The sequence below is a fragment of the Longicatena sp. genome, from assembly GCF_982403165.1.
This window is the reverse complement of the sequence record NZ_CEVYEL010000015.1, coordinates 1-55,657: the sequence shown is the minus strand read 5'-3', so window position 1 is coordinate 55,657 and position 55,657 is coordinate 1. Positions and strand designations below refer to the sequence as shown.

The following is a 55,657-nucleotide window of genomic DNA, read 5'->3' as shown; positions in this document are numbered from 1 at the left end:
GGGTTCGTCGATAACTACGCCCCGAGGGATTTTCACCCTAGATATGTGGCATGCCTGCCACACAACAAAAAAGATGGTCTATCCCATCTTCATCACTTTGTTATTCTAGTTTATCATTCTGTTTTGCATAAGCTTTGTTAACATGTAGCCTCCTGTAAGGCTTCTTGCATTTCTTCTTGCAATATCGTACAAAGTCCTTCTGCTTTTTCCTTGCGATATTCTTCATAGCTTCTTGCTTTTAAAAACTTAACCTGAAATGTTGCCCCATGTAATAAGACATGCTTAAAGTCATAAGAGTTTACCAATACCATAGGAATAATGGTGGCTTTTGCCATGAAGGCTGGTTGTAAAGAACCGGCTTGTAGCTCTAGCAGTTTGCCATCTCTTGCACGCGTGCCTTCCGGAAAGATCAGCAGATTACGACCGCTTTTTAATTGTCTGGCACTTTCTCTTAACATGTGGATAGCACTGGCACGATCTTCACGATCAAAATAGATTAATTCCAATGTCTTTGCCCAATTTGCCACATAAGGGAGCTTTTCATTTTCTTTTTTTGATATGAATGTAAAAGGTGTTGTAATGATTGACATCTGTAACAGCATGTCGAATGCACTTTGATGATTTGATACAAACAGCAAGGGTCCTTCTTGAGGTATGGCCCCCTGTGCATCAATACAAACACGGCAATGGAATGCTTTGATGATCCGTTTTGACCACTTTTTCATATGGGCATAGCGTTCTTCAAAGGGCTTCTTACGCACCAGAAAGGCATCTAACCAAGATGCAGGTACCAGATATAGCATACGTAAACAACCTAATATAAACATCAATCATCAATCTCCTTAGACTCCACGATGGCATAGGCAATCGCATACGCCTTTTCATGGGCGATGGAAACTTGTATAGCATATTCTTCCATCGTACAATAAGGCGCACCATCGTCATCACTTAAAATTTCAATATCACAAAGTGTGCAGGCATGTATTGCGTGAATTGCTTTATAGATAGCTTCTTTAGCGGCAAAGCGCCCGGCAACCCACTCTGCCTTACGTAAGAAAGGCATATCTTCACAGCATGCCTGTTCTTTGGGTGTTAAAATACGTTTTACATGATCCTTTTGTAAAGCCACTTCAATACGTTTGATTTCTACTATGTCACAACCAATCCCTAAGATCATAAGTTACGCTCCTTATAGATATTTGACAAGGAGATTTCTTCACTGCACAAAATACGTGTAGTCTGTGCAGTGCAGATGCGTAAACCGCCCTCACTTGTTACTTCCTTTACCTCCCATAATACATCATCCAACCATATTTTTCTACCTTTTAATACATGATAGTTCTGGTAGGTTTGCAAAAGGGTTTCTAAAGGAAGCTGTCTGCATCTTTCACACTGGGTTAAAACAGCCTGCAGCAGTTCTTCTTTATCTACAGCAACATAGCCTGCTTTATCTGCCAGCTCGCCTTTTTTTTGTGTAACATTGATACCAATGCCAACGATCATGGCGGCTTTTTGACTGCCTTCATACACTGTTTCAATTAAGATACCACAAACTTTTTTACCATTTAGTAAGATATCGTTAGGCCATTTGATCATTGCTTGCATGCCAAAGCTTTCCAACGCCTTGACAAGTGCTAAAGGAAAAATGATAGGGTAAGGAAAAGCTTGTTTATAAAGAATAGAAAAGGTCAGATCTTCATTGCTTTCCCATGTTCGCTCAAAACGTCCTCTTCCTTTTGTCTGCTGTTTGGCAAGGATGACACTGCCATCCATTTGCGATGCATAGTTGCGTTTCAGCCAATCATTCGTACTGTCCAGCTTATCAAAACGCTGTAACTGATAATCATGCTTCATCGAGGGCAAACATCAGTTCTCCACTGACTGCAACTTCATCATCAACGGTTGCCACAGCATTCACAAAGACGATTCCCATGCGCTCTTTCGTGACTTCACAAGTCAAGGTCAGCTTGTCCCCGGGAATAACCTGACGTTTAAAGCGTGCTTTGTTGATACCGGCAAATAAACCAATTTTTCCTTTATTCTCTTCCTTGCTTAACAACATCACCGCCACGGTTTGTGCTAAAGCCTCCAGCATCAGTACCCCGGGCATAATGTGCTTCTGGGGAAAGTGTCCTAGAAATTGCATCTCATTTGCGCTGATGCATTTACTTCCTACAACTTTATTTCCCTCAATGCTCTCAATGCGATCCACCAGTAGAAAAGGATAACGGTGGGGAATGATCTTTTGGATATCGTTGCTATTGTATAACATATTTATTCCTCCCACTTTCGAATGATAATGCTGGCATTATGACCGCCAAATCCTAAGGAATTAGACATTGCCACATGCACAGGTGTATGCAGGCCTTCATTGACCACCAGATTCAAGTCACAAGCTTCATCCTTATGCTGGTAATTAATCGTTGCCGGCACAAAGTCGTTTTGTACTGCCAATGTGGAAATAATAGCTTCTAAAGCACCGCTGGCACCTAATAAATGACCGCTCATTGATTTGGTGCTGGATACATATGGCTTCATAGCATCCTTACCAAAAGCTTTCTTTACTGCCAGTGTTTCACTGGAATCATTCAGCGGTGTACTAGTACCATGGGCATTGATATAATCAACATCTTGCATTTGCAAAGCGGCATCTTTTACTGCCATCTGCATAGCTTTTGCGGCACTGCTGCCATCGGCCAATGGAGCCGTGATATGATTGGCATCACAAGTACTTCCATATCCTACGATTTCACCATAGATGTTTGCTTTACGGGCAAGGGCGTGTTCCAATTCTTCTAAAATCAGCACACCGGCACCTTCTCCCATTACAAAGCCTTTACGCTGCGCATCAAATGGAATGCTGGCACGCATTGGATCTTCCCCCTCGTGTAAGGCACGCATAGAGGCAAAGCCTGCCATGGCAACCGGTGTAATACTCGCTTCACTTCCTCCGGCTGCGATGATATCTTCATAGCCATCACGAATACGATGGAAGGCTTCTCCGATAGCATTGGTACTCGCTGCACAAGCTGTTACCACACTGGAAACATTCCCTTTCGCTCCCAGATCAATTGCTACACTTCCCGGTGCCAGATTAATCAATGCCATTGGGATAAAATAAGGAGAAACGCGACTAGGTCCGCGATCTTTCAAAGTTGTGCTTGCACCTTCAATCGTTGCAATACCACCAATACCACTTCCTAGGATTACCCCAAAGGCATCGGCCTTGATCGTATCTTCAGACAAACCGCTGTCAGCATATGCCTGTTTCGCGGCGATACGCGCAAACTGGGTAAAACGATCATTAAACTTCAATTCACGTTTTGTGAAATATTGTTCCATATCTAAATCTTTGACTTCACCTGCAAGTTTCGCACGAAACTCACTTGTATCAAAATGGGTAACCTTTCCAATGCCACAACGGCCTTCCTGCAAAGCATCCCATACTTCTTCTACGTTATTTCCAATTGGGCTTACAACACCCATTCCGGTTATGACAACTCTTCTTTTCATTTACATCACCATCCCGCCATCAACTGCGATGACTTGTCCTGTTATATAATCACTATCTTCACTGCATAAAAACTTCACGACGTTGGCAACATCCTGCACACTGCCGAATTTTTTCATCGGTATATTGTTTTTGGCATTCGCCTGTACGTCTTCACTTAATGTATCGGTCATCGCTGTCTGGATAAACCCAGGGGCTACAGCATTGACATTGATGCCTCTAGGTGCCAGCTCTTTTGCTACCGCTTTGGTCATCGCAATAACACCGCCTTTACTAGCCGCATAATTGACCTGACCGATATTGCCGCATAAACCGACAACACTTGCCATATTGACGATCTTGCCATGACGCTGTTTCATCATGATCCTTGCCACATGGCGGATACAGTTATACGTTCCTTTTAGATTAATGCGAATGACATCATCAAATTCTTCTTCACGCATTCTTAATAATAAATTATCTTTCGTGATGCCGGCATTATTCACAACGACATCCAGATGTCCATATTCTTTCACGATGGTATCCATCATTTCCTTAACATCCTGTTCATTGGCAACATCACATTGCATCATCTTATGTTTGCCGCTTGGATCAAGCTTGGCTAAGACTGCTTTTGCGCCTGCTTCACTGTTGGCATAATTGATGATGACATCGTATTCCTTTGATAAGGTGATAGCGATAGCTTCTCCGATACCGCGGGAAGCACCGCTGATAAATGCTGTTTTTCTTTCCATATGACTATCCTTTCAATGCATTAAGGCATTCCTTCAAGCTTGCCTCATCTTCGACATGCAAGATTTTTACGTCATGCCCTTTGCAACATTTTTTCACAAAACCACTGACAGCTTTTCCCGGACCAACTTCAATAAAGGTATCTACACCATCTTCCAGCATATGTTCAATCGTCTGCGTAAAATAGACAGAATGTGCAATTTGTTTACTTAAGATTGTGTTCAGATCGGTCTTCTCTGGTTTTCCCGATATATTGTGATACACTGGAATGGATGGCTGTTTAATATTGTATTGTGCTAAGACCTTACGCAACTCTTTAGCCGCATCTAGTAATAAGGAAGAATGAAACGCCCCGCTGACCTGTAAAGGAATCACGCGTCTTGCTCCCAATTCTAAGCATCGCTTACTTGCTGCTTCAACGGCAGCTTTATGCCCGGTGATTACGATTTGTCCCGGACAATTATAATTGGCAATTTCACATACGCCCAACGCCTTAACTTCTTCACAAGCCTGTAAGATTTTCGCTTCTTCTAACATCAGAATAGCCGCCATACTGCTGATTCCTGAAGGCAGTGCATTGGCCATGATCTTGCCTCGCTGAGCAACGATCTTCGTACCATCTTCAATTGAGAAAGCATTCGCATAACATAAGGCACTGTATTCTCCCAATGATAAGCCAGCGCACACATCTGCTTCAACGCCAAAAGAACGTAGCAGCGTTGCACAAGCCATGCTGTGTAAGAAGATTGCAGGCTGAGCATATTGTGTATCATCCAAAGTTTCCTTTGGACCTTCAAAACAAAGTTGTTTCACATCGAAATCTAAAGTACTGCTGTCAAAGATGGCTCTGACGATAGCGTAGTTGTCATATAAATCTTTTCCCATGCCGGGATGCTGAGCACCCTGACCAGAGAATAAAAAGGCTGTTTTCATGAATGTCCTCCTTACGTATATGATGGCATGCATCTGCTTAGAATGCAGATGATACGCTCATAACTCATTCGTATATAAATGAACCTAAATAAAAGCTGCTTTTAGTTCATCCATCAATTGTTTTACTGTGACGATTTCCGTAATACGCCACGCATTGGCTCCTGCAAATACTAAGCCCTGTTCTACCTCACCATGTACGGCATGAATCAATGCCTCACTGATACAATATGGCGTTGTTGCCGGTTTACATGGCAACATACAGCCAATACAATGGGATGGCGCTATACGCTTTTCTTTTACCTGACGCATAAAATCCGTCATCACCGCTCTTCCCGGTAATCCAGCAGGACTTTTCACCAGTTCGATATCTTCCTTTTGGGCTTGCACAATCACTTCTTTAAAAGCAGGCGATGCATCACATTCCTGTGTGGCGATAAAACGCGTGCCCATTTGTACACCGGCAGCTCCTAAATCACAAAAGTGGCGGATATCTTGCGCATCATAAATGCCCCCTGCTACAAAAATCGGTACCTGTCGCTGATAGCGTTCTTCAAATTCAGGAAGAAGGGCTTTTACATCGGCTAAGATTTTTTCTAAAGGCTCTGCCTTATTTGTGATAAGATCTTCTTTCTTAAAGCCCAAATGACCTCCTGCTAAAGAACCTTCAATGACGATAAAATCAGGCAGGCGATGATGATGGCGATCCCAGGTCTTCAAAATCAGCTTTGCCGCTCTGCCACTGGATACGATTGGTGCTAGTAAAATATCCGCATCCTTAACAATGGCTGGCAAATGCATTGGCAGTCCTGCTCCGGAAATAATGGCATCCGCTTGAGCATCAACGGCAGCTTTCACATAAAACTCATAATCTTTACTTGCCACCATGATATTTACACCACATAAGCCCTTTCCCTGTGCCCATTCTTTTGCCTTTGCAATTTCTTCATGCATGGCTTGAATATTACAGATCATGCTGTTTTCCCAGAAATCCGGTTTACGATATCCCGGGTGTGCTGCACTGATAACCCCCATGCCGTCTTCCTTCATCACAGCACCGGCTAAGGAAGATAGTGAAATACCAACTCCCATACCACCTTGTATCACAGGTACTTCTAAGCTTTTTCCATTATGGAAAAGAATCCTATTCTGCATAAATTAATCCCTTTACTTTTTCGTTTAATGTAATGATTTCTTCCTGACTTTCCTGGATCAAGGAAGCGAAAATGTCTTTGAGTGGACGAATTTCCTTACACATACCGGCAACCTGTCCCATCATGACAGAACCATGCTTCACATCACCATCAAATACGGCTTTTCGCAAACCGCCTAAGGTCAGTTTTTCCAATTCTTCCTTTGGCGCATTTTCATGTTCCAGCTTCAGATATTGGATCGCCATCTGGTTTTTCAAGATACGTACCGGTGCCCCCGCATTACGCCCGGTCACGACACTATCCAGATCCTTTGCCCGCAGCACCGCTTTTTTATAATTTTCATGAATTGGACATTCTTCACTCACCAATAAACAGGTACCTACCTGTACGCCGACTGCCCCTAAGCTTAGCGCTGCATTCAATTGTTTCCCACTGGCAATACCACCAGCTGCAATTACTGGAATAGATACAGCATTTACGACCTGTGGTACTAATGACATTGTCGTGGTTTCACCAACATGACCACCACTTTCGCCACCTTCTGCGATCAGTCCATCAACACCGCTTTTTGCTAAACGGCGTGCTAAAGCCACACTGGCAACAACAGGAAAGACTTTACAGCCACTTGCTTTTAATCCTTCGATATAAGGTCCGGGATTTCCCGCACCGGTTGTCACAACAGCAACCTTTTCTTCAATGATCACCTGCATGATTGCCTCCGTATGCGGATTCATCAGCATTACATTGACCCCAAAGGGTTGCTTTGTCAATTGTTTGCATTTCTTGATAGCAGCTCTTGTCTGCACCTCATCCATCGCACCGGTGGCAATGATGCCTAAACCACCGCAATTGGATACCGCAGCCGCAAATTCTGCTGTCGCGATATTGGCCATCGCTCCTTGAAAGATCGGATAGCGAATACCTAAGAGTTCATTGATTAACATGATTGTTCTCCTTTTGTTCCTGATACATCGTATCATTGCGAACCTTTTCTATAACTCAATATAAGCTCCGGCCCAAGTAAAACCTGCACCAAAGCCACTTAATACTAATTTCATCCCTTCATTTAACAGACCTTTTTCCTTCATTTCCCCAAGGGCTAAAGGAATGCTGGCTGCAGATGTATTCCCATACTCCGCAATATTCATATAAACATGAGCCATATCAATATGACAGCGACGACACACATTCGCAATAATACGCGAATTGGCCTGATGAGGAATGATCCAATCGATTTCCTCCATCTTAACACCAGCCTGTTGCAATACAGCTTCCATGCTTTCTTGCATGGCCTTTACGGCAAAGCGAAAGGTTTCACTGCCATTCATGCGGACAAGGGATGGTGTATATATCTGTTTTTCAAATAATTTACGAGGAAGTGGAGCATCACTGTGAATAATGCCTTGCTCATCCCCCATGCTGCGCGCATAGTGAAACATTCGACAAGCGGTATCTTCCTGCTTTAAGACCATGGCTCCTGCCCCATCCGCAAAGATAATACAAGTAGCGCGATCTTCCCAATCCAATTGTTTACTGATAACCTCTGCACCAATGATCAAAGCACATTTTGCCTGATTCATCGCTAATAAGCTGTGTGCCGTCTGTAAGGCATAGAGAAAGCCAGAACATGCTGCATTAATATCAAACGCCATGACCGCCTGCTCCTTCATCCCAAGTTTGGATTGAATCAGACAAGCAGTGCTTGGTGTCGTTTTATCCGGCGTAAAGGTCGCCGTAATAATCAGATCAATCTCTTTCGGATCTATTTGCGCATCCTGCAAGGCCATTTTCGCGGCTCTCACACCTAAATCACTCGTATTTTCATCCTCTGAAATATAGCGGCTTTCAATACCTGTACGTGTCTGTATCCATTCATGATTTGTATCAACATAAGTTGATAGCTCATCATTGGTTACCTTCCGTTTGGCTTTGGCATAGCCAAGCCCTTTTACTTTACATCCCTTCATAGGATTGTCCCATCCTTCTGAATTTCTCATATCGTTCACTTAACAGTGTTTTTTCTTTCTTTTTCATTAAACGCTCCAACTGTTTCAGCAATTCTTCATCCAATTGGGCAATAACATAATCTAAATCATGATGAGCACCGCCCAAAGGTTCTTTGATGATCGTATCGATTACACCCTTACGTTTTAAATCCTGTGCTCGTAATTCCATAACTTTGGCTGCTTCTGCTGCCCGCTTTTCATCTTTCCACAAAATGCTGGCAAACCCTTCCGGAGATAGTACCGAATAAATCGCGTGTTCCAACATCATGATCTGATCCGCAACACTGAAAGCCAAAGCACCACCACTGCCTCCTTCACTTAAGACAACGGCAATAACGGGAGTTTTCAGATCGGCAAATACTTGCAGACATTGCGCAATAGCTTCTGCCTGTCCGCGTTCTTCCGCTCCTTTTCCCGGATAAGCACCACTGGTATCCACCAGCGTAATGATCGGGCGATGAAATTTTTCGGCCTGTTTTGCCAGACGCAAGGCCTTACGATACCCTTCCGGCTGCAGCATTCCAAAATTACGCTTCATATTTTCTTCCAGCGTTTTTCCCTTGCTTTGTGCCAAGACCGTTACCGGAATCCCATGAAAACTTGCCAAGCCCCCTTGACAGGCACCATCATCTCCATAGAAACGATCGCCATGCAATTCCATAAAATCATCAAACAGCCTGGCGATATAATCACTCGCTTTGGGCCGTTTGGGATGTCTAGCCAGATATACACTATCCCAGGCATCCATATGTGTATACGCCGTTTGGCGTATTTCTTCTATTTGTTTTACAATCGCCTCTTTTTGCAAGATATCCTCGCTTTCTAAGGATGCTAAAGAGGCTTCTAAAGAGGCAATCTTTGCCTCACTTTCTCTTAATCCCATGAAACTCTCCTTTCATGAAGACGCAGCAGTTGGATCAACACATTGCGTGAATCTTTGCGTTCCACGATACGGTCAATAAAACCTTTTTCCAACACAAATTCAGCCGTTTGGAAATCAGCTGGCAGCTCTTCATTAACAGTCGAGGCAATGACCCGCTTTCCAGCAAATCCAATCAGACATTTCGGTTCTGCCAAAATAATATCTCCCAGCATCGCAAAGCTGGCAGATACACCTCCGGTGGTAGGATGCGTCAGATAGCTGATGTACAATAACCCTGCCTCATGATGTTTAGCAAGCGCTGCACTTGTCTTTGCCATTTGCACAAGAGATAAAATACCTTCTTGCATACGCGCTCCTCCACTTGTACAAAAAATGATAAGTGGCAGTTTTTTCTTCGTCGCATATTCGATACACCGGGTAATCTTTTCTCCGACGATCTGCCCCATGCTGCCCATAAAGAAATTGCTGTCCATAATAGCTAGTGCGCATTTGATACCACCTAATTTTGCCGTACCGGTAACCACTGCTTCATATAAACCAGTCTTTTTTTGTAAACGCTCCAACTTTTCCTCATACCCAGGGAATGTTCTTCCCTCAAGTAACGTCATACGTTTATCCATTTCCACAAAGCTACCCTCATCGACGATCTGCCGTATGCGTTCATGCGCAGTTAGTTTTAAATGTGCTCCACAATGCGGACAAACATATAAATTATGCATTAGATCCTCAAATGGAATGCTTTCTTTGCATTCGCTGCAACTGCGAAAAAGATTCTCAGGAACATCAATCGGCTGTTTCTGATCACTGCTGCGACGGCTTTTGAATAAATCCAAGCGCATCTTGCGTGTTTTAAATAATTGTTCCATCCTCTTTCAGCTCCTTTATGAATGTTTCCATAAAACCGGTATCATACTTGCCGCTGACAAATGTCGGATGATGCAGCAACAGATACTGAAATTCAATATTGGTTTCGACTCCTTCAATGATCAATTCTTCCAAGGCAATGCGCATACGTTTGATACATTCTAAACGAGTTGGCGCAAAGGTAATGATCTTGGCAATCATGGAATCATAAAACGGAGGAATTTGATAACCGTTGTAGACGGCACTTTCCACACGTACATTGCGTCCTTGGGGAAAGTTGATAAATTTGATAGTTCCAGGACTAGGCGCAAAATTCATTTTAATATTTTCCGCATTGATGCGGCATTCGATGGCATGTCCAAGACAAGGAATATCCTCTTGTTTGATATGCAGTTTTTGATGCTCGGCAATGCGAATTTGCATTTTGATAAGATCAATTCCCGTGATTTCCTCGGAGATGGTATGTTCCACCTGAATACGGGTATTCATTTCCATAAAATAATACTGCCCACGTGCATCTAATAAAAACTCTATCGTTCCTACACTATCATAGCCAACTGCTTTGCAGGCATTGACAGCGTCCTGTAATAAATGATTTCGTGTGTTCGCATCCAGTGTATGACATTGTGCTTCTTCCAATAGCTTTTGATTGCGCCGCTGGCAAGAACAGTCACGTTCATACAAATGCAAAACATTGCCAAAATGATCACCCATCAGCTGTACTTCAACATGTTTGGGCTCAACGATGAATTTTTCCATATACACCGCATCATCCCCAAAGCAGACCTTTGCCTCAGCTCTTGCCGTTTCATAGGCATCCATGACCTCTTCTGCACAATCGGCTCTGCGCATACCACGACCACCGCCACCATTCGCTGCCTTGATCAATACCGGATAACCGATGGATTCTGCCATAGCTAACGCATCTTCCCTGGTTTTCAAGATATCCTTACTGCCGGGAATCACTGGTACACCGGCCTTTATCATTACTTGACGGGCATGATTTTTATCTCCCATCTTATCAATGATATCCGGACTAGGACCGATAAAGATTAGACCACATTGCTGAACCAAACGGGCAAACTTGGCATTTTCACTCAAAAAACCAAAGCCGGGATGAATGGCATCACAGCCCGTCATGCATGCTGCACTTAAGATATTTTTCATATTTAAATAGCTGTCAGCGCTTTTTGCTTTCCCGATACAGACAGCATAATCTGCCAGCTGCACATGCAATGCTTCTTTATCCGCTGTTGAATACACCGCAACCGTTTCAATGTTCATCTCTTTACATGTACGAATAATGCGAACAGCAATTTCGCCACGGTTGGCAATTAATATTCTGCGAATCATGCGGCCTCTCCAATACGAATCAGCTCTTGATCAAATTCCACCATAGACTCATTCGTAACTAAGATTTCCGCAATGACACCATCGATTGGCGAATGAATTTCATTCATTACTTTCATCGCCTCAATAATACAAAGAACATCGCCTTTTTTCACCTTCTGACCGATTTCCACAAATGGCGTACTGCCAGCTGCGCGACTGCTGTAAAATGTTCCAACAATCGGTGCTTTCACCCAATAACCTGCCTTTTTTTCTTCTTGTACAGCTGTTTGCACAGGTGCTTCCTTAGGCTGTGGAGCTAAGGGAAGCGTCGTAGTTGGCGCATAGGTTACTTCTTTTCCTGTCGGCTTTTCCATTTTTATTTTCATATCATCTGCTTCAAGTTCCATTTTTGCTAATTGGGAATCTTCAAAGATCTTGATGATTTCTTTTATCGTTTCTGTGTTCATGCTTTACCTCCCATGAATAGATTTTAAAAAAGCCAAGTCATCTTGGCTTTGCGTTTTATTGCTTGCTTTCCAGTAATTTAACGATATCAGCAACACTTACCAATTTCGCAAGCTCTTCATCCTCAATGCGGACATCAAATTCTGTTTCCAGCTCTAAGGAAAGCTCTACTGCTGCTAAAGAATCAATACCTAAATCATCTTTCAGGTTTGCTTCCATAGTAATCATATCTTCATCGACGTTAATTGCTTCTACTAATACTTCTTTTACTTTTTCAAACATATTTTGTTCCTCCTGGTTACTCTGTAACTGCTAAAAGATTAACACTCCTAGTTTTAATTGTCAATAGTTTTAGTATTAAAAACTAGATAACATTTCAACTAGGAGATTAATAGTGTTTTTGTTGTCGAGGTGAATTCCAATATTTTGAAATTCAAACGTATTTTAATACTTTGATATTCAAAAGTAAATAGTTTGATGGTCAAATTTTAATTTTCACATAGTTTCACATAATTTGTAATGCTATCTTTTTCTCTCATTTCCCTTGAAAATAGGCTGTTTTTAACACCTAGGTTCGCAGAAATCGTCTTCCTTTTTCCTCATGTAGCCTAATGGCACCACCAGTAAGCGTACGATGATTCATAATATTTCATATCATTTTTCAACGAACCATCTTCAAGTTTTCTTTTTCTTTTACACTTTCATTTTCCCTTTCCCAAATAAAAAATATGTAATATCTTCTCTCTTTCATATAGTTTATGAAATTATCAATAAAGTAAAAAAAAGTTTGACAATCAAAATAAGTCGCAGTATACTCTCTTTCGTGAACAGGAGGATTTACAAATGAAAACAAAACAATTAACACTATGTGCCTTTTTTACGATCTTATATATACTGGGTTCTCGTATTACAATTCCCACTGGAATCATACCGTTGACCCTTCAAACGATGATGGTGATTATCGCCGGTATTCTCTTACGTCCAAAAGAAATTTTAGCCTCTTATGGTGTTTACTTTCTGATGGGATTTGTTGGATTACCTGTTTTTGCCAGCGGTGGTGGTCTCAGTTATGTCTTACAGCCATCTTTTGGTTTCCTATTATCTTTCCCTTTTGCGGCTTGTCTGATTTCAGCTCTTCGTCATAAATATGAGCTTACACATTTTTATCAGCTATATCCACTTTGCTTATGTGCGTTATGCTTTATTTATCTGATAGGTTGTGGCTATATGTATCTGATTTTTAACTATTATATGGGAAGTGCTAAAGATATTTCCAGTATCATTGCCATTGGAGCTGCACCTTTTGTTATCAGTGATTCCATTAGCATGGCCGTTGGTTGTTTCTGTGCCATTCGCTTATCCATGGTATCTTCCATTAAACGTATTCTAATCTGTGAATAAGACTGTTTTTGAATGATCAAAACCTTTCTAATAGAACAAAATATCTTATTTTAGAAAATTATCATTCGAATAATTCCTTCCTTCATAGTACAATATAGAGTATTGGAGGACGTATATGGAAGATATTATCGTTGTATTTGCAGATATTGATACACCGCAAGAAGAAAATGAGGAATTCATCGAGCTTATCAAAGCTTGTGATATGAACATCGTAACATGTTTTAAACAGCCGCTAAAGGCTATCAACTTTCGTACCTTTATCGGTAAAGGAAAATGTTTAGAAATTCAAACGTATCTGACCTCAACAAAAGTAGATACTATCATCTTTAATCAGGAGCTATCTCCTTTACAGATACGAAATCTTGAGGAAATATTTCAGATTCCGGTACTGGATCGTACCGATTTGATTCTTGCTATCTTTGAAAAACGTGCAGTGACTCCGGTTGCTCGTTTGCAGATAGAAAGTGCCCAATTAAAAAAACTCTTACCACGTTTGATTGGGGCAAATACCCAATTAGGCAGACAAAGTGCCAGTGGTAAGAATAAAGGTGCCGGAGAGAAGCAATTGGAGCTCGATCGCAGACGCATCAAAGCCCGCATTCATGAGGTGGATCGAGAGTTAAAAAAAGTAGAAGCGCAGCGTCATACCCAACGAAGAGCAAGACAGCGTTCCCGCTTACCCTTAGTAGCCTTAGTCGGCTACACCAATGCCGGTAAATCGACGATCATGAATCAACTCTTGCGCTGCAGTGCACATAAAGAAGAAAAACAGGTTGTTGAAAAAGATATGCTATTTGCGACATTGGATACATCCATTCGCTGTATTGCACAGCCACATGGACATAGCTTTCTTTTAAGTGATACCGTTGGTTTTGTCAATCGGCTGCCACATGAATTAATTGAAGCCTTTCACTCTACTTTAGAAGAAGTAAAATACGCCGATATGCTCTTGCAGGTTGTAGATGCCAGTGATGAAGAAAAAGCAAAGCATATGGCTGTTACCATGGAAACCTTACGGGAAATCGGCGCTGGAGATCTTCCTATGCTAACAGTTTTTAATAAATGTGATAAAACAGAGTATCCTTATCCTCATAGCAAAGGACATGAGCTCTATATCAGCGCCAAGGCAAAAAATAATATGGATGCTTTATTATCGGCCTTAAACAAACAGCTTTTCGCCCAAGAACACCATGTAAAATTACAGCTTCCTTATGAACAAACCGCTATTTATGCAGCCTTGATGAAACAAGCCTGTATCCTAGAGCGTGAAGATCAAGAGGAAGGCATGTATTTGGATGCCTTGTTGAATGAAGAATTGTATCAAAAGTATCAACAATACATCATACAGCTTTATGCCTAAGCCGCTAAAATGCGGCTTTTTATGTTTTATGACAAAGTACTATTTCATTAACATAACGCGATGACACTTGTATATTGCCAAGAAAACTTTGCAATAATCATTGACAATAAAACTTGGCATGATATACTATATTTACCAAGTAAACTTGGCAAATGGAGGAACACTTATGAATAAAGATGAAATTTTAATGAAGAGTAGGCAGGAATATCAAAAAGAAGATGAACGTGAAATTTATATCACTACCCAAGGCTTCATGTATGGTGCTGTTGGAATGGCAATTGTTTTCTTTATCCTTGTCTTTCTCAAGCTATTTCTTAAAGGGCAACGTATTGATGACATATTAGCTATGTATGCAGCTTTTCTATTTGCCCATTATGTATATAAATATCGTATGGATAAAGTGCATAAAAATATCTATCCTATGCTATGCTGGGGCATATGTGCTATACTGAATTTAATCGTCTTTATATGGAAAGGATAAACAATCTCCTATTAGACAAGATATTTTCAAAAATGGATAAATAGGAAAGCAGTGGAAAAATAATGGAAAAAGAAGAAATACTTGCCAAAAGCCGCATAGAGCAGCAAGGTAAGGATGAAAGAGAGCTTTATATTTTACGTAACGCAAGTAACATTGCTGTTTATACTGGTTTTGTAGCTTGCTTTATAATTAGTATCCTAGAACTTTTGTTTATGGGAAGTTTAAGTTTTAGCAACTGGGCCGTATATTGTGCTATGATGGCAGGCTTGTTTTATGTAAAATACGCGGCTTTGCATCTATGCCATGAAGGTATCGTTTTCTTTGTTTATAGCGTGCTGACACTTCTTTTCACAGCCATTTATGTCTATAGAATCATTCTATGATCCATCTTAATAAGAATGGTATTTAAGCATCGTATAGAAAGGATGACAATATGAAAGAACAGCTGATATTAAGAAATCATATAAAAGATGTACGTAGTGAAAAGAAGCTATCACAAAGTCAATTGGCGGAACTGGTGGGTGTTTCACGCAATACGATCAGCTCCATTGAAACCGGTCAGTTTAATCCCACAGCGAAACTGGCTTTGATCTTATGTATCGCATTAGATAAAAAATTTGAAGAGCTTTTCTATTTTGAATAAACCTATTTTCAAATTCATAATAACGAAAAAGATTCTATCCGCGTATCCATCACTGATTTGCTCTAGAATCTTTTCTTTTATCTATGTATTACTTATGTTTTTCATACTGTGTCTGATAGTTCTTTTGCCATAAGATGCATACTTTTGCTATGCTGGTATGCTTTATTACAGTAATTGTCCTTCACTTGTAATAATCATCACATCACATGGCACGATCTTCCCACTATTTGCGATTGCCTTAGTGACTGCATGCTCTAACCCTTTACAACAAGGCACCTGCATACGAACAACACTAATTTTACGGATATCATTGCGTTTGATGATTTCCGTTAATTTCTCGCTATAATCTACCACATCTAATTTAGGACAACCAATCAAGGTGGTTTTTCCACGCATAAACCTATTATGGAAGTCACCATAAGCATATGCCGTACAATCAGCCGCAATCAATAATTCTGCTCCATCATAATATGGTGCTTGCAATGGTACTAGCTGTATCTGTAACGGCCATTGACGAAGCTGTGAAGAAGGTCCGCTAAGCTCTGTTGATGGTTTGGGTTGAGATAGTTGTATAGAAGCACTTCCTGGACAAGCACAAGTACCCTGTGCTTGCTGTTTGCGTTTTGCCATATGTTCTTTTACAGCCACTTCATCATAGGCTGCCGCTTCTCGTTCCACAAAATGAATGGCATCTTGCGGACATACCGGCAAACAATCACCCAAACCATCACAATAATCATCACGCAATAATTTTGCCTTTCCATTCACCATGCCGATGGCACCCTCATGACATGCTTGAGCACATAACCCACAGCCATCACAACGTTCTTCCTCTATCTGTATAATTTTTCGCAACATACGAAATTCCTCCTTTATTGACATCACAATGGCAGTATACTACAATACAAATAGAAAGTATGTTGTTAAAACAACAAAAGGTGAAAACATGAAGGTTTCTTTCCTATTAGAAACAGCATTGTTTCAAGGCATTGCTCCACAAGAATTAGAAACATTGCTGCCACGTCTTCGCATGCATAAAGAGCAATTCTCAAAAGGAGCAATCATTTACCATGCCGGTGAAAGGATACGCGAACTGGGAATTGTTGTATCTGGCCGTATCCAAATAGAAACCTATGATTTATGGGGCAATCGCAGTGTCTTAGATAGTATTGGTCCAAAAACCATTTTTGCGGAAACTTATGCCTGTCTGCCAGATGAAGTAATGTTGGTAACCGTGAGTGCCAGTGAAGATAGTGAGGTTTATTTTCTGGATGCCCACGCTATGATCAAGGCTGCTTCTACTCACCCTGCTTTAATTCAAAATCTGTTAACATTGACAGCACAAAAAAATCTTAATCTATCGCGTAGAATTTTCCATACCTCTGCTAAAACAATACGAGCGCGCTTACAATCCTATCTATCCTTTGAGGCAACTCGACAACACAGCAATGATTTTTATCTTCCTTTTAACCGCCAACAGCTGGCTGATTATTTAAGCGTTGATCGCAGTGCTTTATCAAATGAATTATCAAAGATGCAAAAGGAAGGCTACTTACGCATCCATAAAAACCATGTGATATTTCCTAAAACTAAAACACGTTAAAAGTATACACTTGGTTACCTTGTACAAATCCTTGCATAGTTTACATAAAAAAAGACGGTTATGGCAATAAGAGCGCATCGTTGCTCATATCCCATTTCCGCTTTTTTATATTGCTAAGATCGCTGTTTTATGCTGACTGCAGAAATTTGCGATGTTATTCTTCTTCTCGTAAGATCTGATAGGTTTCTGACAAAGAAGCAATTAAATCATTTGGCAATATACTGTTTGCGTCTTCATCCTGAAGTAATAAATCAGCAGTTAAGGCATGTACATAGACAGCACAGGCAGCACTTGTTAAAGCATCTTTGCTTTGTCCAAACAGACCGGCTAAGATACCACACAATACATCACCACTGCCCCCTTTTGCTAAAGCATGATTACCGGCAAGATTCAAATACATCTGCTGGCTATTGGCAATGATTGTATGTGCATCCTTTAAAGCAACCGTCGAAAAAGGATATTTACGTAAAAATTCCTTTAATACGGCGATAGGATCCTGTTGAATATCTTTGATACTATGTCCACTGAGATAGCTCATTTCTTTTACATGTGGTGTTAAGATTGTCGGATATGGACGTTGCAAAGCCGCGGTAATCTTCCCTGTTTCATATAAAGCATCGCCATCTAAAATACATGGGCGATCACTTTCTAACACGGTTCTTACAAGCTCTTTGCCTGCTTCATTGCGTCCCATGCCATTTCCTATGATGATCATATCATATTGCGATAGAATGCGTTTTAAGGCAGTAATAGCATCATGGGCAAAGAAACCATCTTCACTGGCTGCCCCAATGATCATACTTTCTTCCAATTTACTGGCCAATAATAAGGTAATACAATCCGGTACAAATAAAGTAAGTGTTCCAATTCCACTGCGCAAAGCAGCTTTTGCCGCCATGGTGACTGCACCATGCATCTCCTTGCTGCCACCAATCATTAACGCTTTTCCATAAGTACCCTTATGCGAATGAGAAGAACGCTGCGGCAATAACGTTTTTACAAGATCGTCTTCTAAGACAAGCAGTCCCTCTGCCATTTGCTCGATGGCTTTCGGCATCTGAATAGATAAAGGAATGATCTTTCCACTATAGGCACTGCCCGGATATAAAATTTGCCCCAATTTATAGCTTTCAAACGTCAAGGTGATATCTGCTTGTATTGCACATCCCATAATTTGTCCGCTATTTCCATGAATACCACTGGCGATATCGATACTGATAACCATTTTATCAGCCAAGTTAATCTGAAGAATCAAGCGATCATAAAAACCTGATATCGTTCTTGATAAGCCTGTTCCAAATAAAGCATCTACAATAATATCCGCATCCTGTATGAGTTGTTCGATATCCTTTCGTTCCTCACTATGTGAGCATGGAATCTGATAACTATTTGCTACCTTAGCAAAAACGGCCTCATCCAAAGACATATGCCCATAATCCACACAACAATGTAATTGTACATGCGTATAACCTTCCTGTACCAATAAACGCGCTAACGCAAAACCATCGCCGCCATTATTTCCTGGACCACAAACGATCAAAACATGTTTGCTTTTTTCTATATGTGCTAAAAAGTAGCCACATACCGCCATCGCCGCATGTTCCATTAAGACGGTTGATGGAATTCCATAAGTGTGAATTGCTGTCTCATCCATCTTTCGCATTGTCTCTACGGTAACTGCCTTCATAGTACCACTTCCTTTACTTATATTATAACGGATTCCGCTATGAAACGCTTTCTTTTCTTACGAAAAACATAATCTTTTCCCTGAAATCAGTGCTTGTGAATTTTTTCTCATTTTTCATTTAGTAATTCTTGTGGTGTTTTCCGGTTTGCGTTATAATGATTAAGACTTAAATGAAAATAAATAGTTACATCCTGAAGAGGTGCGTTTATGAAAAAAACGATTGTATTGGGGGTCACTGGCGGCATTGCGGCATTTAAGGCAGCCCAGTTGACAAGCAATTTCATTAAAAAGGGGTATGATGTAGAAGTCATCATGACAAAGAATGCAACAGAATTTATTACCCCTCTCACTTTTGAATCTCTGACAAAACACAATGTGATGGTGTCTACGTTTGAAAAAGTAGCCGATCGCAGTGTCAAACATATTTCCATCGCACAGCGTGCAGATATCTTTGTAATCGTTCCGGCGACGGCAAATGTCATTGCGAAGATAGCACATGGCATTGCCGATGATATGCTGACGACAACCTTTCTGGCTGCCAGCTGTAAGAAGGTCATCTGCCCGGCAATGAATACCGGTATGTATGAAAATCCTATCACCCAGAAAAACTTAGACCTATGTCGTTCTTATGGCTATGAAATCTTTGAACCAGCGAGCGGTTTTCTGGCATGCGGTGATATCGGTAAAGGAAAATTAGAAGATATTACCATCATTGAAGAACGTGTAGAACAGCTATTGATGGAAGAACAATTACTAACAGGAAAACATGTTTTAGTTACGGCTGGTCCAACGCAGGAAGCTTTGGATCCGGTACGCTATTTAACCAATCATTCCACTGGCAAAATGGGCTATGAAATAGCTCGTGCCGCAAAAGATATGGGAGCAGAGGTCACCTTGATCAGCGGTCCTACTTCCTTAGCTGTTCCTGCAGGTGTGAAACGTATTTCCATCACCTCAGCTGCCGAGATGTTTCAAGCGGTCAAGCAGGAATATGAAACGCAGGACTTCATCATTAAAGCTGCTGCTGTCGGAGATTATCGTCCCGAAGCCATCGCACAGGATAAAATAAAAAAAGCTGGGGATGTCTTGGAAGTTCGTTTCGTAAAAAACGAAGATATCCTTGCTTATGTAGGCGAGCATAAAAAAGCTCATCAAGTGCTATGCGGCTTTGCCATGGAAACACAAAACCTCATCGAAAATGCGACCATCAAGCTGAAAAAGAAGAACTGTGATATGATCGTTGCGAACAATCTTCGTGTGGAAGGTGCCGGTTTTGCCGGTGATACAAATGTCGCAACACTGATTCATCAAGATCATATGGAAACATTAGATAAAATGAGCAAGTATGAATTAGGGAAAAAGATCCTGCAGATTCTTTTAGAAAAACAAAAACAGAAAGGACAAGCCTCATGTTAATTGTTATTGATATCGGTAATACGAATATTACTATTGGAATTTATAAAGATGATAAATTGATTGGCAATTATCGTCTGACTACCAAAATGAAACGTACCAGTGATGAATATGGATTTATGATCTTAAACTTCCTCTCTGCTTCCAAAGCCAGTGCCGATGATATCAAGGATGTTATCATTTCCAGCGTCGTACCTAAGATCATGCATTCTTTCTTGAATGGTATTCGTAAGTATATGCATAAAGAACCGATCGTTGTTGGTCCTGGCATCCGTACCGGCATTTCGGTCAAGGCAGAAAACCCTAAAGCGGTTGGCGCTGATCGTATCGTTGATGCAGCCGGTGCTTATTATGAATATGGAGGGCCTTGTCTAGTCGTCGACTTTGGCACGGCTACAACCTATGATTATGTCGATGCAAATGGCAATTTTGAATTTGGTGTCATTGCTTTAGGCATTGAAACAAGCGCACAGGCGATGTGGACACAGGCTGCTAAGCTTCCAGAAATTGAAATTAAAAAACCGAAGACGATCTTAAACAAAACTACTACCACCAGCATGCAGGCCGGTTTGGTTTATGGTTATATCGGACAAAGTGAGTATATCATCAAACAGTTTAAAAAAGAGCTGGGTGTGGATATGAAGGTCATTGCGACAGGTGGTTTAGGAAAGATTATCTATAAAAATACGGATGAAATTGATATTTATGACCGTGATCTGACGTTTAAAGGCTTAAAGCATATTTATGAGAAGTATACCAATGAAAAGAAACGTTTAGAAACAAAAGTAGGTTGAGATGTGCAATTCTCAACCTTTTTTATGTCCTATTTTAATGAATTTAATGTCGTTTACGATAACATTTTTCGACCATTCGGATAGCTCCATCTTCTTTCTTTTTATCAACTTCGACATAATGAACAGCTGTATTTGATTTTACAAAGCGCTTATCAGACATCTGTAAAAGACGAGAATCTTCTTCAGAAATAACATATAGTGTAGTAAAAGCTTTTTTCAGCATTACTTCACTGATTATACGATCTTTACATGCTGTTGCACTATATATTTCCAAAATGGCATATGCATGATGTTCTTCATCATTCTTATAAATCATGCGAATGGAAGGATCTTGCAAGGCAAGCAGCTGCTCATAGAGAAGTGACAGCTTTTCCTTTTTTTCCATTACCAATATCATCAAGGCATTTTTCATATCTTTCACATCCTGACAGATGTAGTTTTTATAAGGCGTCTTTCGCATACGATGATAATACTCTTCTTCTACGGCATGATGCAGATCTTGGTAATAGACATGTAAGATCTGATGGATTACCGTATGAATAAAACAATTGATCTTTGCGTCTTGAAAGATGGTCAACAGACGTTTCATGCTTGCCTCATTTATGTACTGGCAATGTTGATACTCTTGTTTTTTTATATCGTAACAACAGGCACCATTCATAGCAATTAACGGTAACTGCAAGGGAATATCCTTGAGTTCTGATAAAACATCCACCGGACTTTGCTCACTCATGATAGCAATATTGGCATGTCGTTCCAGCAACTGTTTCATTTTTACTTTGGTATATGCGCTGAGTTGTCCTTCTTCATTATATAAACCATGTTCTAAACTAACAACAAATAAGCTGGTATCATGATGATGGTTAGGCAAATGCACACCGTTAATGAATAATGCAACGAAAATACCGATTAATGTATCAATCATACGATTTATGGCAAATAGATAAGGATTTACATCCATTGCATGGGATACGGTTATACTCATAAATACGACACAAGAAATATAAGAAGCACTTTTCATATTTAACAATACGCTTAGATAGATGACAACGATAATCGTTACAGAAATGATGATATATTGAATCAGCATATAGTCCTGAGAAATAAAGCTTTGTTCAAATAATAATACCGCCATGCCGATAAAACCGCCTAAAAAAGTTCCTTTGATACGGTTAAAAGCGACACGTTTACTATTTGTAACATCTTGTTGAATGCATAATACCGCAGCGATACAGGAATAAAACACGATGCCTTCCTGCCCACGCAGCAAATAAATGACAAAGCATAAAAACACCGCAAGACTGGATTTTAAGATACGTCTTCCAATTCTTGGCATCCAATCCCTCCAATCTTCCTTATTATAAGCAGTTTGCTAGTAATTGTAAAGAAAAACGAGGCCTATGCCTCATCCTTCTCATTGCGATAACTTGCTAAAAACAAATCCATCACTCCTTTGAATTCTAACATGCCCATACCATGAGGCACTAGCATGGTTTCTCCTTGACGTATAGGTACGCCCTGAATGCTGCCTTCGCCTTTCACACAGGTATAAAAGGCGAAACGATCATGTTTAAAGCTTCCTTGTGCTTCCACTTGTAAGCGCAGCAGAGTATATAGACCGGGTTCATCCCAATAGCGTGTCACATGAATTCCTCTTTCATAGGCACTTGGATAGACGACAAATGTTGTGGAGGTGTCAGGTATATTCACATTATCATAAACCGCTTTTGGTTGGATATCACGTTTTTTCCCGGTTGCAGGATCAATGCGATCATAATCATATAAACGTAAGGTACAATCTGCATTGCGTGAAATATTGTAAGTCAAGACTCCTTTGCCAATGGCATGTAAGGTACCGCTTGGAATATCAATAAACCCATCCTTTACTGCCTTTAAGTATTTTAATAAATGCACAAAATCATTTGCTTCTGTCATTTGCATAAATTCTTCTTTGGTTTTCGCATGATGACCGAATTGGATTTCTCCATCTTCTGTAGTATCTAAGATGACCCAAGCCTCTGGTTTTCCACGGCCGCCATTATAGTGTTTCGCAAAAGCATCGTCAGGGTGAATCTGGACAGAAAGTTTATCCATAGGATCCAAGATGTTTACTCGAATCGGTAATTCAGCAGTTTCACATTGAAACCAATCCGGTTTTTGTTCATACAACTGAGATAAGGTCATCTGCAATTCTTCCACCATACAATCCGCGTGGTTCTTTAATGCGACAACATTGTACACCTCTCCAAGTGGCGCTATCGTTGTTTCGTAATGAAACTCCTCCCGTAAACGCTTGCCGCCTCCCCACATACGCGGCTCATAAAAGGGGGATATCTTCACAATCTTTTTCATACTATATCTCCTTACTTATCCATCGAATAAAGTTTTTTTACAAAAGTATCTTAGCATACTTTCTGTGCTTCCTCTAGCATGCACGTCAAATTACATTAATACCAAGCAACAAATATTGGCATTTGATTATTTCTATCATAAAAACACAAACGGGATACTTTCTTATCCTTTCACCCATTCTGTACATTATGAAAAAGATGCCCCTAAAAGAGCATCTTTCATACATTATAAATGATGAAACATTTTGTATGCCTGTATCAATATGGTTGGTGTGATGGCCAAACCTACGATTACCAAGAGCTGTTCCCATGATAAAGTAGTTACAGAGAATAAGCCATGCAATGCCGGTATCAATAAGATACAAGATAAGAATAGAACACCTATGATGAATGCTCCAATTGTATACAGGTTTGAAAAAAGACCGATACGATACAAGGAATGTTTGCTGCGACAGTTAAAGCCATGAAATAAACGAGCTAAACACAAGGTCGAAAATGCCATCGTCGTAGCAATCTCCCAACTGCTTTTTAATCCTATGAAATAAGCACTCATGGTTACCAAGGCAATCAATATACCTTGGATGCCTAATTGCTTCATAGTGGCTGGGGTTAAAATGCCTTCCTTAGGATTGCGTGGTTTCTCTTTTAAAATATCCTTAGTTGAATGTTCCATGCCGATGGCAATGGCTGGCAAGGAATCTGTTACAAGATTAATGAATAACAGATGCACTGGTAAAAAAGGTAGTGGTAATGCTAATAAAGAAGCCGCAAGTACACAGATGATGCCGGATAAATTCCCGCTTAATAAATAAATGATGCTGTTTTTAATATTGGCATAGATATTTCTTCCGGTAGCTACTGCTTTTACAATCGTCGCAAAGTTATCATCTGTTAAGATCATGCTGGCTGCATCTTTACTGACTTCCGTACCGGTAATACCCATGGCAATACCAATATCTGCTTGTTTTAACGCCGGTGCGTCATTTACGCCATCCCCTGTCATCGCTGCGATATGCCCCTTCTTTTGCCATGCATGAACGATACGTATCTTATGTTCCGGTGCCACACGTGCATAAACCTTGATGCTTTCTAAACGTTCCATAAGCTCTTCTTCACTCATAGCATTTAATTCATTGCCATCAATACATACATCGCCATCCTGGTAAATACCCAATGCTTTGGCAATACTACGGGCAGTCACCTTATGATCGCCTGTAATCATCACCGGTGTAATGCCTGCGCGAAGACAATGTTCCACAGCTGCTTTGCTTTCTTCACGCGGTGGATCCATTAACGATACCAGACCAAGGAAAATGAGTTCTTCCTCATCCGCTAACGTAATTTTAGTATAGCTATCCGGTAAGATTCGATAAGCAAAGCCTAAGACTCTTAGCCCTTGATCGGCAAATTGCATATTTCTTTGTAAGATTTCCTGACGCTCTTTCTCATCGATTTCATGAATCCCATCTGCCTTCATGATATGTGTCGTCTTTCGCAAGATTTCATCACAAGCACCTTTTAACAGCAATGTCTTTTTCCCATCAATAACATGTAAGGTAGACATCAGTTTTCGTTGGGAATCGAATGGATTCTCATCAATTCTTGGATATTTGCTTCTTGTTGTCAACTCATCAATATGGTGCAATTCTAATAGATCGACCAATGCCAATTCTGTAGGATCGCCAATGCGCTGGGAAGGCGTTGTCTGTGCATCACAGCATAAAGCAAAACCTAGCATCATCATGCGCTCCAATGGACGTCCTTCTTCCATATTGGCAGCGGCTAGTAAGGTATTGTTGCAATATACTTGTTGTGCAGTCATTTTATTTTGCGTCAGCGTACCGGTTTTATCGGAACAAATGACGGATACACAGCCTAAGCTTTCAACAGAATTGATATTTTTAATGATGGCATGTTCCTTTGCCATTTGGGATGTTCCCATCGCAAGCACGATCGTTACGATACTGGCAAGTGCCTCTGGAATTGCCGCAACTGCTAAAGCTACCGCAAACATCAAAGCATCTAAGATAGGATTTCCTTGCCATACATTTAAGCCAAAGACAATGATACAAATTGCGATGATTGCCATACTGAGCTTGCGGCTGAAATCATCCAATGTCAACTGCAATGGTGTCTTTCGCTCTTTTGTCGCATTCATCAACGTGGCAATTTTCCCGATTTCCGTTTGCATGCCAATGGCTGTGACAACGCATTTGGCTCGTCCATAGGTGACAAGACCGCTAGCAAACACCATGTTTTTTTGATCGCCCAATGCACATTCTCCATATAATGGCGCACTGCTTTTTTCCACACTTTCCACTTCACCGGTCAATGCACTCTCATTCACCTGCAATGAATAATTTTCAATGATTCTGGCATCTGCCCCAACAACATCGCCTGCCTCTAGCAACATGATATCGCCAACCGTTAATTCACTGCTTTTTACCTCCATCGTTTCACCATCACGCATAATGCGTGTATGAGGTGTAGAAAGCTGCTTTAATGCATCCAATGATTTTTGGGCTTTCACACTTTGATATGTTCCCAAAAATGCATTTAAGGTAATCACAGATAATATAACGATCGTACTTTCCACTTCTCCGCTAATCATCGAGATAATACCAGCCACAATCAAAATGATAACAAGCAGATCCTTAAATTGTGCTAAAAAAATCTGCCAGATTGGTTTTGCCTTAACTTCCTCTAATACATTTTTGCCATAGCGTTCCTGACGTTGCAAAACTTCTGTTTGGGATAAGCCAGCTTGCTTTGTTTCCAACAGCTGCAGAGTTTCTTCACATTCCATCTGATAAAACTGTTTCATCTAAAAAACCTCACTTTTCTTATGAGCACTTCTATAGTCTTGACCGTTTTATCAATAAAAAACAAGACTCATAAAAAGTGCATTCCTTTTATAAGTCTTGTCATATAAAGAATCTGACCAGAATAGGTTCTATTCGGGGTTGTTGACCAGATCCGCACCACGTATATGGTACTGACTACTCCCTTATTGTTAACGATTTTATCATTGTTTGTTCATAAAGTAAACCATAAACCACAATTTAACACAATCTTTACAATTCCCCCAACTGTTTTGAAAGAGCCGGAATGATTTGTTTTTTACGTGAGATTACGCCATCCACAAAATATAAATCATCCATGATATCTTCCTTAAATGCTTCATCTACTACACCAGCTAAAGGACCGATAAATAAGAGATTACTGCCACTGCCATCAGCAGAAGTAAAACACATCATCAATAAATCAAACTTATTGATTGCATTGATGGTTTCCATGTATTCTAAAAAGGCTTCGCGAACTTCTACGATTTCTTGTTCATCCGCAATATTAATCTGACCAATGGCGATACGCTTACCATCAATATTATATTCTTTGAAATCATTATATAAGATTTCTGACATCGTTCTTCCTTTAATGGTTGCTACGGCACCAAACATTTCCTTTGCTAGGGCATCAAGATCAACTTCTGCTAATTCCGCAAGTCCTTTGGCGATTTCTTTATCTGCGGGTGTTGTCGTTGGTGAATTAAAATTCATTGTATCAGAGATAATAGCACAGCATAAAATAGCTGCCGTTGTTTTTTCCGGTGCAATATGTGCTTCCTGATACATTTTCGCAATGATCGAGCAAGTACTGCCAATAATTTCATTACGGAAACGAATCGGTGTCGTTGTTTCTACATCTCCGATGCGATGATGATCGACAACTTCCAATACCTCAGCTTCTTTTAAATAATCGATACTTTGGCTTAACTCATTATGATCAACCAAAATAAATTTTTTCTTCTGATAATTTAATAGGTGATATCGTGAGATGGAGCCTAAGACCACCCCTTGATTGTTTACGACCGGATAAGAACGGAAACGACTCTTCGACATCTTATTGTAAACATCATCAATATACGCATGATTGTTAAAACATATGATCTTCCGTTTCATGATCATTCCTACACAAGGTGCTTTAAACACTCTTCTAACCGTACATAACATACTGAGATCAGTTTTGATAATCGTCGTATGTTTTTCCTTTGCTAAACGTTGTATGCCCTGGGAAATAATATCCACATCAACTAAGATCAGACAGGCTGCCCCATCTTGGATGACACGTTTTTGTAATGCCAAATCATCTCGCATGATGACGATACTATCTTTATAACTAATGTCCGCATAACAGTCTTTGCGACTGCCTAGGATATGCACTTCCCCATTGGGATGATAGCGTTCACTTTTAAATACATACTTTCCCTGTAACACCTTTACGATATTGTCGCTTGGTGTATTGCGCATTAACGTTTTATTTCCAGGCCCCTTATCATTTAATAAAATATTGGAAATATCCGACATGGACACAACTCCAATCAGCTTCTGTTCTTTATCCACAACATATAATGCACTTGTGCGATTGGCTGCTATACGCTCCCACGCCTCTTTGATCGTACATTCTTTTCGTATGATCAATGGATCATCAAAAGGTACATCATAAAGCTTTACTTTTGCATTTTGTATATACACCGGTTCATTCACATGAAATTTCTTTAAAACAAAATCCGTCTCTGGATTCAGATCGCCAATGCGGCAAGCAATAGCATTCATTCCCATCTTCCGTTTCAATTCTGCATAGGCAATGGATGCGACAATGGAATCTGTGTCTGGATTCTTGTGACCGATGATATGAATGATATCCTTCATACAGCACCTTCTCCCTTTTCTATAGTATCATTTTACCTTATCTGTCATGATTATGCCAGTAAATGCATAAGAAAAAGAGTGCAATTTTTGTCAAATGATAGCGTTCGCACTCGTTTGGTTTTATGATGCATTGTATTTGGCTTAGTTCTTCTTTTTCGTTCTTATGAATATCTTCTCATGTACCTATTATGAATGTTTCTTCTTTTCATCTTGTAAGGTCTTATATATTCCCTCAGCAATCTTATTCGCAAAAGCTTTGCGTCTGCCATCCTGCAAGAGATATGCTCGATCACGCTCGCTTTCCAGAAATCCTGCCTCTAATAAGACACTTGGCAATTTATTCTTATACAAAACTTGTAAAGGGGAAATAGCGACATCCTTCAACCCACGATCCATTGTATAACCTAATGTGTTAACACTGGTCTGGATATGCTTGGCGAAGTTTAAAATCGTTTTATCGTTATAATCGCCCCATATTTCAAAGCCACTACCCGTTTTGGTTTCACTGGCATTGGTATGAATCGATACAAATAGTTTTGCCCCACTTGTGTTTGCGATCTGAACACGTGCATCTAGATCCTTTATATTATCTGCAGGCCAAGCAACGTCATCACTCTCTCTTGTATAACAGACAGGAATTCCTTTTGCTTCTAAGGCAGCCCCTATATCTTTTGTTAATGCCAGCGTTACATCTTTTTCAAGAACCCCATTAAATTCGCTGCCACTATCATATCCACCATGTCCGGCATCCAAAACCACCTCAGGAATGGGATCTATCATTTTATGTAAGGCAGTGGATATCGGGTTATCAGGATGATAGATGTATAAATACAGCAGTATGCCAAGTAACACAACTAACTCTGTCAATAGAATGAAAAGAAAGCGTATGGGACTTTTTCCTTTTTTCTTTTTCCTTCGCTGCACTCTTTTCTTATTTGCCATACATCCACCTTCTTTGATGATATTCATTATAACAAAATATGCCTGAAATTCCTACATGACGTTAGAAAAGTGTTTTCTAAAACATGAAGAATGAAAAAAAGCATGATGTTGTATGCCTATCGCATAGCAGCAGATGAAAAAAGCTGACACGTTTGTGCCAGCTTTACAAGTTTCTTACATTGCTTCTTTAGCGATAGCCAGTAATCTCTTATGACGTTTCATAGCATCTTTCTTTGTCTTTTCAAACATTTCGTATGCTGTTTCGCCTTTCAGCTTAGGCAGCTGAGAGTAGCGTGTTTCCGTCATCATGAAGTCTAACATCTTATCGTAATCAGGCTCTTTAGAGTCGATTGTCAAAGGCTGTTCTTTTCTTGGGTCATAACGATACAGATCGAAGTAACCACATTCTACAGCTTTCGCCTGTGTTCTCTGGTGGTTAGCTAAACCGCCCTTGATACCGTGTTCAGCACAAGGAGAGTAAGCCAAGATCAGAGATGGTCCATCATAGCTTTCTGCCTCTTTGATTGCTTTCAGTGTCTGTGCCTTATTTGCACCCATAGAGATAGCAGCTACATATACATGACCATATGCCATAGCAATCTGTCCTAAATCTTTCTTAGCTGTTGTCTTACCACCAGCTGCAAACTTCGCGATAGAAGCTGCCTGACTAGATTTAGAAGACTGACCACCTGTGTTAGAGTAAACTTCAGTATCTAATACCAAAACGTTTACGTTCAAATCGTTTGCCAATACATGGTCTAATCCACCGTAACCGATGTCATAAGCCCATCCGTCACCACCGACGATCCAGATAGATTTGCTTACTAAGTCAACTTCAGCCAATTCTTTTACAGCTGGAATGTCAGATTTAGCAGCCAATTCTTTAATCGTTGGAGCAATTGCTCTTTCCGCTTCACGATCACCGTGAACTTCCAGATACTTAGCAAATGCATCTTTCAGAGCTGGTTCAACATTTTCCATGTTGTCTTCCATAGCTTTCAAGATACGAGCTTCTTTGTAGTTCTGAGATAATGCCATACCATAACCGAATTCTGCATTGTCTTCGAACAGAGAGTTCGCCCAAGCAACACCTTCACCGTTTGCATCATTTACAAATGGAGTAGATGGAGTTGAAGAACAGTAGATCATTGAACATCCAGTAGCGTTTGCAACCAACATGTCTTTACCGAATAACTGAGAAACCAGTTTGTAGTATGGAGTTTCTCCACATCCAGGACAAGATCCACTTACTTCAAAGTAAGGCATCAAGAACTGAGAACCCTTCACTGTATCTGTTGGGAAGTATTCTGTTTTGTATTCTGTTTGTTTGAACAGGTAATCTGCCAATGGTTCCTGATCAAGTTTTTCATTGATATCAACCATTTCCAGAGCCTTGTTACCGCCCTTACCTGGACATTCAACAGCACACAATCCACATCCTACACAGTTAGCAGGAGTTACCTGGATACGGTATTTCAAGTTTTCAACACCTTTACCCATTGCCTGGATTGTCTTGAATTCCATTGGAGCGTTAGCAACTTCTTCATCTGTCAATAAGAATGGACGAATCGTTGCATGAGGACATACGAAGCTACAGATACCACACTGGATACAGTTTTCTGGATGCCAAGTAGGAACCTGAACAGCAATTGTACGTTTTTCATTAAATGCTACATTATTACGGATAGAACCATCCAGTAAGAAGTCTCCTGCAAATGCAGATACTGGCATATCGTATCCTTCCAAACCGTTGATAACTGCGACATGGTTATCGAAGTATTCATCACCAGTCAGTTTACGATCTGAGTTGTAAGGCAGATCAGCCCAAGTAGGGTCAACAGCGATTTCAACCAAGCCGTCTTTACCAGCATCGATAGCCTTGTAGTTCAGCTGAACAACAGCATCACCCTTCTTAGAGTAAGATTTCTTAGCAGCTGCTTTCATCAGATCAACAGCCGTTTCTAATGGCATGATCTGCTCATTCAATGCGAAGAATGCAGACTGCAGAATGGTATTTGTTCTACGTCCCATACCGATTTCCTGAGCAATCTTCGTTGCGTTGATGATGTAGAATTTCGCATGTTTCTTAGCCAACTGTGCTTTCATACGATTTGGCATATGCGCAACGATTTCTTCCTTAGAGAATGTTGTATTCAGCAAGAAAGTACCGCCTTCTTTAATATCTTTGACCATGTCATATTTGAACATGTAAGCGTCTAATGAACAAGAAATGAAGTCAGCGTTGCTGATGTAATATGTTGAGTGAATTGGAGAATGTCCAAAACGCAAGTGAGAACGTGTTACACCACCGGCTTTTTTAGAGTCATATGCAAAGTAAGCCTGTGCATACATATCTGTGTTATCACCAATGATCTTAACCGTAGATTTGTTTGCAGAAACGGTACCATCAGAACCTAATCCCCAGAACAGGCAGCTAGTGTAGTCTGCAGGGATATGGAAGTTTTCATCCCAAGGCAAGCTCAAATGCGTTACATCATCATTGATACCAACAGTGAAGCCATTGATCATTTTTTCTTCTTTCAAGTGATCAAATACGCCCTTAATGTGGTATGCCTGCGTATCCTTAGATCCCATACCATAACGTCCACCGATGATTTCGATATCTGTATCTTTTAATGCAGCAAGTACATCTAAGTACAGAGGTTCACCAGTAGCACCAGTTTCTTTTGTACGGTCTAATACAGCAATTTTCTTCACTGTCTTAGGCAATACAGCAGTTAAGTATTTTACAGAGAATGGACGATACAAGTGAACCTTGATCATACCAACTTTTTCACCCTGTGCAACTAATGCATCAATGGTTTCTTTTGCAGCTTCTGTTACAGAACCCATCGCAACGATGATACGTTCTGCATCTTCAGCACCATAGTAAGTAAATGGCGCATATTCACGTCCTGTGATCTCGCTGATTTTCTTCATGTAATCAGCAACGATATCAGGGATTGCTTCAAAGTGTTTATTTCTAGCTTCGACACCCTGGAAGAAAATGTCGTCGTTTTCAGCACCACCACGGGTAACTGGGTTCGTGTGTGGGTTCAAAGCATTTTTACGGAATTTAGCCAAAGCTTCCTGATCGATCAGGTCTTTGAATACTTCAGTATCCATTACTTCAATTTTCTGAATTTCATGAGATGTACGGAATCCATCAAAGAAGTGCAGGAATGGTACAGAACCTTTGATTGCTGACAAGTGAGCAACACCAGCCAGATCCATTGCTTCCTGTACAGAGTGGCTTGCCAACATACAAGCACCTGTCTGACGGCATGCATATACGTCTTCGTGATCACCGAAGATGTTCAATGCTCTTGTAGCTAATGCACGTGCAGCAACGTGGATAACGCCTGGCAGACATTCACCAACCATCTTATAGATGTTAGGAATCATCAGCAACAGACCCTGAGAAGCTGTAAATGTCGTAGCCAGTGTACCTGCCTGCAATGCACCGTGTACAGCACCAGCAGCTCCACCTTCAGACTGTAATTCAGCAACTTTTACTACGCTGTCAAAAATATTCTTGCGACCTTGAGTAGCCCACTGATCCACAACTTCAGCCATTGGTGAAGATGGAGTGATTGGGTAAATCGCAGATAGTTCGGTAAACGCATAGGCGCAATGAGCCGCAGCTGTATTACCGTCCATTGACATAAATTTCTTAGTCATTTGTTTTCCTCCTTGCATAACTTTATACTCCCATATTATAAAACTAAATTTGTGATTTTACTAGGTATTTTCTTGTATTTTTATGAGTTTCTAACTATTCTTACTCAAAAATTTCCAACTTTGAAAAGTTTGTTGCTTATTTTTTCACAAATTGTAAATAAATGATTTACAAATGAAAGAAAAGAGGCGTTTTCATCCTCTTTTCCTTTACCGATATTGTTATTTAGGCATGTGAAAAACCTTATGGATCCTCGTTTTTCATATGCTTCATTTCTCATGCATCAGTTCTTATAAAAGCCTTCCCCTCTGCTCTTTTTCTCTTTCAAAACATTCTGATTCGCAAGGCTTTCTCCACCTGTTTGCTTGTTTTTTTCATCATTTAATTCTTTTCCATTCCCTTATTTATTTCATTTATTGAATAACGATGGTCAGATCATCTAACTCGCTGCCAACATCGTAAAATAAATCATTACGGGTATTAATAATGGTGATCGTGCGTGTCGCATCACTATTGATATCCACGCTGGCTGTACTTGTTTCCTTTCCATCATCAATGATATAGCTGACGGCATAAGGACTGGACATTTCTTCGATCGTATAGCTTTGATATGCCAGATTTTCCAATCGCTCACTGAAGCCATTTTCCTTATCCAAAGTCACCATGCGCTCAAAGTCATTTCCACTGACTCGGATAATGAAGCTTTGCGTGGTTGGTAAGACCAAAGAACCATCTTTTTGACGCAGGCGTTTGGTTAAGGTCATCGTTCCATTTTGTACGTTAGGCAGACGATTGATGATACCGATGATATTGGTACGCTGGGCGGTTGCCTCAAAACGTGCTTCATCTAATAATTCAGCGGAATTCACCAAATATTGCACAGGATATGGAGAACCAATCTCACGAATTTCATACATGCCGCTTGGATATTGCGTCAAGGAACGATGCCAAGAATTTGCTTCGTTTAACTCATAGCTGTCACGAATATTTTCACCGATGATTTCAAAGCGGAAAACCTGTCCGCTAGCCGGTGGTAGATAGTTATCCTCATTATCCAACATATATTTAAATACTTCAATTGTATTTTGATTGATGGTTCGCTCATTAATGACTTCTACGATATGGCGTTTCCCCGGAGTAATGGTAACCGCTGCACTATCGGTTTCCGTTCCGCCATTGACACGATAGGTCACCCGATAAGCATCCTGATCAATTTCGCGAATATTATAAATTCCTTCACTTAAATCCCGTAGTGTATACGTGAACGCATTGCCCCCATTCAAAAGAAGTTGCTGCTGGAAGGAAGCATTGGATACCTCAACCACATATTCATCCCCATCGGCTGGACGTACCAGCGTACCATTTGCCTGACGGATAAATTTTGTAATTTCTAACGTCGATAAGATGGAAGCGCGAGTATTGAGAATCTTTACCGTATGCATCGTGCCATCAACATCAAACGCAGCCTGCTCGCTTTCTTCTTCATTATCTACAATATAAGAAACCTGATAATTTTTTGCCAGTTGCTCAATGACCTGATATCTTCCCCTTGGCAAGTCATTCACATGAATCTGCCAATTATTATCCTTATCTAATATAAAGCGACGTTCATATACATCACTGATGATATCCACATCAAAACGTTCATGATCATTTGGGACGACCAATTGACCTTGGGCATTGCGCACTACTTTATTAATTGTCAATGATCCAAGTGTACTCGTATTGCTTGTATTGATCATCAAAACCAGATTACGGTTGCCTTGCACCCTGACGATGCCATGACGTACCTCACTGCCGCCATTGACGATAAAGCTGACTTCATCATTTGTGTCGACCTCATCAATCACATATGTGCCATCCATCAGATTGCTAAGCGTAATCGCAAAACGATTGGCGGCATTTAAAGTAAACACCTCATTATAACCCGGTTTTGATACATGAACACGAATGCTGAAGGAGGCAGGAGGTAATTCTAATTCTCCACTTGTCAGATTGCGGACATATTTTTCGATACGGATACTGCCGGTTTCCTTTGGTTGTGCATCAATGATATTTACCGTATTGACATTATTGCGAACCGTTACCACAGCTCTGGCAACTTCGCTGCCGCCATTGATGATGAAACTCACATCATCCTGTGCATCAACTTCATCAATCACATAAATACCATTTTCCAGATGATCTAAACGAATCATCCAGTTATTCTCTTTATTTAAGATAAAGTTCTGATTAAAGCCTGGTTTGGATACATGCATGGTAATCTGGAAATCATTGGATGGTTTTACAAGAGCATGATTTCGACGAATAAATTTCTCCATCAAAATACTGCCGCCAGGCTGTTTTCGCGTATTGATGATTTGTACGGTATTACTATTTCCCGCTACTTCAACGATGCCATAATCACATTCACTGCCGCCATTGACGATAAAGCTGACCTTATCGCTAGTTGTTGTTTCCGCAATGACATATTGTCCGTCTTCTAAATGCTCCAAAGTAGCCATCCAGCCATTTTCTTCATTCAGTGTGACCAGCTGATTGAAATTTGGTTTTGAGATATGGAAGACATATTCCCCTTTGGTTGGTCGTATGAGTTCCCCATGCTCACGTACATATTTAGCAAGTGTGATACTGCCATGTTCTCTTTCATGGTTCACCACTTGCACACTTGTCTGATTGCCTGCTACCTTGATAATTGCCTCATCCAAATGTTGTGTGCGATTGATGATATATGAAACGCGTTCACCATGCAGCTCTATCACCTCATACGTACCAGGACGCAGATTCTTTACACTTGCTCTAAAATCATTTTCACTCGTCAAGGTAAAGGTTTTTTCTTCTCCATTGCCCCTTACCATGACTTCAAAAGATCCACTCGTTGGACGAATCAATAAATCACCACTCATGATATATTTCGAAATGTCAATACGTCCCAACTGTGTCTGATAAGGATTAATAACATTGACGGTGTTGGCATTGCCCTGTACATGCACCATGGCCCGTTTGCTTGGGGTGGCATTGTTTACTACATATAAGACATCACGACCACTTTCCTCACTTACCTCATACCAGCCATCCTCTAAATTCCGCACACTGGCATAAAAATGATTGGCATGATTTAATAATACCCTGCTACTATGCGTTTCTCCTTTGATCATGATCCAATACATAGCATCAACATCCGGATAACGATAACAACCTTCTTCATCCTTAAGCAGTTTACATATTTCAATACTTCCCTGATGGTGCGTTGTCTCATTGATGATCTTCACCGTATTCATCGTATTTGCAATCTGCAGCTGCGCCTTTTCACTTTCCATTTCGCCATTGACAATATAGCGCGTATCCTGTGCACCCAACTCTTTTACTTGATACATGCCCCATGCCAGATCCTGTAAATGCACACGCCATTTATTATCGGCAGATAGTGTCAGCACCTCACGGAAAGCATTTGGTCCACTTACTTCCACTTCATATTCCATATCGGTATCCGGACGTTTGAAACAGCCACAATTTTCATCACGGATGACCTTGCTGATTTCCAGTGTGCCTTTTGCACAATTGGCTACATTCACACTAGTGATACGCATATCCTTTTGTTTCAGCACAATGTCCACACTTGGCTGCTGCACGCCATCTACCAGATAATAATGTTCATCAAACGCTTCATTTGTCTGCTGCATGATACGATATGCACCACGATCGACTTCCACACTTTGACACCAATGATTTGCCTGATTTAAAACGAATGTTTTTTTCTTCTCTTGACTGATCACATCCATATAAAAGACATCAGACGCATTTGGAGATACGATATCCTGCGTACAATTTTTCACCACAGCCTCTAAATGCAATTTCACTCTGCTTGGTTGACGGTTAATTACATGCACCGTAACATCGTCTTTCCCCACTTCAAAATAACCGCGCTTACTTACTTCCCCATCATCGATTTGATAGACAACATCAGTTCCGCCATGCACCTCGATGATTTCATAAACCCCGCTTTCCTGCTGTTGCAGCACCTTCGTCCAATGATTTTTTGCATTTAGTTCAAACATCTGCTTGCGCCCATTATGCAGCAGTGTAATCTGAAACTGCTCCTCTGGCTTAGGCATCTGCAAACTTCCATCTGCATCCTGGATATGCTTTTGGATGGTGATATCCGCTTTTTTATTGGAAGATACCACAACATTGACACAAACATGTTCTCCATTTAATTCAATACATACCACATCTTCAAATACCTGACCTTCGATTTCAAAACGCACCTTGTAATTTCCTTGAACACTTACCGTATATGCCTGTGGTTTCAGATCACACAAGCAATCACAAAATTCATTTTCATCTTGTAAGGTTAACGTATATTCTTCCTGTTTGCTTGTAACTGTGACAGCTATCTCATCCTTTGGCTTTGGCATCAATAAGGTACCATCCTCATCTATGCAGCCTTGAAATTCAATACAGCCCTTCTTTATTGCATGATTGATAATCGTAACACAAACATCCTGTTCATCAAGATCAACAACAGCACTTTCACATGGCAATTCATTGACAATATAGCTGACATGATCCGCATTTGCTTCACGAACTTCATAATGACCTTTTGGCAAATCATACAGACGCATACAGAAATCATTCTCATGCGATAAGACGATTTTACGTTTATACTCTTCACTTTCCACAATGACATCAAAACGTTCCCAGCGTTGTGGGCGGCGCAGTGTGCCATCTTCATCTTCTACTTGCTTGTTGATTTCCATACAGCCAATGAAATCTTCTTCATTTATCAGCGTGATATGCTTTTCTTCTCCATCATATAAGAAATAACCGGTATCTTGTAAACTACCGTTGATATCAAACAGTTTGCATTCATGCTCTAGTTCACTAATTTCATAATGCTGCTTTGCCAGATTGGTAAGACAGACACAGAAGTCATTATCGTGATGCAATTCATAAATCTCATGACAGTTTTTACCTTTTAATAAGATACGATAACAGCTGTCAGGATCTGGCATAATGATACGATCAGCACAGCGCAAACGCTTTTCAATACATACCATACCATGCATACGTGGTGTATTGATGATATCTACATCGATATCTTCCATACCTAAGGTAACATCAGCTGAGGCTACCGGTTTCCCGTTTATGCGATAGGTGACATCATAATCCTCACATAACTCGCGAATGCTATACTGTCCCTCTTCTAAATCATCAAAATATACACAGAAATCGTTGCGTTCATTCAGGTGGTACGTGTGTGTAAAACCTCTGCCCTTTAATTCAAATGTGAAACTATCTTGAGGACAAGGCATGACAAGACTTCCATCCTCTTGCTGTACATATTTAGTAACGGTTAGCATTCCACTGCAATCTCTAACTTGATTAATGATACCAATCGAAATATCATTTAATCCCAATGTCACCTTAGCAAAATTAGATTCTTCACCATTGATGACATAGCTGACATGATACCCCATCGTATCCTTTTGAATGATACGATATACTCCTTCAGCCAGATCATCCAATAATACACACCAACCATTGCTGGCTTTTAAGGTCGTATGCACACAGGTGTCAACACCTTCCACAAGAACATCAAATGCCTCTTTGGGCTGTGGAAGACGTGTCGTTTTATCACAATCCCGAATAAGGGTATATAGTTTTAAACGTCCGCTGTGTTTACGATGATTGATAATCAAAACTTCCTGATTACAGGTTCCCAGATAAACAAAGGCTTCCTCCATCACTTCACGATTCACCAGATAACTGACATCATAATTCTCACAATCACATTCACGTATCTGATATTCTCCCGGCTGTAAGCCTTCTAATAAAATACACCAGTTATTGGAAGAGCGCAGGGTATAGTTTTCACAGAAACAAGGACCGCTGACTTCCACACAAAATTCTTCATCTTGACTTGGTTTTACCAGCTCTTGACTGTTGGTTTCTTCATATTTACAAATTTTTAAAATACCGCTGCTGCAAGTACGCACAGAATTGATGATTTTTACCTCGTTGTCGCAACAATCATCAATCACAAAACGCGCACTGCTGCATTCTTTCCCTCCATTGACCTGATATTGTACCTGATACTCTGAATCACTGCATTCTCTGACTTCATAGCCTCCAAAACGCAGATCACAAAAGCTCATGCACCAGTCATTATCAACATTTAATTCAAAATCACGTTTACAGAAATAAGAGCTCAGTGAGACTTGAAAGCACTCATCTTTTTGAGGCTTTACCAAATCACCATTGGCATTACGGACATATTTACAAATACTCACACTGCCCCGATTGCGTTCTTCATTGATAATCGCAACACTGTTACAGCCTCCACACATGATATCAACAATGGCACTGGTACGCTCTGGTCCATCGTTCACACGATAGGTCGTCATATAATCTTTATCTGAACATTCTACGACCTCGTAACAGCCTTCACAAAGATCTGCCACATCGACACAAAAATTATTATTGGCATTTAATAAGAAGGTATCATTACGACCACAACCACACAACATGACCTTGAAAGAGTCCTTCTTATCCGGCTGTGTGATACAACCATCACAGCGACGAATAAACTTACAGATGCGAAGAGGACTTTCTTGTTGTGGATTACAGGTATTGTCAGGATCGGTATTAATAATCAGCACCGATGCTTCCTCACAGCTGTTTAATTCTAAATTGGCATAATTTGTTTCTTTTCGCCCATTGACGATATAACTGACCTCATAGCTGGCATTATCGCTGATTTCCGTAATATCATAATAGCCCGGTTCCATATCGAATAAGGTGACACAGAAATTATTTCGCTCATTTAAACGAATGATGCGATCTTGATTCCAGGCGATAATACGGACCTGAAATTCTTCAAAACGATTTGGCCGGCATAATTCACCGCAAGTGCTGCGAATGTATTTCTCAATGGTTATGCTGGTCGTATCACTTTGGGCATTGATGATTTGCAAATGATTTTCACCCTGTGTCATTTCAAAGACATTATCGACATTCGCCACATCGTTAAAGCTATAACTGACAGAAAAGCCTCGCTGTGGCATTTCTTCAATTGTATAACGATTTCCCACACGCAGTTGCTCAATGACGATGTGAAATTGGTTTTCCACATTCAAAGTGAAGCATTGTTCACATCCTCGCATATCCACGATACGTATTGGAAATTCCCATTGCGGATCTATTGGCATACGGCAGCCATCACGATCCAGCACTACTTTTTCAATATGCAATGATGTTAAAGGAATGCGACGATTGATAATTTCAACTTCTCTTGTTTCGCTTGATCTCTCGTCAAAAACAAAATTGATATAATCCATTTCACTTTCTTCACCATCTAGTTTATAGGTGATGGCATATTCGTCTTCATGTAACATCTGTTGGCCATTTTCATCCACCTGTACTAAAGCCAACTGTACTCCTTCCACATATTCCACTACGACACTGCCCGTACCGCTTTGCGCATCAATGGGAATATCATATTCACGGCATACGTCCTGTGAATCGCAAAGTTTGACATGACGCGTCGTTTCATGCAGCCATGGCGTTCCATCTTCCTGCTGCTCTCTTACTGTAATCCGCATGGTTCCTACAAAATCACAGGGATCATTTTCTATCGTTTCAAGAAAGCTAATGTGCAGCCTGTTTGCCAAGACTTCCTTTAAGCGTTTGCTCATCTTCATCCTCCTATCGTATATAAGCAATCCAATCCTTATACATTCTAGTATATGAGCCCGCCCAGAAATTGTTCTATGTACCGTTCGAAAAGATAGGCAAATTCCACATCATCATTTAAAAAAACCGCTAATTCCAAAGCGGTTCTACTTGAATAAGCAAATAAGGCTGATCATCCTTGCGTAAGAAATGTATCCGCAAGGTCACATACGTATCGTCTAATTGAAGTGTAATAACGATCGGTATAGATACTTCATTCATCCATTCATCATCCTTTACCTTATAGTATGTTCCTATTTCAACATGTCACAAGCTTATACATGAATATCATCATCAAAAATACAAATTAAGACCATATAATAAAAACTTAAAGCAATGCACATGATTATGCCATAAAGTAGAGAAAGTATTGCCGGTATCGCAATATTCACATTATCCAGGACACTTGCCATTAACGTAAACAGTTGTAAAAAAGGATTTGCTCGTGTCATGATATCAATAACGGCCGTTGCCGGAACCAATGAAATAGAAATCTCAAACATCGCATCCATACAGCTATAATATATGGCAGCGATTGCTCCCAAAGCAAGCAATGAGTAAAAGACGGATTGATAATGTCGTAAAATAATCAGCAAGGCATCTTTCAATATGCGCAAGGGATGCTTCTTACCATTTAGTATTTCCAAAATAGCAAATACTTGCCAGGGAATATAAAGCATAAGCAGTAGCAGCAAGATTGGTGTCAATAGATATTGTAAAAACGCCAGATCTTGATTTTCCATAAGTAAGTAGGATACAAAACTGCCCCCAGCCATCAATAGAAAAAACACACTTTGGGTCATAATCAGCGGTATGCGACAAGCTTTCATATCCACACGCAAATCATCATCTCGCTTTTTCTTTAGAAACTGATACAATACCAGCATGTACACATAAGCAGAAACAATGACTAACACATATAAAATCCCATAAAATAATAGGGTATTTCCATTCCAATACATGAAATTCGCCAAAATTGTATATACGGAACAATACAAAAAGCTAGTCAGCATTAAGAGCATGACAAAATTCTTTACTTGTCCTTTAAGATTTGTAAATTCCATAAATTCTTTCCATGCTTTCATATCCTTACCTCATTTTTCTCTATCAGATTTATTACGAGCGTTCTCTGCTCATTTCATATACATTTGCTAAAAAGGTATACAGCACGACAAGTATTACATATTGTACTAAGAAATACACAATACAAAATGCTAATAACAGCCAGATCGTTTCCATATGATCTGCCCCTTGCTGAACAAGTGTTAACAAAGCCTGTTCTAAGGAATCGCTCTCCTTAATAAATGGCTTTAATACCATGCTTAAACCAATTTGCGATAGGATATTCCACAGCACATAGAAACCACCTGCCCAAAATAAGGCGGATGCCTGTACTTTCATAATGTGCAATGGTTTTATGAATAAATCTTTAATGTGTGTATCCTGATCATAGATCAGCCAGGCAATGCAGGCATACCAATAGACGAAAAACAGGCTGAGAAACGCAGATACCAGCATGTATAAGATTGGTAAAAAGGCACATACACTGACAGCTATCTGCAAAAACAGTTGCAACAAGCTTAAGCATAAACCAATGACAATCTGTTCACCGGCCTTAGAAAAAGAATAGCGGATATCCTGTTTGCGGAAACGTAAACTTCTGACCCTTTGAATAAACAGAAAGAGCATCGTATTATTGACCACTACACAAAGCAGCGATAATGCCAAAGAAAGCAAGGTTGCTCCTAACCCATTACCCAAAAAACCGCCAACATTTTGGATGAGTGCTATTAGTAAGGAAACAAACAGCAGCCATCCATATAGAAATAGGAAATGCCCTTTTAACTGCGTTTTCACCTGCATCTTGATTTCATGATAAGTATCCATGTCCATCTTCCTCTCAAACACAGTGTATTATATCATATCGTCCGTAAAGAAAAAAGCAACATTACAATGCATGCTGCTTTCCTATGGCTTTTTCACAGGGAGTGGACACATACGTAACAAAGTAACGTGCCACCTTTTTTCTTCCCAAACATTTTAAAGCAATGCTTTCCTGATTACGCAATACGATATTGAGTACATCCAGATCATTGCGACTGCTGCTAATACTCCATTTTTCAACATCTTCCCAAAACAGCAAGAAACATTCATCCTTGCCATTATTTAAATAAAAGATGGCATATTTATCATAAAACTCAATCAACGTCACATCTTTCACAAACAGCAGATAATATAAAAACATGAACGTAATAACGATACCAATCAGATATAGACGCGTAAACATCAATGCTAAGCCTATCGCAATACAAACCAAGATAAACAGATAAGGTTTTGCGTTGATATGGTCAATCAATTCTCCATCTGTGGGAAGATTTCGGATTTTTAATATCTTACTTCTAACGTTCATCTTCAGACACCTTCTTATCTAAAATTTATTATATCTGAAAATTTATTTATATCAATAATATCACACAATTCCACTTATTTACTTAGATATTTTCGACAATCATCCTCTACATTTCCATATTCTTCTGACATTGCCTCTTCACTGCAAGCTTTTGACGTTTTTCTCTTATGATCCACTTCTTTTTCTTTGACAAAGCATACAATCTGACATAAGATAATCTTGTTATAGAAAGGTGGCGTCACATGGACATTTTTCATGAAATCAATCAATGGGGCAAAGGCTCTGTGTTTAAATATGGATTCTTAGATACCCTAATGATCATGTTATGTTTTCTAGTATGCGCTTATCTGTTAAAACGTCTTATCAATCGTTCTATTAAGCGCCATGTTAAAGTAAATACCAGATTTGTTATGCGCTTAGTGAAAATCACGTTATATACCATTGCTATTTATGGCTGTTTATCCCTATTAACACCATTTGAAAGCGTACTGGGCAAAGTATGGGGATCTGCCGGCATCATTGCGGTTGTGATTGGTTTCGCGGCACAAGAGGCTATGGGGAATTTTGTAAATGGTCTTTTGATCACAACGTTTAAACCATTCAAGATCGGGGATTTGGTTAAGGTCAATCAAGGGGAATATGAAGGCTATGTCGTTGATATTTCCTTACGGGATACCGTCATTCAAACATATGAAAACACCAAGGTGATCATACCAAACAGTGTTATGAATAAAGCGGTATTGGAAAACGTTAGTTTAAATGACAATACCAAAGGAAACTTTTTAGAATTGGATATTAGTTATGAAAGTGATATGGATAAAGCTATGCGCATCATCAAGGAAGAAGTTATGGCACACCCTAATTTTTTGGATCATCGCAGCCAAGATGAAGTTACAGCTGGTGTAGAACCCGTCATCGTCCGTCTGATACGCTTTAACGATTCCAGTATTACTTTGCGAACAACGGTTTATTCTACGTCAAATGCGGAAGGCTTTGCTTTACTATCTGATTTAAGAATTGCCATCAAGCATCGCTTTGATGCTGAGGGGATTGATTTTCCTTATCCACATCGCACAATTATTACAAAATCCCAACACCCGAATGCTAACGACGATTCTATAGAAACAAGATAACTTGATAAGAAAAATGACTTCGGAGAACCTAGGCGATACGTTCTCCTTTTTTATAATATTTTCAATATCTTTACAGAAACAAGCCCTTTTCATGTTATTTCTTTACATGTACTAACGATAACCGTAAAAACAATGGAAAATTGAAGGAACACTACTTATATAAAAAAAAGAGGCACTATGCCTCTAACAATCTTTCTTTACTTTGCTTTCCTTTTTGCACTTTTGCGAACACTCTTATCATGATTTCCAGGACGTTTTGCTCCTCTTCGTGTGGAACCATCCCCAGCATGACGATTGTTTCGTCTAGATGCATCACGAGTGTTATTTTTTGCCCCATCACGGCGATTCGTCTTGCGTTTTGGCGCACTGTCAATTTCAACCATGACTTCCTGTTTACGAATGGTCGTACGCTGCATGTTATTCAACACAATGTCTACTTTATCTGCTGCAATATCAACCAAAGAGAAATTTGGTCGAACATCAATACGTCCAATCGCTTTCGGACTCATGCCACATTCTTCAATAATTGCCGCCACGATGTTACCAGGTTGAATGCCATGGGTGCGACCTACGGAGAATTTCAATGTGATGGCATCAAAATCTGATGCATAACGTTTTACATTTTCTTCTTCCTCAATATCAATGACCTCATTCTTATAGTTCATAGAAATCAAAGCACTGATGATATTTTCAAGGGCAATGCCATCTGCCATCAAAGCATTGGCAATTTCTATACTTTCTTCCGTGATTCCTTCATCGCAAGCTTCTTTAACTTTGGCAATAAAAGCATTACGATTCGCTTCCATCATTTGAGCACTGGTTGGCAGGGCATGACGAGTGATATTTGTTTTTGTATAGCGGATGACATCTTTGATAGCACCGCGCTGTTTTCCCCCACTGATTAATGTGATAGCAAGTCCTTTTTTACCGGCACGACCCGTACGCCCTACCCGGTGTATGTAATATTCCATATCCTGAGGAATATCAAAGTTTACAACCAGATCAATATCGTCTACATCAATACCTCTTGCGGCAACATCTGTCGCAATCAAGATAGGACTTGTCCCATTACGGAATTGTTCCATTACACGGCTACGGAATTCTTGTTTCATATCTCCATGCAAGGAAGTCGCTTTAATATCATGCTTATTTAATTCTTCGCATAATTCATCTACCATCTTTTTGGTATTACAGAAGATCATACACAGATCAGGATCATAATGATTTAAAAGAACCCGCAAGGCATTCGCTTTTTTGCCTCGTGGTGCTTCATAATAAATCTGTTCCACAGTATCTATCGTACGTTGAGAAGATTTAATTTCTACACGTACAGGATCTTTTTGAAACTGTTCGGTGATTTTTAAAATCGCTTGTGGCCATGTAGCTGAGAATAAAATTGTCTGATGCTCATTATCCGCCGGCATCATAGAAAGAATCTCTTCAATATCTTCCTTAAATCCCATGTTCAGCATTTCATCTGCCTCATCCAGAATGATCATGTTGACATCCTGCAATTTCAAGGTACGGCGATTTAGATGATCCATAATTCTTCCTGGTGTACCTACCACGATACCACAGCCGCGTTTTAACAGCTGAATCTGGCGATCAATGGGCTGACCACCATAAATCGGAACAATTTTTACACCTTCCTTATACTTGGAAAACTTGCGCAGTTCAGTTGCGACTTGCGTCACTAATTCTCTGGTTGGACAGATGATCAGTGCATTTGGAAACTTATTTCCAGGAATAACTTTTTCGATTGCTGGAATACCAAATGCGGCTGTTTTACCTGTTCCTGTATTAGAACGACCCAGCACATCTTTTCCTTCCAGAATGCATGGAATGGATTGTGCCTGAATGTCGGTTGCATTTTCGTATCCCATTTCCTCAACAGCCTTCATAATTTCGCTGCTGATTGGTAATTCATTAAATGTTGTCATTGTTACCTTCTTTCTATCATTCGCGATAGCTTTCACTTGACGCGATAACTCACTAAGTTTATCACATGTTGTTTCACACCGTCAATTCATTTCTTTTACATACTACCCAAAAAAGACCTAACTATTCGCATATCTCCCATATGTATCAAAATGTAACCTCTTTCCTGAAATACAAAGATGTGCTATAGTTAAAGAGGAGTAAGTTTACATGAAAGCGTTAAAACCGCAGATGATACGCATACTCATCCCCAATTACATTATATATATACCAATAACCGTCATCAACCACGGTTAAAAAGGTTGATAGAAAGGAAGCGTATATTGTAAGAATGACTGCTTAGATGCGTCATTATTCAGATATACCAGATAATCAGATGAAATTACGAAAATTACTGGCTGTATGGCTACTGTGTTTCGCTATGGCCGGCTGTTCTTCCAACGATAGTCCTTCCATGGAAGAAATCGATTTCCGTTTAGAAAATGCAGGATATGAAGTAACAGGCTATAAAGGCTCGGAAGATAAAATTATCGGTATGGTAATTATAAAACTCAATACAAAAATAACGTTAACGAATGAAAAAGGTAAATTGTCCAGCATTACGTATATGGATACGTTATCAAAAAATCAATATACCATTGATGTAACCAATGATTCTGCCATGTCCATCGTTAATCATAAACAGCAGGTATGCATGTATGATATTGAAGGTGGCAAGCAACAAAAAAATCCATCCATCTGTGATCAAAAGGATGAAGAACACGGCAAAAAATTGCATGATGATTTTTACGCTTTCTTAAAAGAACTTGATATTGATGTATCTGAATTGACGCAATATTACAACTGGTTTATGACGGATTAGGATGTTTCGTTGATTAACCTTTTGATATCTATGCAAGTCCTTCCCTTTTATCAATATCTAATTGAGTAGGAGGAAACAATTGAGTTTCCAAGCTCTCACACCACCTAGTATGTCCCATACCTGGCACACCACATAAAGAAGACCCTGACAAACAGGGTCTTCTTCACTATAGGGGATAGAATGATCAATACGTAAATAGGGATAGTCTTCGGGGATTATTTACGCATAGTAGCAGTTCTCACTGCCATCGTTAGTATACAATATAGCGAATAGAAAGATTTGTCGAATTATGTCAGACGCTTCATTTTTTTTCACAAATCGTAATTTGGTCCTTTATGAAATCATAAAAATCTTCATATAATACAAATTGTATGGCATTCTCTTGTTCATAAGCAACATAACAAATATCACGGCTGTCATAAATAATTTCATAGGCATCCTGCTTTGTATAGATGATTGATAAAGGTATTTTATAACGCGTTTTATTGCCGTTTACCATCTTATCTTCATATGCATAATGCGTACTAACATAAACCGGATATGTTACAGACATGATCTGCATTTCACCTTTTTCAATATCCGGAAGATAAAAATCAACATCATCCTGCTCAATATAGGCATGAGGGAATTGCTGTTTCGCCGCCGTAAGTATCTTTTCTTTATCTAAATTCAAAAAACTTATCATTTTTTACACCTCCCCATCATGGTAACATGATATCACATAACCATGGTTGGATTCCACATAATTTACCACAGATTCAACATACTTATCTGATGACTTTTTACTATACTATAGTCAGCAGGAAGGAACTAACCTCCTGCTAAGTATGACATATTTTCCCCTCAAAATTTCATACTTTCTCCCTTTCAAAAACATAATAATTTAAAGAAAAGAAACGAGAGCTTCCCCCTAAGTTCGCGTTTCTTTTCTTTATCCTATGCAAGAGATGTCTATCTAGCCAAAGCCTCATCGCTACAGATAAAAAATGTTATCTGCAGAGCCAGCAGAACATCACATAAGATTCTTCATACCTTCCTATTTCCATAGTACGAATAGAAAAAACCGCAGTTGCTATGATGTACCCTTAAAAGTAGACCTAAAATCAAACGATGGAAGGCCGATCAAAACATGGCTTTCCGTTGCTAATAAGCGATCCTTCTTTTCAGTTTCCCATAATTCAAAGAAAAACAATGCGATTTACACATAATTTTCCATACTCCTTACATACTTATCTCACATCTTTTTTGTATACTATAGTCAGCAGGAAGGGATATGACCTCCTGCGGTAAGTATGATGATTCCCTCAAAAATTCATACTTTCTCCCTTTCCATTTAATATACTATAATTTATCAAGCAAAAAAGACGTTTCCCCAAGTAACGTCTTTTTTGTTGGATGTTCTATTTTTTTAAGGCATATGCTTTTTATAAACTTCATAAAGTATTAGGATGAGCAGATTATAGATTTTTGTTTTAACCAAATTCTTTCATCACAAATTTATAACTTATGGATATGATGGCTTTTTAGTATACTAGGTGTGTGCAAAAGGGTTTACCTTACCTATAAATGTGACCAGTTTTCCAAATGACAAATCACACTACTCTTTTCCATAAATTAAAGGAAAAAGGTACAACGCCTTTTTGTTTATGATTTAATAAAAGAAAGAATACCTATCTCTTTTTTTCCAGAAAATTTCTCACATATTTTTACATGATTCAACGAAACTTGTCTGACATCCTTTTATTATACTATAGTTGACAGGAAGGAGTTCCTGTTAGAAGTATGACTAAATTTCCCCTCAAAGTTATTCATACTTTCTCCCTTTCAAAATTGAGTTTGAGTTAAGAAAAGAAGTACCATCCCTCAGGTACTTCTTTTCTTTGTATAGATATAATTTAGAAAATAAGCTGCATCAGCTCATATAATATCGGCACCAATAACGCAGGCAATAGATTGCCGATACGTATCTGTTTGCCAAAAAACAAATTAATACCGACACCAAAGATCAATACCGATCCAACATAAGATAAGTTTTGAGTCAAAGCATCAGAAAAAATAGGCGCCATGAAGGATGCCAGTAAGGTAATACCTCCTTGATATATGAGTAATGGCAAGGCCGCAAATATTACACCGATTCCTAATGCAGAAGCAAATACCATGGAGATAACGCCATCCAAAATAGCTTTTGTGATCAACATAGTAGGATCATGAAGCAAACCATCCTGTAATGCCCCAACGACTGCCATAGCCCCCACACAAATAATCAGACTGTTACTGACAAAACCCTCCACAAAGCGGCTATCACTGGATTTAGTTAGCTTCTTCAGATATTCTGCCAATGCCTCCATACGATCTTCTAGTCGTAATGCTTCTCCCAATAATGCCCCAATGCCTAAAGAAAAAATTAACAGCATAGTTCCACCGGAGATAAGCGTTGCCCCTTCTACCTTCATCATGCCACTGATAGCACCGCTAATCCCTATAAACATTGTACAAAGCCCAAGAGCTTGCATCAACAAATCGCGCATACGGGAAGGCAAACCGCCTTTCACAAATAATCCGATACCGCCACCGATAACAACAGCTATTACATTGATGATCGTACCCATGTCCCAAACCCTCTTTCTATCTTGTGTTTCACTGTACACGGAAGAAAAGTAATTGTCAACAAATATTTTCAAACATATGACATTTTCTTTCATATAACATGAAAATAATATCATTCCATTTCCATCACCATGTAAATTTTGTCGTTTAGCTTAATCTGTAAGCGCAGAAACACATAGGCAAAAAAAGAATTCCTGTAAGATCCATGTTAAACAACAGATCATACAAGAATACGTTTCTATTTATAGTAACGATGTTCTTTTAGATAACTTTCTTGAGTTCATTCATTAACTGTGCTTTTGGCATAAAGCCCTGTAGCTGTGTCATTGGCTGTCCATCTTTAAAAATAATCATAGTAGGAACTGACATGATGCCAAAACGCATTGCCAATTCACCATCCTGATCGACATCTACCTTTACAATATCCAGTTTTTCTTCTACTTCCTTTGCGACTTCTTCTAATACCGGAGACAGCATCTTACAAGGACCGCACCACGTCGCAAAGAAATCAACTAAGACAACACCTTGTGCAATTACCGAATCGAATTCAGATTTGTTTATAATTTTCATAGTCATTACCTCCAACTGTTTACAGTATAGCATGTTTTTTTTATTTCATGCATTTAAATGCCCAAATGCTTATGAATTGCGGCCACGATTCCATCTTGCATATTGGTAGCCGTCACATCATCCGCAATTCTCTTTACATTCTCCATCGCATTTCCCATGGCAATACCAAGCCCAGCCATCTGCAGCATTTCTATATCATTTTCCCCATCACCAATCGCCATCATCTCATCCAGTTTGATACCGGTAAGCATTTCTAATTTCTTTAATCCATATGCTTTTGTCACGTTTGGCATCATCACTTCTAACCATTTATCACTTGTTAAACCGATCCAATAACGGTCCTTTAAATCCTCTTTCGCCCGTTTAGCGACTTCTTTCATGACATATGGCCAATAAGTTACGGATATTTTATTTACATCTTCAATAATCTCTTCTTTTGTATGAATATAGCGTAAATCCGGATAACCTTGACGATTATCCATCATAAATTCAAATGCTCCTCCGGTCCATGGAAAATCATTTGGCAAAGAATGCAATTTGCGATACGCTTTCTTTTCTTCCAATAAAGCCGGTGGATTATAATCATACATTCCCTCATCCATATTTCCTATGATTTCTACTTTCCATTTTGAGAAATAGGTAAATACTTCTTGAGCGTTTTCTTTTGGCATCCGACCATCCACATGACGCTTCGCATGTGCCAGATCATACACCGCCATACCATTAACCTCAATCAAATAGCCGCCATATTTCTGCATCTGTAGCTGTTGTGCATACGGTAATAATTTAGCATAACTGCGCCCGCTTGCCAAAGCTAAGATGATTCCCTTTTTCTGTGCTTCTAATAATATATTTTTGGTATTTTGCGAAATGGTATTATCACTGCGTAATAAAGTGCCATCCATGTCCATTGCGATTAGTTTTATTGTCATAAACACCCTCCCAGCATAAGATGCATCTATGTTCATTATACACATTTTACGATGAATTTCATTACTTTTCTCATTTGCAAAAAAGTGTTATACTACTGGCAATGGAGGGATATCAATGAAATTGCAGAAGACCAACGCCATGCGTTTGTTAGATAAAGAACAGATACCTTATGAAGTATTTACTTATGCCCATGGCAAAGAAGCTATCGGTGGTACACATGTTGCTGAGTTACTTCAACAAAATCCCGATCAGGTGTTTAAAACGCTAGTGACCATTGCCAATACCAAAGAATATCTTGTCTTTGTGATTCCGGTGGCACAGGAATTAGATTTGAAAAAGTGCGCAAAGGCAGCAAATGTTAAAGCTGTCGAAATGATTCATGTAAAGGATATAAATAAAATAACCGGTTATATCCGCGGAGGTTGTTCTCCTATTGGAATGAAAAAAAGCTATCGAACCTTCCTGCATGAAAGTTGTTTAGCTTTTTCCACGATCATGTTTAGCGGTGGCAAGATTGGTTATCAGATTGCCATGGAACCAAGAAAACTGATAGCACTTATTCACGCTCAAACAGCCGATATCATAAAATAAGGTCCTCTAATAGGACCTTATTTTATGATCTACCAGACTATTTTTTAGCCCTTGCAGGATAAAAAATATATTTATCCAATGCTTTCGCGATTCCCATCTGATCATTGGTATCCGTAACATCATATGCATAACGTTTTAACGATTCCATCGCGTTCCCCATCGCGATTCCATAACGGACACTTTGAAACATGGTCAGATCATTTTCGGCATCGCCAAAGGCCATCATTTCATCTGGCGAGATATGATTTTCTTTACCGATTTTCAATAAAGCACTTCCCTTACTGACACCCTTTGGCATAATCTCGATCCATGCCGGTCCGACTTCGAGTATGTCATAATCACTTAATTCGCGGCGAATACTGTTCAAATGCTTTTTAAAATATGCGGCAGTTTGAATCAAAACGAATTTATTTATATCCTGTGTGATTTCATATTCACAATCCTGAATAGGTAAAAAGCGTCGTTTGCCTTGATTAAAACCATAATCCATTGGTGCACCAAACAGTAAGCTGCGGATTTTTTTCTTTGCTTTTAACTTTTTGCTGATGAAATCATAGTTATCATAGCCACAACAACTAATAACTTCAAAATCGTATTTCTTTCCCAAACGCATAACGTTTTTCGCATCTTCTGCCCCAAAAACGCCATCTACATAATATTCCTTTTTTGCAAAATCATAAATGATCTGCCCATTCACACCAGCAACGAAATTTTTCCCTTCTTCCAAATGCAAAGGTTTACTTACAAAGTCAATTCCACCTTTATCACGTCCTGTCGCTATCGCAATACTGATTCCCATTTTTTGCACTTCTAGTAAGCGTTTCTTCGTTTCCTCATCGATGGTTTTTTTACTTGTCAACAAGGTACCATCTAAATCTAACGCTATCAATTTTATTGCCATATCCTCACTCACTTTCATTCTCCATTATAGACCAAACATAAAAAAAGTAAATGTTTAACAGATAGAAAAAGAAAAGAGGTTCTTCATCAAGAACCCCCATGTATCTTATAATTTAGCTGCAGCCTCTTCATCAACGATAACGACAACATCCGGATGATTTTGTAATACAGATGCTGGACATGCTGGATCTACTGGTCCATTTACCATTGCGGCAACGGCATCTGCTTTATTTGCGCCAGAGGCAACCAACAGAATCTTCTTAGCTTTCATGATAGTAGCAATACCCATGGTAATTGCCTGTGTAGGAACTTTATTAATATCATTTTCGAAGAAGCGAGCATTATCAGAACGTGTTTTTTCTGTTAAGTCAACAATGTGCGTTTCTTCAGTAAATGGTGTACCTGGTTCATTGAAACCGATATGTCCATTTCCACCGATACCTAATACCTGAATATCAACACTGACATTTTCCATTGCTTTTTCATAGCCTTCACAATCTGCTTTTGTATTTCCATAAGGAACATGAATCTTATCTTCTGGAAGATCAATGCCATGGAACAGATTTTCATGCATAAATGTCCAATAGCTTTGGGAATGGTTACGGTCAATACCTACATATTCATCCAGATTGAATGACTGACATTTTGCATAGCTGGTACCATTTTCTTTATGATCCTTGATCATATTTTCGTACAGACCGATTGGACTGCTTCCCGTAGCTAAGCCTAAAACAGCTTCGGGTTTATTTGCTACTACTTCTTTCATCACCTTGAATGCTTCTGCACTCACTTCATCGTAATTCTTAACTTTAATTACTTTCATTAAATTTCTCCTCCTTGCATATTACACACACCCTTATTATAACGCTTTGTTAAAGCCTTTTCAATGTAGAAAGACAAAAGAATGATTTTCTCAGATAGCAATTTCTATTGCATTATAAAAAGGCAAAATTTGCCTTTTTACTACATCCAGTACGTAGCATATTCCTTATGTTTTTCCGCCCATTTAAGAGCATAAGAGCACGTCGCTGTACTTTTGCGTTGTTCCTTTTCTAATAGACTTTGATAAGCTGCCATCAGTTGTGCGGCAACGCCCTGTCCACGCAGACACTCATCAACAAAGGTATGATCAACATTATAATAATCTCCTTCATCTGTATAGGTCAGCTCTGCCAACAGTTTGCCCTCTTGCATCAGATAAATACGCCCGCGTTCCATCTGAAAATGCACTAGAACACCTCAATCGTATAAGCTGTGGTAAATGTTTTGCCTGGGCTTAACAGCATCGTGCCTTCACGATGGTAGAAATCTTCTTTGACCTCACTAAAGTCCGCATGTCCATACCATGGCTCTAAGCAAATAAATGGAGCACCTTTTTTTGCTGTCCAAATAGCGACATATGGATAACCGGCAATGCTGATAGTAGCCCCATGACCCTTAGGCCCTTTTAAGGTCAGATAGGCACTTCTAGCGTCTTTATAAATTAAGGTCGCAAAGTTTTCGATTTCTTCATAGCTGCATGGCATGTCTTTGATCACAACATCCTTTAATTCATATGGATGTTTTTTATCAGGATCAAATACCAACTGTTGCATATGCTCTTCGTTCGTGAAAGATAAAGTGTATTCCTCAAATTTCTCACCTTCACATAAAGGGCAGTTAAATCCCGGATGTAAGCCAAAGGTAAATGGCATTTCATTTTCTCCGGTATTTGTAATATGATAAGTAATCGTTAATTTATTGTCTTCTAATGTATAAGCAATTTCATAATGGAATGGGAATGGATACTGTGCTAAGGTTTCTTCGCTGCTGTCAAGTTCCATGATAACTTCCTTACCATCGTCTTTTTTACAATGTAAGGTTGCATAACGAATAAGACCGTGATTTTTCATTGCATACGTCTTCCCATCAATCTGATAATCCTTTGTATATGTGTTTCCGATAATTGGAAACAGTGAAGGATTTTTGCCTCCCCAGTTATCATTATCACCTTGCCACATATACTGCAAGCCAGTTTGTTTATCCGTAAAGCTGTAAATTTCTCCTCCTTTTTCCACAAAGGTTACTTCATAACGTTCATTTTCCAGTTTCATGCGTACATCTCCTTTTTTCTATATGTTTATTATATCACGAATATGATATCGCTTAGATAAGATTATGTTCTTTACAGAAATGATATAAACCATCCTCATCAATATGGCCACACACCACATCCGCAGCCGTCAATGCTTTAGGATTTGCATTGCCCATGGCAACACCAACACCGGCTGCCTTTAACATATTGACATCATTAGCCCCATCGCCAAAGCATATGATATCCTGCATGGCAACGTTCCATTTCTCACATAAATGGGCAATTCCTTTACTTTTATCTATATCACGGGCAGTAATTTCTAAGGTATGACGTGAATGTTCCACAATAAAGCTTTCTTGTAATAACTGCTTTATTTCTTCTGCCTGCCGTTGTTCACTCGGATAGGCTAGCATATTATACACCTTTTCATTTTCATAGGGCTTTTCTATTGGCATATTTAAATATAGTTTAAAAAATTCATCAAGGATGCGAGCATCACCGTAATGAGCGATGCAATCATCAGCGAAAGTAGAATAGCGTACTGCTATTTTTTCTTTCTTTGTATAGTCTAATAATTTCTGAATTTCATCCGTTTGCATAGGACTTTCTTCAAATACTTCATTTCCTTCCATGACCAAAGCACCACCATCATAAATACAGGCATCAAAGGCAAATTCACGGAAAAAGCGGGGCAGATTGCTTGTTTCAAAACGGCATCGGCTGGTCGCAAAACCAACCTTATAACCATTTTCTTTTAACTTATGTAGGGTATATTGTGTAGATTGGGGAAAATCATGTACACGATGGGTATACAAGGTACCATCTACATCAAAAAATAAGGCTTTTATTTTCTTCATAGCTTACTCCTTTACTTCATCATCAAACATCTTACCACAGAAAAAGCGGCATGGACTGATACGATTCTCAAAAGTAGACAGTACAAATAATTAAAACGTACTGAATAC

The 55,657-nt window shown here is 39.6% G+C and carries 50 protein-coding genes; 11 read left to right on the top strand and 39 right to left on the bottom strand.

The features are described 5' to 3' along the window. Nucleotides 1-137 precede the first annotated feature (137 nt). The 15 genes from AC1VS3_RS05165 to AC1VS3_RS05095 form a co-directional block, all read right to left on the bottom strand. Nucleotides 138-827, bottom strand: a complete 690-nt coding sequence (locus AC1VS3_RS05165) for a lysophospholipid acyltransferase family protein (protein WP_008687372.1) — start codon at nt 825-827, stop codon at nt 138-140. Next, the gene (acpS, locus tag AC1VS3_RS05160) at nt 827-1,177 is read right to left on the bottom strand and encodes a holo-ACP synthase (protein ID WP_008687370.1); all 351 of its coding nucleotides are present in this window, start codon (nt 1,175-1,177) and stop codon (nt 827-829) included. The genes AC1VS3_RS05165 and acpS overlap by 1 nt, the downstream gene beginning before the upstream one ends. After that, the gene (locus tag AC1VS3_RS05155; RefSeq protein ID WP_017144700.1) at nt 1,174-1,854 is read right to left on the bottom strand and encodes a biotin--[acetyl-CoA-carboxylase] ligase; all 681 of its coding nucleotides are present in this window, start codon (nt 1,852-1,854) and stop codon (nt 1,174-1,176) included. The genes acpS and AC1VS3_RS05155 overlap by 4 nt, the downstream gene beginning before the upstream one ends. Then, entirely contained in the window at nt 1,844-2,272 is a 429-nt protein-coding gene (gene fabZ / locus AC1VS3_RS05150; protein ID WP_008687366.1) for a 3-hydroxyacyl-ACP dehydratase FabZ, read from the bottom strand. The genes AC1VS3_RS05155 and fabZ overlap by 11 nt, the downstream gene beginning before the upstream one ends. 2 nt (nt 2,273-2,274) lie before the next feature. Next, a complete protein-coding gene (gene fabF, locus AC1VS3_RS05145) occupies nt 2,275-3,513 on the bottom strand; it encodes a beta-ketoacyl-ACP synthase II (RefSeq protein WP_008687365.1) in 1,239 nt (412 codons plus the stop codon). Beyond that, nucleotides 3,514-4,245, bottom strand: coding sequence for a 3-oxoacyl-[acyl-carrier-protein] reductase (fabG, locus tag AC1VS3_RS05140; protein WP_008687363.1), 732 nt, complete (start codon nt 4,243-4,245; stop codon nt 3,514-3,516). Nucleotides 4,246-4,249: 4 nt separating this feature from the next. Continuing rightward, the gene (gene fabD, locus AC1VS3_RS05135; protein WP_008687361.1) at nt 4,250-5,176 is read right to left on the bottom strand and encodes an ACP S-malonyltransferase; all 927 of its coding nucleotides are present in this window, start codon (nt 5,174-5,176) and stop codon (nt 4,250-4,252) included. 84 nt (nt 5,177-5,260) lie between these two features. After that, entirely contained in the window at nt 5,261-6,328 is a 1,068-nt protein-coding gene (locus tag AC1VS3_RS05130; RefSeq protein ID WP_008687359.1) for an NAD(P)H-dependent flavin oxidoreductase, read from the bottom strand. After that, on the bottom strand, nt 6,318-7,271 hold the full coding sequence (locus AC1VS3_RS05125) for a nitronate monooxygenase (protein ID WP_008687357.1): 954 nt from the start codon (nt 7,269-7,271) through the stop codon (nt 6,318-6,320). The genes AC1VS3_RS05130 and AC1VS3_RS05125 overlap by 11 nt, the downstream gene beginning before the upstream one ends. A gap of 48 nt (nt 7,272-7,319) precedes the next feature. Beyond that, entirely contained in the window at nt 7,320-8,294 is a 975-nt protein-coding gene (locus AC1VS3_RS05120) for a beta-ketoacyl-ACP synthase III (RefSeq protein WP_008687355.1), read from the bottom strand. Further along, nucleotides 8,281-9,216 carry an acetyl-CoA carboxylase carboxyltransferase subunit alpha gene (locus AC1VS3_RS05115; RefSeq protein WP_008687353.1) on the bottom strand — a complete coding sequence of 312 codons (936 nt, stop codon included), beginning with the start codon at nt 9,214-9,216 and terminating at the stop codon, nt 8,281-8,283. The genes AC1VS3_RS05120 and AC1VS3_RS05115 overlap by 14 nt, the downstream gene beginning before the upstream one ends. Continuing rightward, nucleotides 9,207-10,082, bottom strand: a complete 876-nt coding sequence (gene accD, locus AC1VS3_RS05110) for an acetyl-CoA carboxylase, carboxyltransferase subunit beta (protein ID WP_008687351.1) — start codon at nt 10,080-10,082, stop codon at nt 9,207-9,209. Before accD ends, AC1VS3_RS05115 begins: the two co-directional genes overlap by 10 nt. Then, nucleotides 10,066-11,433 carry an acetyl-CoA carboxylase biotin carboxylase subunit gene (gene accC / locus AC1VS3_RS05105; protein WP_008687349.1) on the bottom strand — a complete coding sequence of 456 codons (1,368 nt, stop codon included), beginning with the start codon at nt 11,431-11,433 and terminating at the stop codon, nt 10,066-10,068. The genes accD and accC overlap by 17 nt, the downstream gene beginning before the upstream one ends. Next, the gene (gene accB, locus AC1VS3_RS05100) at nt 11,430-11,879 is read right to left on the bottom strand and encodes an acetyl-CoA carboxylase biotin carboxyl carrier protein (protein WP_008687347.1); all 450 of its coding nucleotides are present in this window, start codon (nt 11,877-11,879) and stop codon (nt 11,430-11,432) included. The genes accC and accB overlap by 4 nt, the downstream gene beginning before the upstream one ends. A 55-nt stretch (nt 11,880-11,934) precedes the next feature. Continuing rightward, entirely contained in the window at nt 11,935-12,159 is a 225-nt protein-coding gene (locus AC1VS3_RS05095) for an acyl carrier protein (protein ID WP_008687345.1), read from the bottom strand. Between the two features lie 561 nt (nt 12,160-12,720). Between AC1VS3_RS05095 and AC1VS3_RS05090 the strand changes: the two genes are divergently transcribed. The 5 genes from AC1VS3_RS05090 to AC1VS3_RS05070 all read left to right on the top strand — a co-directional run bounded on the left by AC1VS3_RS05090 (nt 12,721) and on the right by AC1VS3_RS05070 (nt 15,762). Further along, on the top strand, nt 12,721-13,278 hold the full coding sequence (locus AC1VS3_RS05090; protein WP_008687344.1) for a biotin transporter BioY: 558 nt from the start codon (nt 12,721-12,723) through the stop codon (nt 13,276-13,278). Between the two features lie 115 nt (nt 13,279-13,393). Further along, nucleotides 13,394-14,638 carry a GTPase HflX gene (hflX, locus tag AC1VS3_RS05085; protein ID WP_008687342.1) on the top strand — a complete coding sequence of 415 codons (1,245 nt, stop codon included), beginning with the start codon at nt 13,394-13,396 and terminating at the stop codon, nt 14,636-14,638. A 166-nt stretch (nt 14,639-14,804) separates the two neighbouring features. Then, nucleotides 14,805-15,119: a DUF6442 family protein gene (locus tag AC1VS3_RS05080; protein WP_008687340.1), complete on the top strand. Its 315-nt coding sequence runs from the start codon at nt 14,805-14,807 to the stop codon at nt 15,117-15,119. Nucleotides 15,120-15,181: 62 nt separating this feature from the next. Beyond that, nucleotides 15,182-15,502 (top strand): DUF6442 family protein, encoded by a 321-nt coding sequence (locus tag AC1VS3_RS05075; protein WP_008687338.1) that lies wholly within the window; start codon nt 15,182-15,184, stop codon nt 15,500-15,502. Nucleotides 15,503-15,552: 50 nt separating this feature from the next. Then, the gene (locus tag AC1VS3_RS05070; RefSeq protein ID WP_008687337.1) at nt 15,553-15,762 is read left to right on the top strand and encodes a helix-turn-helix transcriptional regulator; all 210 of its coding nucleotides are present in this window, start codon (nt 15,553-15,555) and stop codon (nt 15,760-15,762) included. 165 nt (nt 15,763-15,927) lie between these two features. Here AC1VS3_RS05070 and AC1VS3_RS05065 read toward each other — a convergent pair whose 3' ends face one another. Continuing rightward, on the bottom strand, nt 15,928-16,620 hold the full coding sequence (locus tag AC1VS3_RS05065; RefSeq protein WP_008687336.1) for an ATP-binding protein: 693 nt from the start codon (nt 16,618-16,620) through the stop codon (nt 15,928-15,930). Nucleotides 16,621-16,708: 88 nt separating this feature from the next. Here AC1VS3_RS05065 and AC1VS3_RS05060 point away from each other — a divergent pair, with 88 nt between their 5' ends. Next, complete coding sequence (locus tag AC1VS3_RS05060; protein ID WP_008687334.1) at nt 16,709-17,365, top strand: Crp/Fnr family transcriptional regulator; 657 nt, start codon at nt 16,709-16,711, stop codon at nt 17,363-17,365. A 154-nt stretch (nt 17,366-17,519) separates the two neighbouring features. On the opposite strand, the gene AC1VS3_RS05055 is transcribed toward AC1VS3_RS05060, so the two are convergent. After that, a complete protein-coding gene (locus tag AC1VS3_RS05055) occupies nt 17,520-19,052 on the bottom strand; it encodes a bifunctional ADP-dependent NAD(P)H-hydrate dehydratase/NAD(P)H-hydrate epimerase (RefSeq protein ID WP_008687333.1) in 1,533 nt (510 codons plus the stop codon). A 207-nt stretch (nt 19,053-19,259) separates the two neighbouring features. On the opposite strand from AC1VS3_RS05055, the gene coaBC reads away from it, so the two are divergent. Beyond that, nucleotides 19,260-20,468: a bifunctional phosphopantothenoylcysteine decarboxylase/phosphopantothenate--cysteine ligase CoaBC gene (gene coaBC, locus AC1VS3_RS05050; RefSeq protein ID WP_008687332.1), complete on the top strand. Its 1,209-nt coding sequence runs from the start codon at nt 19,260-19,262 to the stop codon at nt 20,466-20,468. Then, entirely contained in the window at nt 20,462-21,259 is a 798-nt protein-coding gene (locus tag AC1VS3_RS05045; RefSeq protein WP_008687331.1) for a type III pantothenate kinase, read from the top strand. Before coaBC ends, AC1VS3_RS05045 begins: the two co-directional genes overlap by 7 nt. Before the next feature lie 43 nt (nt 21,260-21,302). Here AC1VS3_RS05045 and AC1VS3_RS05040 read toward each other — a convergent pair whose 3' ends face one another. From AC1VS3_RS05040 to AC1VS3_RS04985, 12 genes are all read right to left on the bottom strand, one after another. Beyond that, the gene (locus tag AC1VS3_RS05040) at nt 21,303-22,595 is read right to left on the bottom strand and encodes an HAD hydrolase family protein (protein WP_008687330.1); all 1,293 of its coding nucleotides are present in this window, start codon (nt 22,593-22,595) and stop codon (nt 21,303-21,305) included. 62 nt (nt 22,596-22,657) lie between these two features. After that, the gene (locus tag AC1VS3_RS05035; protein WP_008687329.1) at nt 22,658-23,611 is read right to left on the bottom strand and encodes a type I phosphomannose isomerase catalytic subunit; all 954 of its coding nucleotides are present in this window, start codon (nt 23,609-23,611) and stop codon (nt 22,658-22,660) included. Between the two features lie 225 nt (nt 23,612-23,836). Beyond that, nucleotides 23,837-26,434 (bottom strand): cation-translocating P-type ATPase, encoded by a 2,598-nt coding sequence (locus tag AC1VS3_RS05030; RefSeq protein WP_008687327.1) that lies wholly within the window; start codon nt 26,432-26,434, stop codon nt 23,837-23,839. A 250-nt stretch (nt 26,435-26,684) separates the two neighbouring features. Beyond that, nucleotides 26,685-28,319, bottom strand: coding sequence for a putative manganese-dependent inorganic diphosphatase (locus tag AC1VS3_RS05025; protein WP_008687325.1), 1,635 nt, complete (start codon nt 28,317-28,319; stop codon nt 26,685-26,687). Nucleotides 28,320-28,505: 186 nt separating this feature from the next. Then, the gene (locus AC1VS3_RS05020; protein WP_008687323.1) at nt 28,506-29,261 is read right to left on the bottom strand and encodes an N-acetylmuramoyl-L-alanine amidase; all 756 of its coding nucleotides are present in this window, start codon (nt 29,259-29,261) and stop codon (nt 28,506-28,508) included. A gap of 174 nt (nt 29,262-29,435) precedes the next feature. After that, the gene (nifJ, locus tag AC1VS3_RS05015) at nt 29,436-32,942 is read right to left on the bottom strand and encodes a pyruvate:ferredoxin (flavodoxin) oxidoreductase (protein WP_481275539.1); all 3,507 of its coding nucleotides are present in this window, start codon (nt 32,940-32,942) and stop codon (nt 29,436-29,438) included. 411 nt (nt 32,943-33,353) lie between these two features. Further along, nucleotides 33,354-40,637, bottom strand: a complete 7,284-nt coding sequence (locus AC1VS3_RS05010; protein WP_008687321.1) for an MSCRAMM family protein — start codon at nt 40,635-40,637, stop codon at nt 33,354-33,356. 127 nt (nt 40,638-40,764) lie between these two features. Continuing rightward, on the bottom strand, nt 40,765-40,896 hold the full coding sequence (locus tag AC1VS3_RS05005; protein WP_008687320.1) for a hypothetical protein: 132 nt from the start codon (nt 40,894-40,896) through the stop codon (nt 40,765-40,767). 53 nt (nt 40,897-40,949) lie between these two features. Then, nucleotides 40,950-41,759, bottom strand: a complete 810-nt coding sequence (locus tag AC1VS3_RS05000) for a hypothetical protein (RefSeq protein ID WP_008687319.1) — start codon at nt 41,757-41,759, stop codon at nt 40,950-40,952. A 31-nt stretch (nt 41,760-41,790) separates the two neighbouring features. Then, nucleotides 41,791-42,561, bottom strand: a complete 771-nt coding sequence (locus tag AC1VS3_RS04995; RefSeq protein WP_008687318.1) for a hypothetical protein — start codon at nt 42,559-42,561, stop codon at nt 41,791-41,793. A gap of 61 nt (nt 42,562-42,622) precedes the next feature. Next, the gene (locus AC1VS3_RS04990; protein WP_008687317.1) at nt 42,623-43,084 is read right to left on the bottom strand and encodes a hypothetical protein; all 462 of its coding nucleotides are present in this window, start codon (nt 43,082-43,084) and stop codon (nt 42,623-42,625) included. 74 nt (nt 43,085-43,158) lie between these two features. Next, entirely contained in the window at nt 43,159-43,341 is a 183-nt protein-coding gene (locus tag AC1VS3_RS04985; RefSeq protein WP_017144702.1) for a hypothetical protein, read from the bottom strand. On the opposite strand from AC1VS3_RS04985, the gene AC1VS3_RS04980 reads away from it, so the two are divergent. Then, nucleotides 43,327-44,217 (top strand): mechanosensitive ion channel family protein, encoded by an 891-nt coding sequence (locus AC1VS3_RS04980; protein ID WP_008687316.1) that lies wholly within the window; start codon nt 43,327-43,329, stop codon nt 44,215-44,217. The two genes, AC1VS3_RS04985 and AC1VS3_RS04980, sit on opposite strands and share 15 nt — an antisense overlap. A 197-nt stretch (nt 44,218-44,414) precedes the next feature. Here AC1VS3_RS04980 and AC1VS3_RS04975 read toward each other — a convergent pair whose 3' ends face one another. Next, the gene (locus AC1VS3_RS04975) at nt 44,415-46,157 is read right to left on the bottom strand and encodes a DEAD/DEAH box helicase (RefSeq protein ID WP_008687315.1); all 1,743 of its coding nucleotides are present in this window, start codon (nt 46,155-46,157) and stop codon (nt 44,415-44,417) included. A 374-nt stretch (nt 46,158-46,531) separates the two neighbouring features. On the opposite strand from AC1VS3_RS04975, the gene AC1VS3_RS04970 reads away from it, so the two are divergent. Further along, nucleotides 46,532-47,017: an SECRET domain-containing protein gene (locus AC1VS3_RS04970; RefSeq protein WP_226896986.1), complete on the top strand. Its 486-nt coding sequence runs from the start codon at nt 46,532-46,534 to the stop codon at nt 47,015-47,017. Nucleotides 47,018-47,318: 301 nt separating this feature from the next. On the opposite strand, the gene AC1VS3_RS04965 is transcribed toward AC1VS3_RS04970, so the two are convergent. From AC1VS3_RS04965 to AC1VS3_RS04950, 4 genes are all read right to left on the bottom strand, one after another. Beyond that, on the bottom strand, nt 47,319-47,702 hold the full coding sequence (locus AC1VS3_RS04965; RefSeq protein WP_008687313.1) for a hypothetical protein: 384 nt from the start codon (nt 47,700-47,702) through the stop codon (nt 47,319-47,321). Between the two features lie 1,210 nt (nt 47,703-48,912). Next, a complete protein-coding gene (locus AC1VS3_RS04960) occupies nt 48,913-49,626 on the bottom strand; it encodes a DUF554 domain-containing protein (RefSeq protein ID WP_008687311.1) in 714 nt (237 codons plus the stop codon). A gap of 259 nt (nt 49,627-49,885) precedes the next feature. Further along, a complete protein-coding gene (gene trxA / locus AC1VS3_RS04955) occupies nt 49,886-50,194 on the bottom strand; it encodes a thioredoxin (RefSeq protein ID WP_008687309.1) in 309 nt (102 codons plus the stop codon). 53 nt (nt 50,195-50,247) lie between these two features. Continuing rightward, nucleotides 50,248-51,126 (bottom strand): Cof-type HAD-IIB family hydrolase, encoded by an 879-nt coding sequence (locus tag AC1VS3_RS04950; RefSeq protein WP_008687308.1) that lies wholly within the window; start codon nt 51,124-51,126, stop codon nt 50,248-50,250. A 115-nt stretch (nt 51,127-51,241) separates the two neighbouring features. Between AC1VS3_RS04950 and ybaK the strand changes: the two genes are divergently transcribed. Then, a complete protein-coding gene (gene ybaK, locus AC1VS3_RS04945) occupies nt 51,242-51,718 on the top strand; it encodes a Cys-tRNA(Pro) deacylase (protein WP_008687307.1) in 477 nt (158 codons plus the stop codon). Nucleotides 51,719-51,755: 37 nt separating this feature from the next. Here ybaK and AC1VS3_RS04940 read toward each other — a convergent pair whose 3' ends face one another. From AC1VS3_RS04940 to AC1VS3_RS04920, 5 genes are all read right to left on the bottom strand, one after another. After that, nucleotides 51,756-52,619 carry a Cof-type HAD-IIB family hydrolase gene (locus tag AC1VS3_RS04940; protein ID WP_008687306.1) on the bottom strand — a complete coding sequence of 288 codons (864 nt, stop codon included), beginning with the start codon at nt 52,617-52,619 and terminating at the stop codon, nt 51,756-51,758. A 105-nt stretch (nt 52,620-52,724) separates the two neighbouring features. Further along, a complete protein-coding gene (nagB, locus tag AC1VS3_RS04935; protein ID WP_008687305.1) occupies nt 52,725-53,441 on the bottom strand; it encodes a glucosamine-6-phosphate deaminase in 717 nt (238 codons plus the stop codon). Nucleotides 53,442-53,581: 140 nt separating this feature from the next. After that, entirely contained in the window at nt 53,582-53,836 is a 255-nt protein-coding gene (locus AC1VS3_RS04930; protein ID WP_230326892.1) for a GNAT family N-acetyltransferase, read from the bottom strand. An 11-nt stretch (nt 53,837-53,847) separates the two neighbouring features. Next, nucleotides 53,848-54,711, bottom strand: coding sequence for an aldose 1-epimerase family protein (locus AC1VS3_RS04925; protein WP_008687303.1), 864 nt, complete (start codon nt 54,709-54,711; stop codon nt 53,848-53,850). Between the two features lie 52 nt (nt 54,712-54,763). Next, nucleotides 54,764-55,549 (bottom strand): HAD family hydrolase, encoded by a 786-nt coding sequence (locus tag AC1VS3_RS04920; protein ID WP_008687302.1) that lies wholly within the window; start codon nt 55,547-55,549, stop codon nt 54,764-54,766. Between the last annotated feature and the right edge of the window lie 108 nt (nt 55,550-55,657).

Coding starts and splice junctions, on each gene's coding strand:
- AC1VS3_RS05165 (WP_008687372.1), bottom strand. CDS start 827: ATGTTTATATTAGGTTGTTTACGTATGCTATATCTGGTACCTGCATCT.
- acpS (WP_008687370.1), bottom strand. CDS start 1,177: ATGATCTTAGGGATTGGTTGTGACATAGTAGAAATCAAACGTATTGAA.
- AC1VS3_RS05155 (WP_017144700.1), bottom strand. CDS start 1,854: ATGAAGCATGATTATCAGTTACAGCGTTTTGATAAGCTGGACAGTACG.
- fabZ (WP_008687366.1), bottom strand. CDS start 2,272: ATGTTATACAATAGCAACGATATCCAAAAGATCATTCCCCACCGTTAT.
- fabF (WP_008687365.1), bottom strand. CDS start 3,513: ATGAAAAGAAGAGTTGTCATAACCGGAATGGGTGTTGTAAGCCCAATT.
- fabG (WP_008687363.1), bottom strand. CDS start 4,245: ATGGAAAGAAAAACAGCATTTATCAGCGGTGCTTCCCGCGGTATCGGA.
- fabD (WP_008687361.1), bottom strand. CDS start 5,176: ATGAAAACAGCCTTTTTATTCTCTGGTCAGGGTGCTCAGCATCCCGGC.
- AC1VS3_RS05130 (WP_008687359.1), bottom strand. CDS start 6,328: ATGCAGAATAGGATTCTTTTCCATAATGGAAAAAGCTTAGAAGTACCT.
- AC1VS3_RS05125 (WP_008687357.1), bottom strand. CDS start 7,271: ATGTTAATCAATGAACTCTTAGGTATTCGCTATCCGATCTTTCAAGGA.
- AC1VS3_RS05120 (WP_008687355.1), bottom strand. CDS start 8,294: ATGAAGGGATGTAAAGTAAAAGGGCTTGGCTATGCCAAAGCCAAACGG.
- AC1VS3_RS05115 (WP_008687353.1), bottom strand. CDS start 9,216: ATGGGATTAAGAGAAAGTGAGGCAAAGATTGCCTCTTTAGAAGCCTCT.
- accD (WP_008687351.1), bottom strand. CDS start 10,082: ATGGAACAATTATTTAAAACACGCAAGATGCGCTTGGATTTATTCAAA.
- accC (WP_008687349.1), bottom strand. CDS start 11,433: ATGATTCGCAGAATATTAATTGCCAACCGTGGCGAAATTGCTGTTCGC.
- accB (WP_008687347.1), bottom strand. CDS start 11,879: ATGAACACAGAAACGATAAAAGAAATCATCAAGATCTTTGAAGATTCC.
- AC1VS3_RS05095 (WP_008687345.1), bottom strand. CDS start 12,159: ATGTTTGAAAAAGTAAAAGAAGTATTAGTAGAAGCAATTAACGTCGAT.
- AC1VS3_RS05090 (WP_008687344.1), top strand. CDS start 12,721: ATGAAAACAAAACAATTAACACTATGTGCCTTTTTTACGATCTTATAT.
- hflX (WP_008687342.1), top strand. CDS start 13,394: ATGGAAGATATTATCGTTGTATTTGCAGATATTGATACACCGCAAGAA.
- AC1VS3_RS05080 (WP_008687340.1), top strand. CDS start 14,805: ATGAATAAAGATGAAATTTTAATGAAGAGTAGGCAGGAATATCAAAAA.
- AC1VS3_RS05075 (WP_008687338.1), top strand. CDS start 15,182: ATGGAAAAAGAAGAAATACTTGCCAAAAGCCGCATAGAGCAGCAAGGT.
- AC1VS3_RS05070 (WP_008687337.1), top strand. CDS start 15,553: ATGAAAGAACAGCTGATATTAAGAAATCATATAAAAGATGTACGTAGT.
- AC1VS3_RS05065 (WP_008687336.1), bottom strand. CDS start 16,620: ATGTTGCGAAAAATTATACAGATAGAGGAAGAACGTTGTGATGGCTGT.
- AC1VS3_RS05060 (WP_008687334.1), top strand. CDS start 16,709: ATGAAGGTTTCTTTCCTATTAGAAACAGCATTGTTTCAAGGCATTGCT.
- AC1VS3_RS05055 (WP_008687333.1), bottom strand. CDS start 19,052: ATGAAGGCAGTTACCGTAGAGACAATGCGAAAGATGGATGAGACAGCA.
- coaBC (WP_008687332.1), top strand. CDS start 19,260: ATGAAAAAAACGATTGTATTGGGGGTCACTGGCGGCATTGCGGCATTT.
- AC1VS3_RS05045 (WP_008687331.1), top strand. CDS start 20,462: ATGTTAATTGTTATTGATATCGGTAATACGAATATTACTATTGGAATT.
- AC1VS3_RS05040 (WP_008687330.1), bottom strand. CDS start 22,595: ATGCCAAGAATTGGAAGACGTATCTTAAAATCCAGTCTTGCGGTGTTT.
- AC1VS3_RS05035 (WP_008687329.1), bottom strand. CDS start 23,611: ATGAAAAAGATTGTGAAGATATCCCCCTTTTATGAGCCGCGTATGTGG.
- AC1VS3_RS05030 (WP_008687327.1), bottom strand. CDS start 26,434: ATGAAACAGTTTTATCAGATGGAATGTGAAGAAACTCTGCAGCTGTTG.
- AC1VS3_RS05025 (WP_008687325.1), bottom strand. CDS start 28,319: ATGAAGGATATCATTCATATCATCGGTCACAAGAATCCAGACACAGAT.
- AC1VS3_RS05020 (WP_008687323.1), bottom strand. CDS start 29,261: ATGGCAAATAAGAAAAGAGTGCAGCGAAGGAAAAAGAAAAAAGGAAAA.
- nifJ (WP_481275539.1), bottom strand. CDS start 32,942: ATGACTAAGAAATTTATGTCAATGGACGGTAATACAGCTGCGGCTCAT.
- AC1VS3_RS05010 (WP_008687321.1), bottom strand. CDS start 40,637: ATGAGCAAACGCTTAAAGGAAGTCTTGGCAAACAGGCTGCACATTAGC.
- AC1VS3_RS05005 (WP_008687320.1), bottom strand. CDS start 40,896: ATGAATGAAGTATCTATACCGATCGTTATTACACTTCAATTAGACGAT.
- AC1VS3_RS05000 (WP_008687319.1), bottom strand. CDS start 41,759: ATGAAAGCATGGAAAGAATTTATGGAATTTACAAATCTTAAAGGACAA.
- AC1VS3_RS04995 (WP_008687318.1), bottom strand. CDS start 42,561: ATGGATACTTATCATGAAATCAAGATGCAGGTGAAAACGCAGTTAAAA.
- AC1VS3_RS04990 (WP_008687317.1), bottom strand. CDS start 43,084: ATGAACGTTAGAAGTAAGATATTAAAAATCCGAAATCTTCCCACAGAT.
- AC1VS3_RS04980 (WP_008687316.1), top strand. CDS start 43,327: ATGGACATTTTTCATGAAATCAATCAATGGGGCAAAGGCTCTGTGTTT.
- AC1VS3_RS04985 (WP_017144702.1), bottom strand. CDS start 43,341: ATGAAAAATGTCCATGTGACGCCACCTTTCTATAACAAGATTATCTTA.
- AC1VS3_RS04975 (WP_008687315.1), bottom strand. CDS start 46,157: ATGACAACATTTAATGAATTACCAATCAGCAGCGAAATTATGAAGGCT.
- AC1VS3_RS04970 (WP_226896986.1), top strand. CDS start 46,532: ATGAAATTACGAAAATTACTGGCTGTATGGCTACTGTGTTTCGCTATG.
- AC1VS3_RS04965 (WP_008687313.1), bottom strand. CDS start 47,702: ATGATAAGTTTTTTGAATTTAGATAAAGAAAAGATACTTACGGCGGCG.
- AC1VS3_RS04960 (WP_008687311.1), bottom strand. CDS start 49,626: ATGGGTACGATCATCAATGTAATAGCTGTTGTTATCGGTGGCGGTATC.
- trxA (WP_008687309.1), bottom strand. CDS start 50,194: ATGAAAATTATAAACAAATCTGAATTCGATTCGGTAATTGCACAAGGT.
- AC1VS3_RS04950 (WP_008687308.1), bottom strand. CDS start 51,126: ATGACAATAAAACTAATCGCAATGGACATGGATGGCACTTTATTACGC.
- ybaK (WP_008687307.1), top strand. CDS start 51,242: ATGAAATTGCAGAAGACCAACGCCATGCGTTTGTTAGATAAAGAACAG.
- AC1VS3_RS04940 (WP_008687306.1), bottom strand. CDS start 52,619: ATGGCAATAAAATTGATAGCGTTAGATTTAGATGGTACCTTGTTGACA.
- nagB (WP_008687305.1), bottom strand. CDS start 53,441: ATGAAAGTAATTAAAGTTAAGAATTACGATGAAGTGAGTGCAGAAGCA.
- AC1VS3_RS04930 (WP_230326892.1), bottom strand. CDS start 53,836: ATGGAACGCGGGCGTATTTATCTGATGCAAGAGGGCAAACTGTTGGCA.
- AC1VS3_RS04925 (WP_008687303.1), bottom strand. CDS start 54,711: ATGAAACTGGAAAATGAACGTTATGAAGTAACCTTTGTGGAAAAAGGA.
- AC1VS3_RS04920 (WP_008687302.1), bottom strand. CDS start 55,549: ATGAAGAAAATAAAAGCCTTATTTTTTGATGTAGATGGTACCTTGTAT.